At 68.3% G+C, this 57,486-nt stretch carries 50 protein-coding genes, 1 tRNA gene and 2 pseudogenes (1 of these 53 cut by a window edge); 36 read left to right on the forward strand and 17 right to left on the reverse strand.

Annotated elements, in window-relative coordinates; translation table 11 throughout:
- Window position 1: 1 nt before the first annotated feature.
- Window positions 2-676 (reverse strand): DUF4234 domain-containing protein, encoded by a 675-nt coding sequence (locus tag PXH83_RS21310; RefSeq protein ID WP_274562025.1) that lies wholly within the window; start codon window positions 674-676, stop codon window positions 2-4.
- A 564-nt stretch (window positions 677-1,240) separates the two neighbouring features.
- Between PXH83_RS21310 and PXH83_RS21315 the strand changes: the two genes are divergently transcribed.
- From PXH83_RS21315 to PXH83_RS21325, 3 genes and pseudogenes are all read left to right on the forward strand, one after another.
- Window positions 1,241-4,129, forward strand: a complete 2,889-nt coding sequence (locus PXH83_RS21315; RefSeq protein WP_274562938.1) for an NACHT domain-containing protein — start codon at window positions 1,241-1,243, stop codon at window positions 4,127-4,129.
- Window positions 4,130-4,462: 333 nt separating this feature from the next.
- Window positions 4,463-4,699 (forward strand): GntR family transcriptional regulator, encoded by a 237-nt coding sequence (locus tag PXH83_RS21320; protein ID WP_274562941.1) that lies wholly within the window; start codon window positions 4,463-4,465, stop codon window positions 4,697-4,699.
- A pseudogene (locus PXH83_RS21325) lies at window positions 4,641-4,904 on the forward strand (HD domain-containing protein); the annotation flags it as partial. The gene PXH83_RS21320 and the pseudogene PXH83_RS21325, both read left to right, overlap by 59 nt.
- A gap of 344 nt (window positions 4,905-5,248) precedes the next feature.
- Here PXH83_RS21325 and PXH83_RS21335 read toward each other — a convergent pair.
- A tRNA-Arg gene (locus tag PXH83_RS21335) sits at window positions 5,249-5,320 on the reverse strand.
- Between the two features lie 110 nt (window positions 5,321-5,430).
- Between PXH83_RS21335 and PXH83_RS21340 the strand changes: the two genes are divergently transcribed.
- From PXH83_RS21340 to PXH83_RS21465, 26 genes are all read left to right on the forward strand, one after another.
- Complete coding sequence (locus tag PXH83_RS21340; protein ID WP_274562026.1) at window positions 5,431-5,919, forward strand: response regulator; 489 nt, start codon at window positions 5,431-5,433, stop codon at window positions 5,917-5,919.
- A 78-nt stretch (window positions 5,920-5,997) separates the two neighbouring features.
- Entirely contained in the window at window positions 5,998-6,960 is a 963-nt protein-coding gene (gene nrtL / locus PXH83_RS21345) for an ArgS-related anticodon-binding protein NrtL (protein ID WP_274562027.1), read from the forward strand.
- Between the two features lie 16 nt (window positions 6,961-6,976).
- On the forward strand, window positions 6,977-8,368 hold the full coding sequence (lysA, locus tag PXH83_RS21350) for a diaminopimelate decarboxylase (RefSeq protein ID WP_274562028.1): 1,392 nt from the start codon (window positions 6,977-6,979) through the stop codon (window positions 8,366-8,368).
- A gap of 95 nt (window positions 8,369-8,463) precedes the next feature.
- A complete protein-coding gene (locus tag PXH83_RS21355; RefSeq protein ID WP_274562029.1) occupies window positions 8,464-9,765 on the forward strand; it encodes a homoserine dehydrogenase in 1,302 nt (433 codons plus the stop codon).
- Between the two features lie 6 nt (window positions 9,766-9,771).
- Complete coding sequence (gene thrC, locus PXH83_RS21360; protein WP_274562030.1) at window positions 9,772-10,842, forward strand: threonine synthase; 1,071 nt, start codon at window positions 9,772-9,774, stop codon at window positions 10,840-10,842.
- A 297-nt stretch (window positions 10,843-11,139) separates the two neighbouring features.
- On the forward strand, window positions 11,140-12,060 hold the full coding sequence (gene thrB / locus PXH83_RS21365; RefSeq protein ID WP_274562031.1) for a homoserine kinase: 921 nt from the start codon (window positions 11,140-11,142) through the stop codon (window positions 12,058-12,060).
- A 331-nt stretch (window positions 12,061-12,391) separates the two neighbouring features.
- On the forward strand, window positions 12,392-14,524 hold the full coding sequence (rho, locus tag PXH83_RS21370; protein ID WP_274562033.1) for a transcription termination factor Rho: 2,133 nt from the start codon (window positions 12,392-12,394) through the stop codon (window positions 14,522-14,524).
- Between the two features lie 222 nt (window positions 14,525-14,746).
- Window positions 14,747-16,504 carry a trypsin-like serine protease gene (locus tag PXH83_RS21375; RefSeq protein WP_274562942.1) on the forward strand — a complete coding sequence of 586 codons (1,758 nt, stop codon included), beginning with the start codon at window positions 14,747-14,749 and terminating at the stop codon, window positions 16,502-16,504.
- A 154-nt stretch (window positions 16,505-16,658) separates the two neighbouring features.
- Window positions 16,659-17,783 carry an LCP family protein gene (locus PXH83_RS21380; protein ID WP_274562034.1) on the forward strand — a complete coding sequence of 375 codons (1,125 nt, stop codon included), beginning with the start codon at window positions 16,659-16,661 and terminating at the stop codon, window positions 17,781-17,783.
- 136 nt (window positions 17,784-17,919) lie between these two features.
- The gene (gene rpmE, locus PXH83_RS21385; protein WP_274562036.1) at window positions 17,920-18,138 is read left to right on the forward strand and encodes a 50S ribosomal protein L31; all 219 of its coding nucleotides are present in this window, start codon (window positions 17,920-17,922) and stop codon (window positions 18,136-18,138) included.
- 112 nt (window positions 18,139-18,250) lie between these two features.
- Window positions 18,251-19,330, forward strand: coding sequence for a peptide chain release factor 1 (gene prfA, locus PXH83_RS21390; RefSeq protein WP_274562038.1), 1,080 nt, complete (start codon window positions 18,251-18,253; stop codon window positions 19,328-19,330).
- 26 nt (window positions 19,331-19,356) lie between these two features.
- Window positions 19,357-20,202, forward strand: coding sequence for a peptide chain release factor N(5)-glutamine methyltransferase (gene prmC, locus PXH83_RS21395; RefSeq protein ID WP_214928133.1), 846 nt, complete (start codon window positions 19,357-19,359; stop codon window positions 20,200-20,202).
- 44 nt (window positions 20,203-20,246) lie between these two features.
- Window positions 20,247-20,894, forward strand: a complete 648-nt coding sequence (locus tag PXH83_RS21400; RefSeq protein ID WP_274562039.1) for an L-threonylcarbamoyladenylate synthase — start codon at window positions 20,247-20,249, stop codon at window positions 20,892-20,894.
- A complete protein-coding gene (locus PXH83_RS21405; protein WP_274562041.1) occupies window positions 20,891-21,538 on the forward strand; it encodes an arsenate reductase/protein-tyrosine-phosphatase family protein in 648 nt (215 codons plus the stop codon). The genes PXH83_RS21400 and PXH83_RS21405 overlap by 4 nt, the downstream gene beginning before the upstream one ends.
- 117 nt (window positions 21,539-21,655) lie before the next feature.
- A complete protein-coding gene (locus PXH83_RS21410) occupies window positions 21,656-22,930 on the forward strand; it encodes a serine hydroxymethyltransferase (RefSeq protein ID WP_274562044.1) in 1,275 nt (424 codons plus the stop codon).
- A 113-nt stretch (window positions 22,931-23,043) separates the two neighbouring features.
- The gene (locus PXH83_RS21415) at window positions 23,044-24,372 is read left to right on the forward strand and encodes an MraY family glycosyltransferase (RefSeq protein WP_274562046.1); all 1,329 of its coding nucleotides are present in this window, start codon (window positions 23,044-23,046) and stop codon (window positions 24,370-24,372) included.
- A 264-nt stretch (window positions 24,373-24,636) separates the two neighbouring features.
- Window positions 24,637-25,074 carry a Cg1360 family ATP-synthase-associated protein gene (locus PXH83_RS21420; protein WP_274562048.1) on the forward strand — a complete coding sequence of 146 codons (438 nt, stop codon included), beginning with the start codon at window positions 24,637-24,639 and terminating at the stop codon, window positions 25,072-25,074.
- Window positions 25,075-25,299: 225 nt separating this feature from the next.
- On the forward strand, window positions 25,300-26,118 hold the full coding sequence (gene atpB, locus PXH83_RS21425; protein WP_274562050.1) for a F0F1 ATP synthase subunit A: 819 nt from the start codon (window positions 25,300-25,302) through the stop codon (window positions 26,116-26,118).
- A 75-nt stretch (window positions 26,119-26,193) separates the two neighbouring features.
- Window positions 26,194-26,442, forward strand: coding sequence for an ATP synthase F0 subunit C (atpE, locus tag PXH83_RS21430; protein ID WP_274562053.1), 249 nt, complete (start codon window positions 26,194-26,196; stop codon window positions 26,440-26,442).
- Window positions 26,443-26,483: 41 nt separating this feature from the next.
- Entirely contained in the window at window positions 26,484-27,026 is a 543-nt protein-coding gene (locus PXH83_RS21435; RefSeq protein WP_420803194.1) for a F0F1 ATP synthase subunit B, read from the forward strand.
- On the forward strand, window positions 27,023-27,838 hold the full coding sequence (locus PXH83_RS21440) for a F0F1 ATP synthase subunit delta (RefSeq protein WP_274562055.1): 816 nt from the start codon (window positions 27,023-27,025) through the stop codon (window positions 27,836-27,838). The genes PXH83_RS21435 and PXH83_RS21440 overlap by 4 nt, the downstream gene beginning before the upstream one ends.
- Before the next feature lie 130 nt (window positions 27,839-27,968).
- Window positions 27,969-29,564 (forward strand): F0F1 ATP synthase subunit alpha, encoded by a 1,596-nt coding sequence (atpA, locus tag PXH83_RS21445; protein WP_274562058.1) that lies wholly within the window; start codon window positions 27,969-27,971, stop codon window positions 29,562-29,564.
- A 20-nt stretch (window positions 29,565-29,584) separates the two neighbouring features.
- Window positions 29,585-30,502: a F0F1 ATP synthase subunit gamma gene (locus tag PXH83_RS21450; RefSeq protein WP_274562060.1), complete on the forward strand. Its 918-nt coding sequence runs from the start codon at window positions 29,585-29,587 to the stop codon at window positions 30,500-30,502.
- Window positions 30,502-31,944, forward strand: coding sequence for a F0F1 ATP synthase subunit beta (gene atpD, locus PXH83_RS21455; RefSeq protein WP_274562064.1), 1,443 nt, complete (start codon window positions 30,502-30,504; stop codon window positions 31,942-31,944). Before PXH83_RS21450 ends, atpD begins: the two co-directional genes overlap by 1 nt.
- Window positions 31,945-32,076: 132 nt before the next feature.
- Window positions 32,077-32,451 (forward strand): F0F1 ATP synthase subunit epsilon, encoded by a 375-nt coding sequence (locus PXH83_RS21460; RefSeq protein ID WP_214928120.1) that lies wholly within the window; start codon window positions 32,077-32,079, stop codon window positions 32,449-32,451.
- A gap of 129 nt (window positions 32,452-32,580) precedes the next feature.
- Window positions 32,581-33,027: a DUF2550 domain-containing protein gene (locus tag PXH83_RS21465; protein ID WP_214928181.1), complete on the forward strand. Its 447-nt coding sequence runs from the start codon at window positions 32,581-32,583 to the stop codon at window positions 33,025-33,027.
- A gap of 76 nt (window positions 33,028-33,103) precedes the next feature.
- On the opposite strand, the gene PXH83_RS21470 is transcribed toward PXH83_RS21465, so the two are convergent.
- From PXH83_RS21470 to PXH83_RS21480, 3 genes are all read right to left on the reverse strand, one after another.
- Window positions 33,104-34,954: a glycoside hydrolase family 18 chitinase gene (locus PXH83_RS21470; RefSeq protein ID WP_274562067.1), complete on the reverse strand. Its 1,851-nt coding sequence runs from the start codon at window positions 34,952-34,954 to the stop codon at window positions 33,104-33,106.
- Window positions 34,955-35,128: 174 nt separating this feature from the next.
- Complete coding sequence (locus PXH83_RS21475) at window positions 35,129-35,779, reverse strand: response regulator (RefSeq protein WP_274562069.1); 651 nt, start codon at window positions 35,777-35,779, stop codon at window positions 35,129-35,131.
- On the reverse strand, window positions 35,776-37,005 hold the full coding sequence (locus PXH83_RS21480; RefSeq protein ID WP_420803195.1) for a sensor histidine kinase: 1,230 nt from the start codon (window positions 37,003-37,005) through the stop codon (window positions 35,776-35,778). The genes PXH83_RS21475 and PXH83_RS21480 overlap by 4 nt, the downstream gene beginning before the upstream one ends.
- A gap of 121 nt (window positions 37,006-37,126) precedes the next feature.
- Here PXH83_RS21480 and PXH83_RS21485 point away from each other — a divergent pair, with 121 nt between their 5' ends.
- The gene (locus PXH83_RS21485; protein WP_274562071.1) at window positions 37,127-37,672 is read left to right on the forward strand and encodes a hypothetical protein; all 546 of its coding nucleotides are present in this window, start codon (window positions 37,127-37,129) and stop codon (window positions 37,670-37,672) included.
- A gap of 22 nt (window positions 37,673-37,694) precedes the next feature.
- Here the strand turns inward: PXH83_RS21485 and PXH83_RS21490 are convergent, their stop codons facing one another.
- Genes PXH83_RS21490 through PXH83_RS21500 form a run of 3 tightly spaced genes read right to left on the reverse strand, consistent with a single transcriptional unit; the run spans window position 37,695 to window position 39,831 of the window.
- Window positions 37,695-38,267 carry a cob(I)yrinic acid a,c-diamide adenosyltransferase gene (locus PXH83_RS21490; RefSeq protein ID WP_274562073.1) on the reverse strand — a complete coding sequence of 191 codons (573 nt, stop codon included), beginning with the start codon at window positions 38,265-38,267 and terminating at the stop codon, window positions 37,695-37,697.
- Window positions 38,268-38,280: 13 nt separating this feature from the next.
- Window positions 38,281-39,036, reverse strand: a complete 756-nt coding sequence (locus PXH83_RS21495; RefSeq protein WP_274562075.1) for an ABC transporter permease — start codon at window positions 39,034-39,036, stop codon at window positions 38,281-38,283.
- Window positions 39,037-39,048: 12 nt separating this feature from the next.
- The gene (locus PXH83_RS21500; RefSeq protein ID WP_274562077.1) at window positions 39,049-39,831 is read right to left on the reverse strand and encodes an ABC transporter ATP-binding protein; all 783 of its coding nucleotides are present in this window, start codon (window positions 39,829-39,831) and stop codon (window positions 39,049-39,051) included.
- 79 nt (window positions 39,832-39,910) lie between these two features.
- Between PXH83_RS21500 and PXH83_RS21505 the strand changes: the two genes are divergently transcribed.
- The 4 genes from PXH83_RS21505 (at window position 39,911) to PXH83_RS21520 (ending at window position 44,826) form a co-directional block, all read left to right on the forward strand.
- The gene (locus PXH83_RS21505) at window positions 39,911-40,552 is read left to right on the forward strand and encodes a TetR/AcrR family transcriptional regulator (protein WP_274562079.1); all 642 of its coding nucleotides are present in this window, start codon (window positions 39,911-39,913) and stop codon (window positions 40,550-40,552) included.
- A 138-nt stretch (window positions 40,553-40,690) separates the two neighbouring features.
- Entirely contained in the window at window positions 40,691-41,539 is an 849-nt protein-coding gene (locus PXH83_RS21510) for a 3-hydroxyacyl-CoA dehydrogenase family protein (RefSeq protein WP_274562080.1), read from the forward strand.
- Window positions 41,540-41,683: 144 nt separating this feature from the next.
- On the forward strand, window positions 41,684-42,007 hold the full coding sequence (locus PXH83_RS21515) for an STAS domain-containing protein (protein WP_214928111.1): 324 nt from the start codon (window positions 41,684-41,686) through the stop codon (window positions 42,005-42,007).
- Between the two features lie 239 nt (window positions 42,008-42,246).
- Window positions 42,247-44,826, forward strand: coding sequence for an ATP-binding protein (locus PXH83_RS21520; protein ID WP_274562081.1), 2,580 nt, complete (start codon window positions 42,247-42,249; stop codon window positions 44,824-44,826).
- A gap of 89 nt (window positions 44,827-44,915) precedes the next feature.
- Here the strand turns inward: PXH83_RS21520 and nucS are convergent, their stop codons facing one another.
- Window positions 44,916-45,587: an endonuclease NucS gene (nucS, locus tag PXH83_RS21525; RefSeq protein WP_274562084.1), complete on the reverse strand. Its 672-nt coding sequence runs from the start codon at window positions 45,585-45,587 to the stop codon at window positions 44,916-44,918.
- Between the two features lie 211 nt (window positions 45,588-45,798).
- Here nucS and PXH83_RS21530 point away from each other — a divergent pair, with 211 nt between their 5' ends.
- Window positions 45,799-46,191 (forward strand): SCO5389 family protein, encoded by a 393-nt coding sequence (locus tag PXH83_RS21530; protein WP_214928108.1) that lies wholly within the window; start codon window positions 45,799-45,801, stop codon window positions 46,189-46,191.
- A gap of 59 nt (window positions 46,192-46,250) precedes the next feature.
- Here the strand turns inward: PXH83_RS21530 and PXH83_RS21535 are convergent, their stop codons facing one another.
- Entirely contained in the window at window positions 46,251-47,285 is a 1,035-nt protein-coding gene (locus PXH83_RS21535; RefSeq protein ID WP_274562085.1) for an LLM class flavin-dependent oxidoreductase, read from the reverse strand.
- A gap of 213 nt (window positions 47,286-47,498) precedes the next feature.
- On the opposite strand from PXH83_RS21535, the gene PXH83_RS21540 reads away from it, so the two are divergent.
- Window positions 47,499-47,831, forward strand: a complete 333-nt coding sequence (locus tag PXH83_RS21540) for an ATP/GTP-binding protein (protein WP_274562947.1) — start codon at window positions 47,499-47,501, stop codon at window positions 47,829-47,831.
- On the opposite strand, the gene PXH83_RS21545 is transcribed toward PXH83_RS21540, so the two are convergent.
- From PXH83_RS21545 to mce, 7 genes and pseudogenes are all read right to left on the reverse strand, one after another.
- Window positions 47,828-48,949: an IS630 family transposase gene (locus tag PXH83_RS21545; protein WP_420803196.1), complete on the reverse strand. Its 1,122-nt coding sequence runs from the start codon at window positions 48,947-48,949 to the stop codon at window positions 47,828-47,830. The two genes, PXH83_RS21540 and PXH83_RS21545, sit on opposite strands and share 4 nt — an antisense overlap.
- Window positions 48,950-49,056: 107 nt before the next feature.
- Entirely contained in the window at window positions 49,057-49,902 is an 846-nt protein-coding gene (locus PXH83_RS21550) for an ABC transporter permease subunit (protein ID WP_274562088.1), read from the reverse strand.
- Window positions 49,899-51,131, reverse strand: a complete 1,233-nt coding sequence (locus tag PXH83_RS21555) for an ABC transporter ATP-binding protein (RefSeq protein ID WP_274562091.1) — start codon at window positions 51,129-51,131, stop codon at window positions 49,899-49,901. Before PXH83_RS21555 ends, PXH83_RS21550 begins: the two co-directional genes overlap by 4 nt.
- Before the next feature lie 158 nt (window positions 51,132-51,289).
- A pseudogene (locus tag PXH83_RS21560) lies at window positions 51,290-51,718 on the reverse strand (ABC transporter permease); the annotation flags it as partial.
- A gap of 174 nt (window positions 51,719-51,892) precedes the next feature.
- A complete protein-coding gene (locus tag PXH83_RS21565) occupies window positions 51,893-52,831 on the reverse strand; it encodes a coiled-coil domain-containing protein (protein ID WP_214928102.1) in 939 nt (312 codons plus the stop codon).
- A 183-nt stretch (window positions 52,832-53,014) separates the two neighbouring features.
- Window positions 53,015-57,031: a polarized growth protein Scy gene (scy, locus tag PXH83_RS21570; RefSeq protein ID WP_274562093.1), complete on the reverse strand. Its 4,017-nt coding sequence runs from the start codon at window positions 57,029-57,031 to the stop codon at window positions 53,015-53,017.
- Window positions 57,032-57,199: 168 nt separating this feature from the next.
- Window positions 57,200-57,486: the 3' portion of a methylmalonyl-CoA epimerase gene (mce, locus tag PXH83_RS21575; protein ID WP_274562094.1), read on the reverse strand. The gene runs 154 nt beyond the window's last position; 287 of the gene's 441 nt are visible here — the last part of the coding sequence; its start codon lies off the right edge, out of view — the gene reads right to left on this strand; its stop codon occupies window positions 57,200-57,202.

Consider the following 57,486-nt stretch of genomic DNA (forward strand, 5'->3'; position numbering starts at 1 on the left):
GCTATGGATGGGCGCTGCGAAGCGCATTGAGAACACCGTCCTCGGCCGAATGGAACTCTGGATAGATCCTGTCCGGGTCGGTGTGCAGACGGTAGTCCCATATGATTCCGTAGATCCCGAGCGTGACGATGGCTAGGAAGAAGTGCAGGCCGAAGCTGCGATGCAGCTCTTCGTCGGGCTCGAAAGTCAGGGGGTACTTGACGATCCCCAACTTCGTCCAGATCAAGCTTAGTTTCTCGTCGAAGTCTTGCTCCGTGGGCTGAATCTCCCACCAGAATCGCATCGTTCTGTAGGTGGCATAGCACCCGTAGATTCCGAGCGTGATGAACGACAGGATGAGCGACAGACCGGCTTGGATGGGTTTGTGCTCGTCAGTGAAGCGCTCCTTCACAAAGCGTTGGAGATCGTCAAGGTCTTCATGAGCCGCGCCGTACTGCTCGTTCAACTCTGCGTACTGGCGTGTCGCGTTGATGACCGCGCTGTAGTAATGCGCACGCCGTTCTCTGAAGAGGTCAGCGCGGTTCAATCGACGGTAGAAGACAATTATCGAGTAGATGCCGAGCGTTACCCATGAAAGGAGGAAGAAGTACAGGGCCCAGCTAACCAACCTCTGGTCCGTGAAGCGTCGCTCATGCACGTAACGATCGACCTGCTGAACTGCCTGGATCTGTTCCATGGTGGTCCACGTCCTCAAGCTGTCTGGAACAGATGCGGAAGCCCGACTGGGCACGATGGCTCCGCACCCCTTCCCATCGTGCTCCTACCAGCCGCCGGACGCAGGGTGAGGTTGGTTCCCGTTCCGCACTGCTATCCGCTGTACAACACGAAGACACCAGGCACGTTTCCACTGGTCACGGCGATACGAACGTGCGCACACGGCTCCGGAGGGCATGCGCTGAGCGATAGTGCTTGCGCCCTCTGAGCTGCGCAATATGCGAGTCAGGCGCTGGGGGTGGGCCCTTGCCACTCGCTGCTCACTCGCAAGAGTCAGTTGCACGCACGTGCAAGCCACGTGGCTGGTACTGGACACAGAACGACTTGGCACTGCCGGTCACAGGCAGTCACGGCCTCCGAGGACTGGGCCAACGGTGAGGACAAAAGAGCTATAGGTGCGTTACCGCTCCTAACGGTCCCAAGGGAATGCGCACCGATCCACCAAAGAGGCCCTGACCGGCGCTACCGTGGTCTTCTGAGCGCGCGTGATCCGACTGGGGTAGTGATGGAACCTTTGGTGGCCAGCATGGTGGGGCGAGTAGCCGGTGAAGCAGTTAAGAAGTCCTTCACGTCTTTGACTAATTCGCAGAACGCCTTCCCTGAATGGGAGGAAGAGGTTGACCATTCAGGCGGCTTGGTCGTTACGGACCCCAATGACGGCGAAACTCTGACGATCCTCACGCAAGATCAGGCAGCGCAAGTCACTGAGCTATTTGAGAGTCCAGAGTGTCTGGCGGTTGTCCAATTCCTGCTCATCGCAAAGTTTGGTTGCAGGCAGGAGGAATCCTTCAAGGAGATTGCGGAGTCATTCGCTGACGCATTCCAGGATCTAGCCGAAATGTTCTGTGAGGAGCGGAATTTCAACTGGAGCAATCTTGCAAGGCCTCTCTGGATGCTGCTTCGACAGTATGTCGACTCCCTCTTCCCGGCCGACGAGCTTTCAGCTCTAGTTTCCGCAGATGAACAGAAAAGGCTAAGTTCCTATTTGGGGGCGTCGCAAAAGATTGCGGGACGAGAGAGGCCGGCCAATATTGCCTTCCGTGATCTAGTCGACATCGCAGGGGACTCGACGAGGTTTGAGGCCGCCAGGAACTGCTTGTACGACGTTCGAAGCAAATCTGCTGATTACTATGCCGAGGTCAACCTTGCGCATGCCCTCAGTCACTCTCAGGAGGCGTTTCGCTTCGAGCGGGAAACGCTCTACGTAAGCAGAAACCTGCGGCGGTACAACGCTAGCGACCATGAAACGGATGAATTCCTCTCGGTGCCGCGCACGCGACCCCGATGTGTGGTTATCGGGAACCCCGGGGTCGGGAAAAGCACGATGGTTCAGCATGTCGTGCACAAAGTGAGTTCTAATGCATCCGCAAGTGGTCAAGATTTTGCACCGCTCGTGATTCAATGTAAGGAATTCTCAAGTCCCGATTCCAGTACCTTCATCCTGGAGTCGATTACGCGATCTATGCGCGAGAACCTGCAGATCGACATCGAGAAAGAAACAGTCAGTGATGTGCTGACTCTAGGTCGAGGGTTCGTAGTATTCGATGGTATCGACGAAATTATCGACATCGGCCGTCGTCAGCTCTTCGTAAAGGCTATCGAATCTTTCGCTTCGCGGTATCCGCTAGCGCCCATTCTTGTCACTGCGAGGCGAGTCGGGTACCGCAAGGCACCTCTCGATGAAAGCGAGTTTTCCCTATACGAGCTTGACGACTTCTCGGATGAGCAGGTTGAGGCGTACGCCACAAAGTGGTTCCATGCCACGGGGCGTAGCGACGAAGAGCGACTCGCTTTCCTGCGCGAGTTGCAAAGTATCCCTGATGTTCGCGTGAATCCGCTGATGCTTTCTCTGCTGTGCGCACTGTATAGGGCAAGGGGATACATCCCCAGAAACCGTCGTGCCGTCTATCAGGCGTGTGCTGATTTGATGTTCCAGCGTTGGGACTCCATGCGGCAGATCGAGCAGCCGATGGATCATAGGCATTATGGAACGCGCCTCATGCAGGAGCTGGCACTGTTCTTTTATCGTAGTCAATCTGCTCAAGGGGGAGTCGAGGAGCGCCAGCTACGGCGCATCATCACGACTTTCTTCACCGATACGGCATCCGTTGAATCCTACGAAGCTGCGAGGCGAGCCGAAGACTTCCTGGACTTCTGTGCAGATCGAGCTTGGCTGCTCACATCGCAGGGGACGACCGACCGGGGAGAGCGTGTCTTTGGCTTCACCCATCGGACTTTCATGGAGTACTTCTCTGCAGAGGCTATCGTTCGGAGGGCGCGGTCTTTGGAGGAAATCGTAGATGAGGTTGCCCAAGCGCACGATAGAGATGCCAGTTCTGTGCTGGCTGACGTAATCGTCCAGTGTGCCGACGAGAAGTATGACCGCGGCGCTGAAGACATCATTAACGGACTGCTTGAGAAGACTCGCTCTTTGGGCAAGGTTCAAGCCAGCAAATACATCTCGTTGAGCTTGCGGATCCTGAATTCTGCTCCTGTCCCCAAGAAGACCACAGACGCTGTATTTGCCGGTCTTTTCGAATACTGGAGTCGGTCTGAGTTGGATGGTACGGAGGCGTCTGCAGCTGCGCTCTTTGACCTTTACCGTGATCCGCGGAACAGGTTGCACACTTTGCTGCAAGAGCAGTTGGGTAATTCAAGGACGGATAATTCGGCTGCAGTGATTCAGCGTTGGTCGCGGTTCGTTCTTTCTGGTCAGGCAATACGCTTCGACCAGGCGTGGGAACCTCAAATGCATGAGATCGCGAATTCGCTGTATGAAATCGACACAGACGTGGACGATGCATCGCACGCTTACATGATGTCGGTGGGCATCTATTCCCCGACTCGTCTCGATGTCAAGCGGCCGCCAAATTGGCTGCTGTCCGTAAACACCTTTGGTTGGACTCTTGATTCTTGGGTGCCCGGACCGTTGTTGGTCGACATGTTGGATATTGCCTGGGGTGAATCAGAGAGTTCGCCCATTGTGGATTGGGTTGATCCTGAGGCCATGGGTGCGTGGCGAGTGGGTCCGCAAACGCCGTTTTCTTCCGTAGTCGCCAAGCTTTCCTCGCGCCCTATGCTTAGCCCTCTGGAATTGGGCAGCAACTGGGGGGATGACCGCGTGAAGCCGTTTCTCCTGTGGGCTTGTTGTAGCCTTTATGAGATCACTTTCCCATCCTTGCATCCATTTCATGACGTTACGCGAGGGATGTTTGGATTCGAATGGTTTAGGCGTATCACAGCGACTCGTGATAACCGTCTCGTTGGAGACGAAGAGCCAGCCAGTCGGTGGACGCCATTCTCCCGCAAAGAGATCGTGGCCCAAGTGGAATCGACTGGTATGCCGACGTGGTTTGTTAAATGGGCCACGGGGCGACTCAGCTTTGTGCCACAGGAAGACAACCGAGTCGTATGAGGCGGCAACGGCAAGCTTCACCGCGTACCCCAGAAGCGGGATTGTGTGACGAGAACAGGAAAGGCGAAGAGTGAGGAAGGGGCCCAGTCGTGCGGCAGCAGGCAAGCCCTCGTGGAACCTTTGCGGTCATTGCGATGAGTTGTCGACACTGCGGGATCTGATGGATAGGTACGGCGTCCCCCGGGGGTTGTTCTACGTGCCTTCGGCGTTCTATGACAAGAGGGTTTGGCCGAGCCGGTGCCAGGAGGCCGCTGGCGAGTGATCAGAGAAGGGGAGAACGTTGACCGTCGGCCATTGGCCGAGCACATCGCGGATGTCATCAGGAAAGACGGCATGGTAGTAGGTGCTTCCTTCCCGAGCGCCTCGGCTCTCGCCGTTCGGTTTGGAGTTTCACGCCCCACGGTGGCCAAGGCCCTGGACAGGCTGGAGGCCGAGGGCTGTTGTCGGAAGCGAGGCAGGGGAAGCAGCGCACTGTGTTGGCTCTGCCTGGACATGAGGAGCGTGCCGAAGCGTGAGCACAACCGGACTAACCGAGTGGGCCTACCCGCTCGGGGAATCGCTGCTGGCTGAGCCGCTGCCGCGCAGGTGGCAGCACTCCCTCGGAGTGGCGGAACGAGCACGGTCCATCGCGCCGATCCTCGGTGCCGACGCCGACCTCTTGGAGGCCGCGGCCGTGCTCCATGACATCGGCTACTCGCCGGACCTTGCCAAGACCGGCTTTCACCCGCTCGATGGCGCCCGCTACCTCCGGGCCGTGGCCGGCGGAAGCGGTCGGGCTTCGAGAGCAGGACTGCTACCTACCGGAGAAGGGTCGGGGGATGTTGACGCTCCGCGAGGCGCGCCCGGTGTCCGGCAAGAAGTGGACCGACACCGGGAAGCGTCACGACAAGCGAGGTTTGAAGTCCCGTGAGCCTCGATCCGTCAGGGCGGCAGCAGCAGTCTGCCCGAGACTGCTGGGCCTCACGGCCTGTTTGCCGAGGCTCGTGAAAACTCACTCGCCACTCACTCGGAATCAGTGATTGAGAACGACAAAGAGCCGGACCCAGTGAGACTGGGTCCGGCTCTTGATGTCTGGCACTTCTGCAGGTCAGCGGCTGTTTCACGCTGGTCCGGCTTCTGTGCCCCCGGCAGGATTCGAACCTGCGCACACGGCTCCGGAGGCCGTTGCTCTATCCCCTGAGCTACGGGGGCGTACCGCCGCAGTAAGCGCGGCGACGGGTTGAACACTACCAGCTCCTGCCGGGTGACCATGAACAGGTATTTCGGTTGCCTGGCCGGATCTCCGCCGTACCCCGCACGGGGTGGAAGTGGGCAAAACCCGGACGCAGCCCCGGGCGGCAACCTACTCTCGAGTTGTGCCAGGGGCGTCCGGTCGGGTGCTTGTTGTGGACGACAACAAGGTCATCCGGCAGTTGATCAGGGTCAATCTCGAGCTGGAGGGCTTCGAGGTAGTGACCGCGGCCGATGGTGCCGAGTGTCTGGACATCGTGCAGCGGGTCAGTCCTGATGTCGTCACGCTCGACGTCGTGATGCCGCGCCTCGACGGGTTGCGTACGGCCGCCCGCCTCCACGACGACCCGCGTACGTCTCATCTGCCCGTCGCGATCATCAGTGCGTGTACGCAGTACGAGGTGGAGACCGGCCTCGCTTCCGGCGTCGACGCCTTTCTCGCCAAGCCATTCGAGCCGGCCGAGCTGGTCAGGCTCGTACGGCAGCTGATGCACCAGGAGGGCCCGCCGTCTGCCGACGGCAGGCATGAGGCCGGGCAGGCTGGGAGTGCCGTCGGGTGAGCCCCTCGCCCGATGCCAGTGACCGGATGGCGAAACCCGGTTCGCTAAGGGACCCCCCTCCTCCCATACGCTTGTCCCGTGACCCCCGCCGAGCTCTCCCGTACCGTGCTGCGCGCCGTGCGTCGCGCCGTCGAGGAGGACGTGTTGCGGGCGCCGGTGCCGGAGCGGGCCGTCGTCGAGCGGCCGCGGCCCGGGGGGCGTGGGGATTACGCCTCCAATGTCGCCCTCAAGCTGGCTGGGTCGGCGAGTTTGCCCGCCCGCGAAGTGGCCGAGATTCTCCGTCGCATGCTCGTCGTCGACGAGCAGATCGCCGACGTCGAGATCACCGGGCCGGGATTCTTGAATTTCACGCTCGTCCGCCCTGCTCAGAATTCCGTCGTACGTACCGTCCTCACCCAGCGCAGCTCGTACGGGCACGGGACCTCCGTCGACGGAGCCGGGCAGGTCGTCCAGGTCCCGGCCGGGACCCATGGCGACGCCGTCGCCCGGCTGATGCAGGCCCAGGGCGTGACGGTCGTGAGGAGTGGGGAGGCGGATCCCGGCTTCCCACACGTCGTCGGCCGGCTCGGGCGTGACGCCGCCGTGTGGAGTGTCCTCTGGCCCACCTCCGTCGCCCGCCCCGACGACCTCCTCGTTCAGCGCGAGAGCAACCCCCTCTTCCGCGTCCGGTACGCCCACGCCCGCGCCCGGGCCCTCGCCCGTAATGCCGCCGCCCTCGGGTTCGAAGCCGGGGAAGCCACCAGCTACGGAGAAGCGGCCAGCTACGGACGCGACGCCGCGCCCCTCCTCGGTGCCCTCGCCGACTACCCCGTCGTCCTGGAAGCCGCCGCCCGCCACCGCGCCCCCGACCGGCTCGCCCGTTATCTCGACGCGACCGCCGAAAGCTTCTTCCGCTTTCACGACGCTCACCCCGTCCTGCCTCTCGGCGACGAGAAACCCTCGGTCGCCCACCGCTCCCGCCTGGCCCTCGCCGAGGCCACCGGGACGGTGCTCGCCGGCGGCCTGTCCTTGCTCGGCATCAGTGCCCCCGAACATCTGTGAGAGAGACAGAAGAACCATGAGCCGTTCCGCACACCCCGCCGGGCCCCGTCACGCCGACGTCTACCCCGAGGGGCACTACACCGCCCCGCCCGCCGACCTCAACGTCCTCGACGAGAAGGTCTGGGCCCGGGCCGTACGACGTAACAGCGACGGCGTCGTCACCGTCGGCGGCATCGAAGTCAGCCGCCTCGCCGAGGAGTTCGGTACGCCCGCCTACTTCCTCGACGAGAGCGACTTCCGCGCCCGCTGCCGGGCATGGGCCGACGCCTTCGGGCCGGACGCGGACGTGTTCTACGCGGGCAAGGCCTTCCTCTCGCGGGCCGTCGTCCGCTGGCTGATGGAAGAGGGGCTGAATCTCGATGTGTGCTCCGGCGGCGAGCTGACCACCGCCCTCGACGTCGGCATGCCCCCCGAGCGCATTGCTTTTCATGGGAACAACAAGTCCACGGACGAAATCGAGCGGGCCGTACGCCTGGGCGTCGGGCGGATCGTTCTCGACTCCTTCCAGGAGATCGTCCGCGTCGCGCACATCGCGCAGAGCATGGGCAAGCGGCAGCGCGTCCAGATCCGGGTGACCGTCGGCGTCGAGGCTCATACGCATGAGTTCATCGCGACCGCCCACGAGGACCAGAAGTTCGGGATCGGGCTCGCCGGCGGGGAGGCCGCCGAAGCCGTGCGGCGGGCCCTCAAGCTCGACGGGATCGAGCTTGTCGGGATTCACTCGCACATCGGGTCGCAGATCTTCGACATGGCCGGGTTCGAGGTCTCTGCGCGGCGCGTGGTTCAGCTGCTTGCCGACGTACGGGACGAGCACGGTGTCGAACTGCCCGAGATCGACCTCGGTGGCGGCCTCGGCATCGCGTACACCTCCGAGGACGACCCCGCCGAGCCGCACGAGATCGCCAAGGCGCTGAACGAGATCGTCACCCGGGAGTGCGAGGCGCACGGGGTGGCCACGCCCCGCATCTCCGTCGAGCCGGGACGCGCCATCGTCGGGCCCACCGCCTTCACCCTCTACGAGGTCGGCACCATCAAGCCGCTGGAGGGCCTGCGTACGTACGTCAGCGTGGACGGCGGCATGTCGGACAACATCCGCACCGCCCTGTACGACGCCGAGTACAGCGTGGCTCTCGTGTCCCGGACCTCCGACGCCGAGCCGATGCTCAGCCGCGTCGTCGGCAAGCACTGCGAGAGCGGGGACATTGTGGTCAAGGATGCTTTCCTGCCCGCCGATCTCGCGCCCGGTGATCTCATTGCCGTGCCCGCCACCGGTGCTTACTGCCGTTCGATGGCGAGCAACTACAACCACTCGCTGCGCCCGCCCGTCGTCGCCGTCAATGATGGTGAGGCGCGCGTGATTGTCCGGCGCGAGACGGAGGAAGATCTCCTGCGTCTCGATGTCGGCTGATGAAATAGATGTCTCGCAATCTGGACGAGGGGCAGAAACTCCCGTCCAGTGAGTGAGACTGGTTCACACTCAAGTTTTAGAGGAAACGAGGTCGGATGATGCGTACGCGTCCGCTGAAGGTGGCGCTGCTGGGCTGTGGTGTGGTCGGCTCAGAGGTGGCGCGCATCATGACGACGCACGCCGACGACCTCGCCGCCCGCATCGGGGCCCCCGTCGAGCTCGCAGGGGTCGCGGTGCGGCGTCCCTCCAAGGTCCGTGAGGGCATCGATCCGGCGCTGGTCACCACCGACGCGACCGCCCTGGTCAAACGGGGCGACATCGACGTCGTCGTCGAGGTCATCGGCGGCATCGAGCCCGCCCGAACGCTCATCACCACCGCCTTCGAGCACGGCGCGTCCGTCGTCTCCGCGAACAAGGCGCTGCTCGCCGAGGACGGCGCGGCCCTGCACGCCGCCGCCGAGGAGCACGGGCGGGATCTGTACTACGAGGCCGCCGTGGCCGGTGCCATTCCGCTTGTACGGCCGCTGCGCGAGTCCCTCGCCGGGGACAAAGTCAACCGCGTGCTCGGGATCGTCAACGGAACGACCAACTTCATCCTCGACAAGATGGACACGAGCGGAGCCGGTTACTCCGAGGCGCTCGACGAGGCCACAGCCCTCGGTTACGCCGAAGCCGACCCCACCGCCGATGTCGAGGGATTCGACGCCGCTGCCAAGGCCGCCATCCTCGCCGGAATCGCCTTCCACACCCGGGTGCGGATCGGCGACGTACACCGCGAGGGGCTCACCGAGGTCACCGCCTCCGACATCGCCTCCGCGAAGCGCATGGGCTGCACGGTCAAGCTGCTCGCGATCTGTGAGCGCGCCGCCGACGGCAAGTCCGTCACCGCGCGCGTCCACCCCGCGATGATCCCGCTGACGCACCCGCTGGCCTCCGTCCGCGAGGCCTACAACGCGGTCTTCATCGAGGCCGAGGCGGCCGGGCAGCTGATGTTCTACGGTCCCGGCGCCGGCGGTGCGCCGACCGCTTCGGCCGTGCTCGGCGACCTCGTCGCCGTCTGCCGGAACATCGTCGCCGCGACCACCGGGCCCGGCGAATCCGCGTACACCCAGCTCCCCGTCAGCCCGATGGGCGAGGTCGTCACGCGGTACCACATCAGCCTCGACGTGGCCGACAAGCCGGGCGTACTCGCCCAGGTCGCCACCATCTTCGCCGAGCACGGCGTATCGATTGATACGGTCCGCCAGCAAGGCCGACCGGACGGAGACGGCGAGGCTTCTCTCGTCGTCGTCACCCACCGCGCGCCCGACGCCGCCCTTTCGGGGACCGTCGAAGCGCTGCGCAAGCTCGACACCGTGCGCGGTGTCGCCAGCATCATGCGTGTTGAAGGGGAGTAAGGACCCATGACCAGCAAGGGCACCCACCAGTGGCGGGGCATCATCGAGGAGTACCGGGACCGGCTTCCGGTCACGGCCGCGACGCCCGTCGTCACGCTCCGTGAGGGCGGCACGCCGCTCGTACCGGCGCAGGTCCTCTCCGAGCGCACGGGCTGCGAGGTGCACCTCAAGGTCGAGGGCGCCAACCCCACCGGGTCCTTCAAGGACCGCGGCATGACCATGGCGATCACCCGCGCCAAGGAAGAGGGCGCGCAGGCCGTCATCTGCGCCTCCACCGGCAATACGTCGGCCTCGGCCGCCGCCTATGCCGTACGCGCCGGAATGGTCTGCGCCGTACTCGTGCCGCAGGGCAAGATCGCGCTCGGCAAGATGGGCCAGGCGCTGATCCACGGCGCCAAGATCCTCCAGGTCGACGGAAACTTCGACGACTGTCTGACGCTGGCCCGCGGCCTGTCGGACAACTACCCGGTGGCGCTGGTCAATTCGGTCAACCCGGTCCGTATCGAGGGCCAGAAGACCGCCGCCTTCGAGATCGTCGACGCGCTCGGTGACGCCCCGGACATTCACGTACTTCCCGTCGGCAACGCCGGAAACATCACGGCGTACTGGCGCGGCTACCGCGAATACGCGGCCGACAGCATCGCCACGCACACCCCCCGGATGTGGGGCTTCCAGGCGTCCGGTTCGGCGCCCATCGTGCGCGGCGAGATCGTCAAGGACCCGCACACCGTCGCCACCGCAATTCGCATCGGCAACCCCGCCTCGTGGCAGTACGCCCTTGAGGCGCGGGACGAGTCGGGCGGCTTCATCGACGAGGTGACGGACCGTGAGATCCTGCGCGCCTACCGGCTGTTGGCCGCGCAGGAGGGCGTCTTCGTCGAGCCCGCGTCGGCGGCCAGCGTCGCCGGTCTGCTCAAGGCCGCCGAGCAGGGCAAGGTCGACCCCGGCCAGAAGATCGTGTGCACGGTGACCGGAAACGGCCTCAAGGACCCGGACTGGGCGGTGGCCGGAGCGCCGCAGCCGGTCACGGTGCCGGTGGACGCCGCCACGGCCGCAGAGCGCCTCGGCCTCGCGTAGGCGCACAAGCGCACAAATGCGGGCTCAAGCGCAAACGTAAAGGCCGTAAGGCCAGACATAGGCGCACAGGACGGTACGCGACACGCATCGTGCGCCTCCTGTGCGCCCTATGTCGCCACAGAACCTTCCTTCGATAGGCTGTACTCAACCCGCACCGCCGCATGTGCCGCGGTGCTGCTGCCGTCATGGCCTTCGGGTGTTCGTACATCCTGCAAAATGTCGCAGTCTTCAAAATGCCGCAGTTTTCAGAAGGCGGCAGTCAAAATCTCGCAGTCCCACAAGGAGAGTCGTCGAGCGATGGCCGGTCCCGCGTTCCGCGCCGCCGCCGTAAGGGTGCGCGTTCCCGCCACCAGCGCCAATCTCGGTCCTGGCTTCGATGCCCTGGGCCTGTCGCTGGGGCTCTACGACGATGTCGTCGTCCGGGTCGCCGACTCCGGCCTGCACGTCGACATCGCAGGTGAGGGCGCCGAGACGCTGCCCCGCGACGAGAGTCACCTGCTCGTACGGTCGCTGCGTACGGCCTTCGACCTGCTCGGCGGACAGCCGCGCGGCCTCGAAGTCGTCTGCGCCAACCGCATCCCGCACGGCCGCGGCCTGGGCTCCAGCTCCGCCGCCATCTGCGCCGGCATCGTCGCCGCGCGCGCCGTGACCATAGGCGGCGACGCGAAGCTCGACGACGCCGCCCTGCTGGAGCTGGCGACCGAGATCGAGGGTCACCCCGACAATGTTGCCGCCTGTCTGCTCGGCGGCTTCACGCTGGCATGGACCGACGGGGGCGCGGCGCGGGCGATCAGGATGGACCCCGCAGATTCCATCGTTCCGGTGGTCTTCGTACCCGGAAAGCCGGTGCTGACCGAGACCGCCCGCGGACTGCTGCCGCGTACCGTTCCGCACGTGGACGCGGCGGCCAACGCGGGCCGCGCGGCCCTGCTCGTGGAGGCTCTGACCAGGCGTCCCGAGTTCCTGCTGGCGGCCACCGAGGACCGACTTCACCAGGACTACCGGGCCCCGGCGATGCCGGAGAGCGTGGCCCTGGTCAACCGACTGCGCGCGGACGGCGTCCCCGCAGTGATCTCCGGTGCGGGCCCTACGGTGCTCGCTCTGGTCGATGACAGTGCGGCCGACAAGGTCGCACAGCTGGCGGGCGAGGGGTGGGCAGCCAACAGGCTGGCTCTCGACGCCACGGGCGCGAGCGTTCTGCCGCTCGGCTCGTCGTGACACGCGATTGCCGGTGAACGAGAGGGGGAATATTTGTTGGATCCGGTAGTGTTAATCTCAAGTGTGCACCCGGCGTCCTTGTGGCGCGGTGCATCGTGTCCCCGTTCGGGACCATCATTCTTCCGGGAGCCTCCCCAACTGCCTGAGCAGCCTGCCTGAGCAGTTTCGAGCACGCTCCGGAACCGGTGAAGAGCCGGAATCCAGCACGTTTATCTCCTCCGCCGTATCCGGCGGACCACCGCCCCGGCACGGTTTTCGAAGACCGCAGTCGGACAGCACAACCGGTCGCCGAGCCAGACAGGCCGACGTCCGCTCCAGGGAAGGACCCTTCGTGAGCGACACCACCGATCTGATGGGCGTGACTGCCGACAACAATGTCGACAACGCCGCGCCCGCCACAGGTGCTGCCACTGGTAGTGCCGCACGGCGCCGCCGCTCCGGCACCGGCCTCGAGGGCATGGTCCTGGCCGAGCTGCAGCAGGTCGCGTCCGGCCTCGGGATCAGGGGCACAGGGCGTATGCGCAAGAGCCAGCTGATCGAGGTCATCAAGGAGGCGCAGGCCGGAGGCTCGTCCTCGGCCAAGAGCGCCGACACGGCCGGCTCCACCGCCGAGACCAAGCCGAAGCGCCGCGCCACCTCCAAGGCCCGTACGGGCGACGAGGCGGCGGCCACGGCCGCTGCACCCGCCGCCGCTGCTGCGCCCGCTGCCGAGAAGGCCGTGGCCCAGCAGCAGATCGACATTCCCGGGCAGCCGGCTGGGGGCGCCCCCCAGGTCGAGCGAAGCCGAGAGCTTGGGGGAGACGACCAGCCGGTCGGCGAGCGCCGCCGGCGCCGGGCCACCGCGCAGGCGGGCAGCCCGGAGTCCTCTGTCGTCACCGAGGTACGGGCCGAGCCCAAGACCGAGGTAAAGGCCGACAAGGCCGACGCCCAGCCCGAGGCCAAGGCTGCCGTCACTGCGCCATCTCAAGAGGGCGCCGAAGGCCGCCGGGGTGACCGCCAGGAGCGCGGTCAGCGCGGTGACCGCCGCGAGCGCGGTGACCGCCAGCGTGACCGCGGTGACCGTGGTGACGGCGCGCGCGGCGAGCGTGGCGACCGCCAGGACCGTGGCGAGCGCGGTGAGCGCCGTGACCGCGGCAAGGGCGACGACCAGGGCAGCCAGCGCCAGCAGCGTCAGGGCGGCCAGGGCGGCCCCCAGGGCGCCGGGCCGCAGGACGACGACGATTTCGAGGGTGGCCGCCGTGGCCGCCGCGGCCGCTACCGCGACCGCCGTGGCCGCCGTGGCCGCGAGGAGTTCGGCAGCGATGCGCCGCCGGTCTCCGACGACGACGTCCTGATCCCCGTCGCGGGCATCCTGGACATCCTCGACAACTACGCGTTCATCCGGACCTCCGGCTACCTGCCGGGCCCGAACGACGTGTACGTGTCGCTGGCCCAGGTCCGCAAGAACGGTCTGCGCAAGGGTGACCACGTCACCGGCGCCGTCCGCCAGCCCAAGGACGGCGAGCGCCGCGAGAAGTTCAACGCGCTCGTCCGCCTCGACTCGGCGAACGGCATGGCGGCCGAATCCGGCCGCGGGCGCCCGGAGTTCAACAAGCTGACGCCGCTGTACCCGCAGGACCGACTGCGTCTCGAGACCGACCCGGGCGTGCTGACGACCCGGATCATCGACCTCGTCGCGCCGATCGGCAAGGGCCAGCGTGGCCTGATCGTGGCCCCGCCGAAGACCGGTAAGACCATGATCATGCAGGCGATCGCCAACGCGATCACCGTCAACAACCCCGAGTGCCACCTGATGGTCGTCCTCGTCGACGAGCGTCCCGAAGAGGTCACCGACATGCAGCGGTCGGTGAAGGGCGAGGTCATCTCCTCGACCTTCGACCGCCCGGCCGAGGACCACACCACCGTCGCCGAGCTGGCCATCGAGCGCGCCAAGCGTCTCGTCGAGCTGGGTCACGACGTGGTCGTCCTGCTGGACTCGATCACCCGTCTGGGCCGTGCGTACAACCTCGCGGCTCCCGCCTCCGGACGCATCCTGTCCGGTGGTGTCGACTCGACCGCGCTCTACCCGCCGAAGCGCTTCTTCGGTGCGGCGCGCAACATCGAGGACGGCGGCTCGCTGACCATCCTGGCCACCGCGCTGGTCGAGACCGGCTCGCGCATGGACGAGGTGATCTTCGAGGAGTTCAAGGGCACCGGCAACATGGAGCTCAAGCTCGACCGGAAGCTCGCCGACAAGCGCATCTTCCCGGCTGTCGACGTCGACCCGTCCGGCACGCGTAAGGAGGAGATCCTCCTCAACGCGGAAGAGCTCGCCATCGTCTGGAAGCTGCGCCGGGTGCTGCACGCACTCGACTCGCAGCAGGCGATCGAGCTCCTGCTGGACAAGATGAAGCAGACGAAGTCGAACGCCGAGTTCCTGATGCAGATCGCCAAGACGACTCCGTCGGGCAACGGCAGCGACTGACCTCCGCAGCGCCAACTCGGCCGCCCCGTCACGAAAGTGGCGGGGCGGCTTTGTTGTGTCCGGCTGTAAACCTGTTTTGCGCGGAGATGTTGTCAAGTTGTAGTCACCTGTTGGTCACAAGTGGCTGTCGGTGAACGGGAGTCGGTCGGTACGATCAACCGGCCACAGGTGGGGGGAACCATTTGGGGCGTCCTCATAGATCTTGAACAGGAGTCCCGAGTGATCTCTGGCAAGCAGGGCGGGAAGCACCGCCGCCGGATACGGATAGCCGTGCCGGCCGCCACCGCCGCGATCGCCGCCGCGGTCGCGGGCGTGATGCTCATGGCGCCGGCCAATGCCGCGGTGCCGATCCCGAAGCCCACCGCCGAGCCGACCCTCAGCGGACCGTCGCAGGCGCAGCTGGAAGCACGCCTCGCGCGCGCCGCGAAGACGGCAGAGCAGCCGCCGAAGGCATCCAAGTTCTCCACGAGCTCGTCGGGCTCGACCATCGACCCGAAGATCATCGGTGGTACGACGACCACCATCTCCTCGGCCCCGTGGATGGCGCAGCTCTTCTACGAGGACGGCGACAACTCGTTCTTCTGCGGCGGCGCCGTCATCGCGCCGACGAAGATCCTCACCGCCGCCCACTGCGTCAAGGGTGCCGACTGGAAGAACAAGGGCGTCGTCGTCACCGGCACCGAGAAGCTGGCGACCGCCGACGGCCACGGCGGCGCCATCACCGGCGTCTGGCGTCAGTGGAACCACCCGTCGTACAGCGACACCACGCTCGACAACGACATCGCGGTCCTGACCCTGGCGGCCCCCGTCAAGGCCACGCCGATCAACATCACGAAGTCGGACGACACGACGTCGTACAAGCCGGGCACCAGCGCCACCGTCTACGGCTGGGGCCGCACCAGCTCCACCAACGACAACATCTCGCCGACGCTCCGCAAGGCGACCCTGCCCATCAACTCCGACACCACGTGCGCCAATTGGCAGCTCGGCGGCGAGTTCGTCAAGGGCCACATGGTCTGCGCCGGGCAGCCCGCGAGCGGCCAGGACAGCGGCACCGTGTCGGCCTGCAACGGTGACTCGGGCGGCCCCCTGGTCGTCGCCGGCAAGATCGTCGGCGTCGTCTCGTGGGGCATCGAGGACTGCGTGGAGAAGGGCGCCTACAGCGTCTACAGCAAGGTCAGCACGTACGCCGGCTCCGTCGTCCCGCGCGTCGACGACGCCAACATCTCCGGTGACCACCGCGCCGACGTCTTCGCCCGCCGCAGCACCGGCGGTGAGCTGTTCCAGTACACGTCCAAGGGCACCTCGTTCGCCACGCGCGTCTCCTGGGGCGACTTCAGCGGCACCAATGTGATCCTCCAGACCGACCTCAACCGGGACGGTTACGAGGACATCGTCATCCGGGTCAAGGGCAGCGGCGACGTCTACTGGCTGCACTGGGTGCCGTCCACCGAGACCTGGGCCGAGACGAAGATCGCGTCCAGCTGGAGCACCAGGCGGCAGATCGTCGTCCCCGGTGACGTCACCGGCGACGCACTGCCCGACATGCTGTCCATCGACTCCTCGGGCGTCCTGTGGATCTACCCGGGCAAGGGCAACGGCACCTTCGCGGCCCGCGTCCAGGTCGGCACCGGCTGGAGCCAGTACAACTCGGTGCGCGGCAACGGTGACTTCACCGGTGACGGCAAGGCCGACCTGATCGCACGCAAGTCCAGCACCTCGGAGATGTTCCTCTACAAGGGCACCGGCAAGGCTGGCACCGCCGCCTTCTCCGCCCGCCAGAAGGTCCGTACCTGGAGCGGCTACAACGCCTTCGACGCGGCCGGCGACATCACCGGTGACGGCAAGGCCGACTACCTGGCCCGTACGCCCGGTGGCACGCTCTACCTCTACAAGGGCACGGGCAAGGCCTCCTCGGAGATCTTCGCCACACGCATCAACATCGGAACCGGCTGGCAGCAGTACAACATCTTCGGCTGAAATCCCTGGTGAGACGGGCTCGCGTCCCGCTCGCCCGCGTCGTACGCCAAACGCCCTGTGGCCCCTGCCCCCAGCAGGGGCCACAGGGCGTTGTGCAACCCTTCACGCTCATCTGTCGTCTCACAAGTGCCGACAAGCCGTAACTGGGGAGACCATGACCGAGCAGAGCAGGGGCGGCCGAATACGGGGCACCGGCAAACGCCGGAAGGAGCCCGGCAGCCGCTCCAGGGGCTGGACCCTCACCGCGTGGGCTGCGGCAAGCGTGGTGCTGCTGGGCGGCACAGGGCTCGGATACGTCTACTTCAAGCTCAACGGCAACCTCAAGGGTGTCGACATCAACACCCAGCTCGGCGCCGACCGGCCCAGCGACGTCGACAACGGCTCGCTGGACATCCTGGTCCTCGGCTCCGACTCCCGCTCCGGCGACAACGCCGCGTACGGCAAGGACGAGGGCAGCGCCCGCTCCGACACCGCGATGGTCGTGCACGTGTACGAGGGCCACAAGAAGGCCAGCGTCGTCTCGATCCCGCGCGACGCCCTGATCACGCGCCCCTCGTGCACGTCCGACAGCGGCGGCGGCACCGTCCCCGGCGGACAGCGCCAGATGTTCAACACGGCGTACGAGACAGGCGGCCCCGCCTGCGCCGTCAAGACCGTCGAGAAGATGTCCGGCATCCGCATGGACCACTACATCGAGGTCGACTTCACCGGCTTCACCAAGCTCGTCGACGACCTGGGCGGGGTGGAGATCACCACCAAGCAGGCCATCGACGACGACGAGAGCCACCTCCACCTGAAGCCCGGCACGCACACCCTCGACGGCGAGAAGTCGCTCGGTCTCGTACGGACCCGCAAGAGCGTCGGAGACGGCAGCGACCTCGGCCGCATCCAGCTCCAGCAGGCCTTCATCAAGGCCCTGATCGACCAGGTCAAGGACGTCGGCGTCTTCACCAGCCCGAAGAAGCTGTACGACCTCGCGGACAGCGCCACCAAGACCGTCACCACCGACTCCGACCTGGCCTCCGTCAAGGAGCTTGCGAGCTTCGCGCGCGGGCTCAAGGGCATCGGCGCGGGCGACATGGAGATGGTGACGCTCCCCGTCCAGTACGACCCGGCCGACCCCAACCGCGTCATCCCGCTCCAGCGCCAGGGCCGGCAGGTCTGGGACGCCCTGCGCCGGGACAGGCCCGTGCCGGCCTCCGCCACCAAGGACTCGGCGGGGGACAAGGGCGACGCGGGCGATGTCGTGGCGAGCGAAGCCGGCGAATCGAGCCCGTAGAGAGCCGGGAATAGTTCCGGTCCGTCCCCGGTTTTGGGAGATGCGGCCAGTGCTGGCAGACTGGTACGTCGGCCCCGGTTCACGTACGCGCAATCCGCGCGCACGACCCGGCGCCCTCCCGAAACTAGGAGACACCTTGAAGCGCGAGATCCACCCCGAGTACGTCGAGACCCAGGTCAGCTGTACCTGTGGCGCCGAGTTCACCACCCGCAGCACGATCACCAGCGGCAATGTCCGTGCCGAGGTCTGCTCCGAGTGCCACCCGTTCTACACGGGCAAGCAGAAGATCCTCGACACCGGTGGCCGTGTGGCCCGCTTCGAGGCCCGCTTCGGCAAGGCTGCCGCCGCGAAGTAGCGAGCCATTGCGCCGGTCCTCGGCCGCTCCGTAAGGGGCGGGGAGGACCGGCGCTTTGTCGTGACGCACAGTCCGCACTTCCCTTTCGTTTTTGCTACCCAGGAGCCCGAAGATGTTCGAGGCGGTCGAGGACCTGATCGGCGAGCACGCCGATCTTGAGAAGAAGCTGGCCGACCCCTCGGTCCACGCGGATCAGGCCAACGCGCGCAAGCTGAACAAGCGCTACGCCGAGCTGACCCCGATCATCGGCACGTACCGGGCCTGGAAGCAGACCGGCGAGGACATCGAGACGGCACGCGAATTCGCCGCCGACGACCCCGACTTCGCCGTAGAGGTCAAGGTCCTGGGCAAGCAGCTCGACGAGCTCACCGAGAAGCTCCGGCTGCTCCTCGTCCCGCGCGACCCCAGCGACGACAAGGACGTCATTCTTGAGGTCAAGGCGGGCGCGGGCGGCGACGAGTCGGCCCTGTTCGCCGGTGACCTGCTGCGCATGTACCTGCGGTACGCGGAGCGCGTCGGCTGGAAGACCGAGATCATCGACGCCACCGAGTCCGAGCTCGGCGGCTACAAGGACGTCCAGGTCGCGGTGAAGACCAAGGGCGGCAACGGTGCGACCGAGCCCGGCCAGGGCGTATGGGCGCGCCTCAAGTACGAGGGCGGGGTGCACCGCGTACAGCGCGTGCCCTCCACCGAGTCCCAGGGCCGCATCCACACCTCCGCCGCCGGCGTGCTCGTCACGCCCGAGGCCGAAGAGGTCGACGTCGAGATCCACGCCAACGACCTGCGCATCGACGTCTACCGCTCGTCCGGCCCCGGCGGACAGTCGGTCAACACCACCGACTCCGCGGTGCGCATCACGCACCTGCCGACCGGCGTCGTCGCCTCCTGCCAGAACGAGAAGAGTCAGCTCCAGAACAAGGAGCAGGCCATGCGCATCCTGCGCTCGCGGCTGCTCGCCGCGGCCCAGGAAGCGGCCGAGCAGGAAGCCTCCGACGTGCGCCGCAGCCAGGTGCGCACAGTTGACCGCTCCGAGAAGATCCGTACGTACAACTTCCCGGAAAACCGCATCTCGGACCACCGCGTGGGCTTCAAGGCGTACAACTTGGACCAGGTACTCGACGGAGACCTGGACGCCGTGATCCAGGCCTGCGTCGACGCGGACTCCGCCGCCAAACTCGCGGCCGCCCAGTAAAGCCCCCTGCAAGCCGGAGGACCGGGATGAATCTGCTGCTCGCCGAGGTGGCTCAGGCCACCCAGCGGCTGGCCGACGCCGGCGTGCCCTCACCGCGATTCGACGCGGAGGAGCTCGCCGCGTTCGTGCACGGCGTCAAGCGGGGGGAGCTGCACAACGTCAAGGACGCCGACTTCGACGCCCGCTACTGGGAGACGGTCGCGCGCCGCGAGGCCCGCGAGCCGTTGCAGCACATCACCGGACGCGCCTTCTTCCGCTTCCTGGAGCTCCAGGTCGGGCCCGGCGTCTTCGTGCCCCGCCCCGAGACCGAATCGGTCGTCGGCTGGGCCATAGACGCCGTACGCGCCATGGACGTCGTCGAGCCGCTCATCGTCGACCTGTGCACGGGATCGGGCGCCATCGCGCTCGCCATGGCACAGGAGGTGCCGCGCTCGCGCGTGCACGGCGTGGAGCTCTCCGACGACGCCATCAAGTGGACCCGTAAGAACGCCGAGGGATCGCGCGTCACCGTCCACCAGGGCGACGCCCGCACCGCCCTGCCCGAGCTGGACGGACAGGTCGACCTGGTCGTCTCCAACCCGCCGTACATCCCCCTCACCGAGTGGGAGTACGTCGCCCCCGAGGCCCGCGACCACGACCCCCAGATGGCCCTCTTCTCCGGCGAGGACGGCCTCGACCTCATCCGCCACATCGAGCGCACCGCACACCGCCTGCTGCGCCCCGGCGGCGTCGTGGTCATCGAGCACGCCGACACCCAGGGCGGCCAGGTCCCGTGGATCTTCACCGAGGAGCGGGGCTGGGCCGACGCCGCAGACCACCCCGACCTGAACAACCGGCCCCGCTTCGCGACGGCCCGCAAGGCCATGCCGTGACCGGCGGCGTACCAGACCAGACCCCGCCCGAGGAGGCCCGTTAAATGGCACGGCGATACGACTGCAACGACGCGACCGACCGCAAGACCGGTCTTCGCGAAGCCGCGGCCGCCGTCCGTCGTGGCGAGCTGGTCGTGCTGCCGACCGACACCGTCTACGGCATCGGGACCGACGCCTTCAGCGCCGAGGCCGTCGGCGACCTCCTGGAGGCCAAGGGCCGCGGCCGCAACATGCCCACGCCCGTCCTCATCGGCTCCCCTAACACCCTGCACGGCCTGGTCACCGACTTCTCCGAGCAGGCCTGGGAGCTCGTCGACGCCTTCTGGCCCGGCGCCCTGACCCTCGTCGCACGCCACCAGCCGTCCCTCCAGTGGGACCTCGGCGAGACGCGCGGCACCGTCGCCATCCGCATGCCGCTGCACCCCGTGGCCATCGAACTGCTCACCGAAGTCGGCCCGATGGCCGTCTCCAGCGCCAACCTCACGGGCCACCCCGCCCCCGAGGACTGCGACGCCGCCCAGGACATGCTCGGCGACTCCGTCTCCGTCTACCTCGACGGCGGGCCGACGCCCGGCATCGTCCCGTCGTCGATCGTCGACGTCACGGGCAAGGTCCCGGTCCTGCTGCGGGCCGGCGCGCTCGACGCCGAGGAGCTGCGCAAGGTCGTACCCGACCTCGAGGTGGCCAGTTGACCGCCCTTGACGGGCGTGGCACAGCCGAAGGTATATCCGGGAACACCTTCCGTATCCTCCACGTCAGCACCGGCAACGTCTGCCGCTCGCCGATCACCGAGCGGCTGACCCGCCATGGCCTCATCGACCGCCTCGGCGACCCCCTGACGGGCGGCCTCCTCGTGGAGAGCGCGGGCACCTGGGGGCACGAAGGCGCCCCCATGGAGGCCAACGCCGCCGCCGTGCTCGCCGACTTCGGTGCGGACGCGGCCGGTTTCACCGGACGCGAGCTGCTCGACGAGCACGTCATCCGTGCCGACCTCGTCCTCACCGCGACCCGCGACCACCGCGCCCAGGTCATCTCCATGGGCCACTCGGCGGGGCTGCGCACATTCACGCTCAAGGAGTTCACGCGGCTCGTACGGGCCATAGACCCGGCGACGCTGCCGGACCCGCTCCAGGACGGCGTCGTGGAGCGCGCGCGGGCCCTCGTACGGGCGGCGGCGGCACTGCGCGGGTGGCTGCTCGCGCCCAGCGTGGAGGCCGACGAGGTGTACGACCCGTACGGTGCGCCCATCACGTTCTTCCGCTCGATCGGCGACGAGATCAACACGGCACTGGATCCGGTGGTCACGGCTCTCACGGGCGTCCCGGCCCACCACTGACGACTTTCGGGCAGACGCGGGGCCGGGGGAAGAAAGACGCGTCGTACGCCGGGCGGGCCGGCAGGGGGCGTCCTACATTGGAGGGGCCGCAAGTCCCTGCCAGGCCCGGAGCCAGCCATGCCGGTCACCACCGCACCCGCAGCCACCGTTCAGCAGGCGCACACCGCCCCCGGCCCCGACTTCGACGCGCTGCGCCGCAGCGACCCGGAGATCGCCGATGTCATCCTCGGCGAAATGGGCCGCGAGGCCACCGGGCTTCAGCTGATCGCGGCCGAGAACTTCACCTCGCCCGCCGTCCTCGCCGCCCTCGGCTCCCCGCTGGCCAACAAGTACGCCGAGGGCTACCCGGGCGCCCGCCACCACGGCGGCTGCGAGATCGTCGACGTCGCCGAGCGCATCGCGATCGACCGTGCCATGAGCCTGTTCGCCGCCGAGCACGCCAACGTCCAGCCGCACTCCGGCTCCGCCGCGGTCCTCGCCGCGTACGCCGCCCTGCTGCGCCCGGGCGACACCGTGCTGGCGATGGGACTCCCGTACGGGGGACATCTCACCCATGGCTCCCCGGCCAATTTCTCCGGCCGCTGGTTCGACTTCATCGGTTACGGCGTCGAACCGGACACCGGCATCATCGACTACGACCAGGTGCGCCTCCTGGCCCGTACGCACCGCCCCCGAGCCATCGTCGTCGGCTCCATCGCCTACCCCAGGCACCCCGACTACGCGCTCTTCCGCGAGATCGCCGACGAGACCGGCGCCTACCTCATCGCCGACGCCGCCCATCCCATCGGCCTGGTCGCCGGGGGAGCGGCGCCCAGTCCCGTCCCGTACGCCGATGTCGTCTGCGCCACCACCCACAAGGTGCTGCGGGGCCCGCGCGGCGGCATGCTCCTGTGCGGCGCGGACCTCGCCGAGCGCATCGACCGTGCCGTGTTCCCCTTCACGCAGGGCGGCGCCCAGATGCACACGGTGGCCGCCAAGGCGGTCGCCTTCGGGGAGGCGGCGGCGCCCGCGTTCTCGACGTACGCCCATCAGGTGGTCACCAATGCCCGCGCACTCGCGGAGGGGCTCGCGGCCGAGGGCGTGGCCGTCACCACCGGCGGCACGGACACCCACCTGATCACCGCGGACACGGCTCCGCTGGGCCTGGACGGGCGTACGGCCCGTGGCCGTCTGGCGGCCGCCGGCATGGTGCTCGACACATGCGCTCTTCCGTACGGCGACGAGCGCGGGATCCGGCTCGGGACCGCGGCCGTCACCACGCAGGGAATGGGCAAGGCCGAGATGGCGCGTATCGCGGAGCTCTTCTCGATGGCGCTGCGCGAGGACAGGAAAGCGCTGACGGAGGTACGGGAGCTGGCGGACGGGTTTCCGCCGTATCCAGCACGGGATTGAACGCGCCCGAGCGGGTCATGCAACCATCAGCCGGTACCCGTATGTCTTCGAGTGCGTGGCCGCAAAGCTAGGCTGTGGGGCTGAGATGGCCGGCGATACCTGTGGGGCAGCCCGTGCGTGAATATCTGCTGACGCTCTGCGTCACGGCGGCGGTGACATATCTGCTGACCGGACCGGTGCGGAAGTTCGCCATCGCGACCGGCGCGATGCCGGAGATCCGTGCCCGCGACGTACACCGGGAGCCGACTCCTCGGCTCGGTGGCATCGCGATGTTCGGCGGTCTGTGCGCCGGTCTGCTGGTCGCGGACCATCTGCGGAACCTGAACAGCGTCTTCGAGCTGTCGAACGAACCGCGTGCGCTGCTGTCCGGCGCCGCCGTGATCTGGCTCATCGGCGTACTGGACGACAAATTCGAGATCGACGCCCTGATCAAGCTGGGCGGCCAGTTCATCGCCGCAGGCGTCATGGTCATGCAGGGTCTGACGATCCTGTGGCTGCCCGTCCCGGGCATCGGCCCGGTCTCGGTGACCGCCTGGCAGGGCAATCTGCTCACTGTCGCGCTCGTCGTGATCACCATCAACGCGGTGAACTTCGTGGACGGCCTCGACGGCCTCGCCGCGGGCATGGTCTGCATCGCCTCGGCGGCGTTCTTCATGTACGCGTACCGGATCTGGTACGGGTACGGAATCGAGGAGGCCGCCCCCGCCACCCTCTTCGCCGCGATCCTGATGGGCATGTGCGTCGGCTTCCTGCCGCACAACATGCATCCGGCCAGAATCTTCATGGGCGACTCGGGGTCGATGCTCATCGGCCTGGTCCTGGCGGCCGGTGCGATCTCGGTCACGGGACAGGTCGACCCGGACGCGATGAAGCTGTTCGCGGGCGGCAAGCGCGAGGCCACGCACGCGATGCTGCCGGTCTTCATCCCGCTGCTGCTGCCGCTGACGATCATCGCAATCCCGGTCGCGGACCTGCTGCTGGCCATCGTGCGGCGTACCTGGCAGGGCAAGTCGCCGTTCGCCGCGGACCGCGGACACCTGCACCACCGACTGCTCGAAATCGGCCACTCGCACAGCCGGGCCGTGCTGATCATGTACTTCTGGTCGGCCCTGATCGCCTTCGGCGCCGTCGCCTACTCGGTGCACTCGGCGAGCATGTGGATCGTCCTGGGCATCGTCACGCTGAGCGCGGTCGGCCTGGTGCTCCTGCTGCTGCCGCGGTTCACGCCGCGCGCCCCGCGGTGGGCGGAGTCCTTCGTCCCGCCGCGTTACCGCAGGAGCCGTAGGGAGCTCTTTGCGGCGTCCACGGAGGCGGAAGCCGCTACGGATGAACCTGCTGAGCCGGAGGTGCGTACGCCCGTGCCTGCGGGCGTCAACGGGGCGACCGCGATCGGTCCCCGTTCGCGGTTCCCCGAGCGGCGTAAGGCCGGAACGCACCGGTGACGATTTGCCGCGTCAGCCGCCAATAGCAGACAAAGGGTTGGCCTGTCGCGCACAGACGGGCGGGGTCACTCTCATGTGTGACAGTCAGCACACTGCTTGGTAAAGACCTCATCAAATAGTTTGTGATACCGTTCACGAGACCCGGCGACAGAGCCGAAGGGCCGTAGTGCGACGGTCCTTTGGTCAGAGGTGACACCTCGGTCCCGGTCTTACGCTCGTCCATGACGACACCTACTGCCCCCACCAGCAAGCGGAGCTGCCGCCATGCCGTCCAACGACGTCCGGACTCTCCTCCAGACCGCCGTACCCACCGCTGCCGCCGGCGCGATCGCCGCCGTCGTCAGTGCCGTGGTCGCGGGCGGCAAGGGAGCGCTCGGTGCCGCCGTGGGGACGCTGGTTGTGATCCTCTTCATGGGCATCGGAGTCGTCGTACTTCAGCGGACCGCGAGGTCGCTTCCGCAGCTGTTCCAGGCGATGGGGCTGATGCTCTACACCGCCCAACTGCTGCTGCTGTTCACCTTCGTGGCGCTGTTCAAGGACACCACTCTCTTCAATCCCAAGGCTTTTGCCATCACATTGGTCGCGACGACTCTTGTTTGGGTCGCCGCTCAGGCACGTGCGCACATGAAGGCGAAGACTCTTTACGTCGAACCGGAATCCTCTGAGGGTGAGAAGCCCAAGAATTCGGGGTCCTCGACGTGAAGAGTAGGGCCGGGATAAGGGCGCGTTCGGGATCCTGCTATCGTCCGGTGCCAACTGCGGCACTGCGGGCGCGGGCATCCGAGCTGACGCCTGTTCCAACGCGAGGCTCAATGCCTGACAGCCGCCCCCACATCCGTTACACCAGTCCAGTGCCGAACCGCGGCCGCTTGCCGCGCCGACACAACGAGGTTGCCGTACCTATGCGCCACGCTGAAGGAGCCCGCGGTGAGTGCTGAACAGACGACGCTCGCCTTCGATTGGAGCTGCCGTGTCTTCGCCGACAACGGCTGCGGATTCCCGGCCCCGGGTCTGCACTCCTTTCTCTTCAAGCCGATGTTCACCATCGGTGGCTACGAGTTCAACAAGCCGATGCTGCTGGCGCTTCTCTCCACCGTCGTGGTGATCGGCTTCTTCTGGGCGGCGTTCAGTAAGCCCAAGCTCGTGCCGGGCAAGATTCAGATGATGGGCGAGGCGGGCTACGACTTCGTACGCCGCGGCATCGTCTACGAGGTCCTGGGCAAGAAGGACGGCGAGAAGTATGTGCCGCTGATGGTGGCGCTGTTCTTCTTCATCTGGATCATCAACATCTGGTCGGTCGTCCCGCTCATGCAGTTCCCGGTGAGCTCGGTCATCGCCTTCCCGGCCGCCCTGGCGCTTCTGGTCTACCTGATCTGGCTGCCGCTGACGTTCAAGACCCACGGATTTGTCGGCGGTCTGAAGAATGTCACCGGTTACGACAAGTCGCTCGGCCCGGTGCTGCCGCTCGTCATGGTCATCGAGTTCTTCTCGAACGTGATTGTCCGGCCGTTCACGCACATGGTCCGACTGTTCGCGAACATGTTCGCCGGACACCTGCTGCTGGTGATGTTCACCGTCTCCAGCTGGTACCTGCTGAACAGCTGGCTCATCCCGGCCGCCGGCGTCTCGTTCGTCATGACCGCGGCCATGATCGTCTTCGAGCTCTTCGTCCAGCTGATTCAGGCGTACGTCTTCGTACTCCTGGCCTGCACTTACATCCAGGGCGCGCTCGCCAAGCACCACTGAGCACCCGCCCAACCCACCCCACAGATGTCCGGTGGCCAACCCCCACCGGTCCGTGAAAGAGAAGGAAGAACCGGCATGTCCGCTGCTCTCACGAACCTCGCCGCCGTGAACGGCGACCTCAAGGCCCTCGGCTCCATCGGCTACGGTCTTGCCGCCATCGGCCCCGGCGTCGGCGTCGGCATCATCTTCGGCAACGGCACGCAGGCCCTGGCCCGCCAGCCCGAGGCCGCCGGCCTGATCCGCACCAACCAGATCCTCGGCTTCGCCTTCTGTGAGGCGCTCGCCCTGATCGGCATCGTCATGCCGTTCGTCTACGGCAGCTGACGTTCCCAGACGAACAGCTCTTTTCGACGAAAGGCATTGATGTGAACGCGCTGGTATTGGCGTCGACCGAGGAGCAGAACCCCCTCGTCCCGCCCGGTCCAGAGTTCCTCGTCGGGCTGCTCGCCTTCGGCATCGTCTTCTACTTCCTCTACACGAAGCTCATCCCGAACATCAACAAAGTTCTGGTAGAGCGTCGTGAGGCGATCGAGGGCGGTATCGAGAAGGCGGATGCAGCTCAGTCCGAGGCCCAGAGCGTGCTGGAGCAGTACAAGGCCCAGCTCGCCGAGGCACGCCACGAGGCCGCCCGCCTGCGCCAGGAGGCGCTTGAGCAGGGCACTGCGCTGAGGGAAGAACTCCGCGCCGAGGGTCAGCGCCAGCGCGAGGAAATCATCGCTGCCGGCCACACCCAGCTCGAGGCGGACCGTAAGCAGGCCGCACACTCGCTGCGCCAGGACGTGGGCAAGCTCGCCACCGAACTGGCCGGCAAGCTCGTCGGCGAGTCCCTCGAGGACCACGCCCGGCAGAGCCGCACCATCGACCGTTTCCTCGGCGAGCTCGAGGAGAAGGCCGAGGCTGCGCGATGAACGGAGCGAGCCGCGAGGCACTGGCCGCCGCACGCGAGCGTCTCGACGCGCTGACCGACAACACGTCGGTCGACGCGGCGAAGCTCGCGGGCGAGCTGGCCGCCGTCACCGCGCTGCTCGACCGCGAGGTGTCGCTGCGCCGGGTCCTGACGGACCCGTCGCAGGCCGGTGAGGCCAAGGCCGGACTGGCCGCGCGAGTACTGAGCGGTCAGGTGGGCGGCGAGACCGCCGACCTGGTCTCCGGCATGGTCCGCGCCCGCTGGTCGCGCTCGCGTGACCTGGTCGACGCGATCGAGGTACTGGCGGACACCGCCGACCTCACCGCGGCGCAGCAGGCAGGCGCGCTCGACGACGTGGAGGACGAGGTGTTCCGGTTCGGCCGGATCGTCTCTTCCAGCACCGAGCTGCGGGCGGCGCTGACCGACCGGGTGGCCACGGCCGCCGCCAAGGGTGAGCTGCTCCGCAGCCTGCTCGGCGGCAAAGCCCACGCTGTGACGGAGCGCATCATCGTGCGTCTCGTGACTCAGCCTCGTGGACGTAGCCTGGAGGCGGGACTCGAGTCCATCTCCAAGGTCGCCGCGGAGCGCCGGGACCGCATGGTCGCGGTGGTCACGTCGGCGGTGCCGCTGACCGACCAGCAGAAGCAGCGTCTCGGCGGAGCACTGGCGAAGCTGTACGGGCGCCAGATGCACCTCAACCTCGACGTGGACCCCGAGGTCCTCGGCGGGATCCAGGTGCGCGTCGGCGACGAGGTCATCAACGGGACCATCGCGGAGCGCCTCGAAGAGGCAACCCGCCGCATGGCCGGCTGATCAGCCACCAACTGAACAAGCATCACCGGCGGCCCGGTTGGGCCGTGCAGAGATTTGCAGAAGATTCCTGGGGGTCGGCCCCCAGACCCCCCAAGAACTTCGGGCCCAACAAGGAGAGCAGGGAACCCAGATGGCGGAGCTCACGATCCGGCCGGAGGAGATCCGGGACGCGCTGGAGAACTTTGTCCAGTCGTACCAGCCGGACGCGGCCTCGCGCGAGGAGGTCGGAACGGTAAGCGTTGCCGGCGACGGCATCGCGAAGGTCGAGGGTCTTCCCTCGGCCATGGCGAACGAGCTGCTGAAGTTCGAGGACGGCACCCTCGGTCTCGCCCTCAACCTTGAGGAGCGGGAGATCGGTGCGATCGTCCTCGGCGAGTTCAGCGGTATCGAGGAGGGCCAGCCGGTGCAGCGCACCGGTGAGGTGCTCTCCGTCGGCGTCGGCGAGGGTTACCTCGGCCGCGTCGTCGACCCGCTCGGCAACCCGATCGACGGTCTCGGCGAGATCGCGACCGAAAGCCGTCGCGCCCTCGAGCTGCAGGCCCCCGGCGTCATGGTCCGTAAGTCGGTCCACGAGCCGATGCAGACCGGCTACAAGGCCGTCGACGCGATGGTGCCGATCGGCCGTGGCCAGCGTCAGCTGATCATTGGTGACCGTCAGACCGGCAAGACCGCTCTGGCCGTCGACACGATCATCAACCAGCGCGACAACTGGCGCTCCGGCGACGTGAACAAGCAGGTTCGCTGCATCTACGTCGCCATCGGCCAGAAGGGCTCCACCATCGCGTCTGTGCGCGGTGCGCTGGAGGAGGCGGGCGCGCTCGAGTACACGACGATCGTCGCCGCCCCCGCGTCCGACCCGGCCGGCTTCAAGTACCTTGCGCCGTACACCGGTTCGGCCATCGGCCAGCACTGGATGTACGCCGGCAAGCACGTCCTGATCATCTTCGACGACCTGTCGAAGCAGGCCGACGCCTACCGCTCCGTGTCGCTGCTGCTGCGCCGTCCGCCGGGCCGCGAGGCCTACCCGGGCGACGTCTTCTACCTGCACTCGCGTCTGCTGGAGCGCTGCGCGAAGCTCTCCGACGACATGGGCGCCGGTTCGATGACCGGTCTTCCGATCGTCGAGACCAGGGCGAACGACGTGTCGGCGTTCATCCCGACCAACGTCATCTCCATCACCGACGGCCAGTGCTTCCTGGAGTCCGACCTGTTCAACGCGGGCCAGCGCCCGGCGCTGAACGTCGGTATCTCGGTCTCGCGTGTCGGTGGCTCCGCCCAGCACAAGGCCATGAAGCAGGTCTCCGGCCGTCTTCGCGTGGACCTCGCCCAGTACCGCGAGCTGGAGGCGTTCGCCGCCTTCGGTTCCGACCTGGACGCGGCCTCCAAGGCGTCGCTGGAGCGCGGTAAGCGCATGGTCGAGCTGCTGAAGCAGCCGCAGTACGCGCCGTTCCCGGTCGAGGAGCAGGTTGTCTCCGTCTGGGCCGGCACCACCGGCAAGATGGACGACGTACCGGTCGAGGACATCCGTCGCTTCGAGGCCGAGCTGCTGGAGTACCTGCGCCGCGAGCGCAAGGACCTCCTCACCTCGATCGCCGAGGGCGGCAAGATGTCGGACGACACGCTGCAGTCCATCGCCGACGCCATCACGGCCTTCAAGCGGCAGTTCGAGACCTCCGACGGCAAGCTTCTGGGCGAGGACGCCCCGGCCGTCAACGTCTCCAAGTGACGACGGAAGGGACCTGACTCATGGGAGCGCAGCTCCGGGTCTACAAGCGTCGCATCCAAGCCGTCACCGCGACCAAGAAGATCACCAAGGCGATGGAGATGATCGCCGCCTCGCGCATCGTCAAGGCGCAGCGCAAGGTGGCGGCATCGATGCCGTACGCGAACGAGCTCACCCGTGCGGTGACCGCGGTAGCGACCGGCTCCACCACCAAGCACGCCCTGACCACCGAGGCCGAGGCGCCGACCCGCGCCGCGGTGCTGCTCATCACGAGCGACCGCGGTCTGGCCGGCGGCTACTCCTCCAACGCCATCAAGGCGGCGGAGCGGCTCCGTGAGCGGCTCAGCAGTGAGGGCAAGGAGGTCGACACGTACATCGTCGGCCGCAAGGGTGTCGCCTACTACGGCTTCCGCGAGCGCAAGATCGCACAGTCGTGGACCGGCTTCACCGACAGCCCGAGCTACGGGGACGCCAAGAACGTCGCCGCACCGCTGATCGAGGCCATCCAGACGGAGACGGCCGAGGGCGGTGTCGACGAGCTGCACATCGTCTTCACGGAGTTCGTGTCGATGATGACGCAGAACCCGGTGAGCAACCGGATGCTGCCGCTCTCGCTCGACCAGGTAGCGGAGGAGGGTGGCGCGAAGGGCGAGATCCTTCCGCTGTTCGACTTCGAGCCGTCGGCGGAGGACGTCCTCGACGCCCTGCTGCCGCGCTACGTCGAAAGCCGTATCTACAACGCACTGCTGCAGGCTGCCGCTTCCGAGCACGCCGCCCGCCGCCGCGCGATGAAGTCGGCGACCGACAACGCCGGGGATCTCATCAAGAGCCTCTCCCGGCTTGCCAACGCGGCCCGACAGGCCGAAATCACCCAGGAAATCAGCGAGATCGTCGGTGGCGCCAGCGCTCTGGCCGACGCGACCGCGGGGAGTGACAAGTAATGACGACCACTGTTGAGACGGCCGCCGCCACGGGCCGCGTCGCCCGGGTCATCGGCCCGGTCGTCGACGTGGAGTTCCCCGTCGACGCGATGCCGGAGATCTACAACGCACTGCACGTATCGGTTGACGACCCGGCCGAGGAAGGCGCGCGCAAGCTGCTGACCCTCGAAGTTGCCCAGCACCTGGGTGAGGGCCTCGTCCGCGCGATTTCGATGCAGCCCACCGACGGTCTGGTCCGCCAGGCCGCGGTGACCAACACGGGTGCGGGCATCACCGTCCCCGTTGGTGACATCACCAAGGGCAAGGTGTTCAACACCCTCGGTCAGATCCTGAACGAGCCGGAGGCCGAGGCTCAGATCACTGAGCGCTGGCCGATCCACCGCAAGGCCCCGGCCTTCGACCAGCTCGAGTCCAAGACCGAGATGTTCGAGACCGGCCTGAAGGTCGTCGACCTTCTCACCCCGTACGTCAAGGGTGGAAAGATCGGTCTGTTCGGTGGTGCGGGCGTCGGCAAGACGGTCCTCATCCAGGAAATGATCATGCGTGTGGCGAAGCTGCACGAGGGTGTGTCGGTGTTCGCCGGTGTCGGCGAGCGCACCCGTGAGGGCAACGACCTCATCGACGAGATGACCGAATCGGGTGTTCTGGACAAGACCGCGCTGGTCTTCGGCCAGATGGACGAGCCGCCGGGCACGCGTCTGCGCGTCGCCCTGTCCGCCCTGACCATGGCGGAGTACTTCCGCGATGTTCAGAAGCAGGACGTGCTGCTCTTCATCGACAACATCTTCCGCTTCACCCAGGCCGGTTCCGAGGTCTCCACGCTGCTCGGCCGTATGCCGTCCGCAGTGGGTTACCAGCCGACCCTGGCCGACGAGATGGGTGTGCTCCAGGAGCGCATCACCTCGACGCGTGGTCACTCGATCACCTCGATGCAGGCGATCTACGTCCCCGCGGACGACCTGACCGACCCGGCGCCGGCGACCACCTTCGCCCACCTGGACGCGACGACCGTTCTGTCGCGCCCGATCTCGGAGAAGGGCATCTACCCGGCGGTCGACCCGCTGGACTCGACGTCCCGCATCCTGGACCCCCGCTACATCACGCAGGACCACTACGACGCGGCCAGCCGCGTCAAGGGAATCCTGCAGAAGTACAAGGACCTCCAGGACATCATCGCGATCCTCGGTATCGACGAGCTGGGCGAAGAGGACAAGCTTGTTGTCCACCGCGCCCGTCGCGTCGAGCGTTTCCTGTCGCAGAACACCCACGCCGCCAAGCAGTTCACCGGCCTGGACGGTTCGGACGTGCCGCTCGACGAGTCGATCGCCGCGTTCAACTCGATCTGCGACGGCGAGTACGACCACTTCCCCGAGCAGGCGTTCTTCATGTGCGGTGGCATTGACGACCTCAAGGCCAAGGCCAAGGAGCTCGGCGTCTCCTGAATCGTGTGAGTCACTCACGTGACTCAGATGACTCGTGGGAGAGGGGCGGGTACGTCCCGCCCCTCTCCGTACGCCCCCTAGAATTGACCCAACACCCGGCTCAACCGCCGGGTGGTGACCCGAGGAGCCACCTTGGCTGCTGAGCTGCACGTCGAGCTGGTCGCGGCGGACCGTAATGTCTGGTCCGGCGAGGCCTCCCTGGTCGTCGCGCGCACCACGTCCGGCGACATCGGCGTCATGCCCGGTCACCAGCCGCTGCTGGGTGTGCTGGAGTCGGGCCCGGTGACGATCCGTACGAGCGACGGCGGCACTGTCGTCGCCGCTGTGCACGGCGGGTTCATCTCGTTCGCCGACAACAAGCTGTCTCTGCTCGCAGAGATCGCCGAGCTGGCGGAAGAGATCGACCCGGCGCGTGCCGAGCGGGCGCTGGAGCGGGCGAAGGCGGAGGCGGATGCCGCTGCCGAGCGCCGCGCCGCCGTCCGACTGCGCGCGGTTGCGGGACACTGAGTCCCGCGCCGAGAGATTTGACTCAGCCGCGGCCCGTACTGGTACTCCAGGACGGGCCGCGGCTGAGGCGATACAGCTGAATTTCTGTTCTCTTTACTGGTACTGGATGACGCGAGGAGGTCGGTGGAGATGTTCCTCGCTCTGCTCGTGAGCGGCTCGGTAGTCGCGCTGGTACTGGTGGGACTCTTTGTCTTCGGACTGCGCCGACGGCTGATCCAGCGCTCCGGCGGCACCTTCGACTGCAGTCTGCGCTGGAACACCCCCGAGGAGTCCGACACGTCGGGCAAGGGCTGGGTGTACGGCGTCGCCCGCTACAGCGGGGACCGCATCGAGTGGTTCCGCGTCTTCTCGTACGCCCCGCGCCCGCGCCGCGTGCTGGAGCGCTCGGCGATCGAGGTGCTGTCGCGCCGCCACCCCGAGGGCGAGGAGGAGCTGGCGCTTCTCTCCGACGCGATCATCCTCGGCTGTGTGCACCGGGGGATCCGGCTGGAGCTGGCGATGAGCGAGGACGCGCTGACCGGTTTCCTCGCCTGGCTGGAGGCGGCGCCTCCGGGGCAGAGAGTCAACGTCGCATAGAGCACAGAAAGAGCCGGGGGGACAGGTCGCAACCTGTCCCCCCGGCTTTTTCAGGCCTTTTTGCTTCAGACCGTTTTTACTTCAGACCGTTGTTGATCGCGGTCACCAGCTCACCGTTGGCGGTGTCACCGCTGAATTCCCAGAAGAACGCGCCTCCCAGGCCCTGCGTCTTCGCCCAGCTCATCTTGGAGCCGATGGTGGCGGGAGTGTCGTAGCTCCACCAGTCGGTGCCGCAGTGGGCGTAGGCCGTGCCGGCGACGGTGCCGTTGGCCGGGCACTTGCCCTTGAGGACCTTGTAGTCCTCGATGCCGGACTCGTACGTACCGGTGGCGGCGCCGGTCGCCGTGCCGCCCGGCTCCTTCTGCGTCACGCCGGTCCAGCCGCGCCCGTAGAAGCCGATGCCGAGCAGCAGCTTCTTGGCCGGTACGCCCTTGGCCTTGAGCTTGGCGATGGCTTCGGCGGAGTTGAATCCGGCCTGCGGGATGCCGCTGTACGAGGTCAGCGGGGAGTGCGGGGCCGTCGGGCCCTTGGCCGCCCAGGCGCCGAAGAAGTCGTACGTCATCACGTTGTACCAGTCGGAGTACGCGGCCGCTCCGGCGTAGTCGGTGGCGTCGATCTTGCCGCCGGCCGAGGCGTCGGCGGTGATGGCCGCGGTGACCAGGTTGTTCGTACCGAACTTGCCGCGCATCGCCTGCATCATGGTCTTGAACGCGGCCGGGCCGCTGGTGTCGCAGGACAGACCGCAGGCGTTCGGGTACTCCCAGTCGAGGTCGATGCCGTCGAAGACGTCGGCCCAGCGCGGGTCCTCCACCAGCTTGTAGCAGGAGTCGGCGAACGCGGCCGGGTTCTTGACGGCCTCGGTGAAGCCGCCGGACCAGGTCCAGCCGCCGAACGACCACAGCACCTTGAGGTTCGGGTACTTCGCCTTGAGCTTGCGCAGCTGGTTGAAGTTGCCGCGCAGCGGCTGGTCCCAGGTGTCGGCCTTGCCGTCGACGCTCTGGTCGGCGGTGTACGCCTTGTCGATCGCCGCGAAGCTGTCGCCCATGGTGCACTTGCCACCCTGGACGTTGCCGAACGAGTAGTTGATGTGCGTGATCTTCCCGGCGGAGCCGGAGGTGTCCAGGTTCTTCACGTGGTAGTTGCGCCCGTAGATGCCCCACTCGGTGAAGTAGCCCAGCTTGACCTGGTCACCCGGGCCGGGGGTCGGGTCGGTGCCGCCGCCGGTGGTCTTGACCGCGCGGGCGCCGCTGACGGGGCCCGTCTGGTCGGCGGTGTCGCGGGCCTGGATCGTGTACGAGTAGTCGGTGCCCGCGGTCAGGCCGCTGTCGTTGTACGACGTGCCGGTGACGGTCGCGACCTTGGCGCCGTCGCGCAGTACGTCGTAGTTCTTGACGCCCTTGTCGTCGGTGGCCGCGGTCCAGGACAGGCTCACCGACGTATTGGTGATGGTGCTCGCGGAGGGGGTGCCGGGTGCGGACGGCGGGTTGTCGCCGGGCACCGAGCCGCCGTCGCAGGAGCCTCCATTCAGCTTGCAGCCGGCGGGGGAGCCGGCGCCGGTGCCGTTGAAGCCGAAACTGACGCTGGCGCCGGGGGCCAGGTTGCCGCCCCAGCTCTTGTTCTTGGCGGTCCAGTGGTTGCCGGAGTTGGTGACGTCGGCGTCCCAGGCGGAGGTGACGGACGTACCGGTGGGGAAGTCCCACTCGACGGTCCAGGTGCTGAGGGTGGTGGTTCCGGTGTTCTTCACCGTCCACTTGCCCTCGAAACCGGTGCCCCAGTCCGAGACCTTGGTGTACGAGGCGGTGGCCGATGCGGCGGCCTCGGCGGGGGAGGCCAGGCCGACCATCGCGGCGAGGGGCACGACGAGCGCGGTCAGTCCGGCTGCGGCTCTGGTTCTGAAGCGCGTGCGGAGGGGGGTAGTTGTACTCAAGGGTGCTCCCGAGAGAGAGGTCCGGCGGTGAACGGGGATAGGACCTGCGCCGCTGCTCGGTGAGCACTCGTTGTCATGACACGCTCACCACTGCGGTGCGGTGAGCGTAGGAAGGTCTGGACCAATCGTCAAGAGGTCTGGACCATAGGAATCGGTCTCGCGGTCACCGGGAGTTCAGATGCCCAACTCCTGCGCGAGTACGGCGGCTTGCACCCGGCTGCGCAGCTCCAGCTTCCCCAGCAGTCGGCTCACATGCGTCTTCACCGTGGCCTCGGCCATCGTCAGCCGCAGCGCGATCGCCGCATTCGACAGGCCCTCGCCCAGACACGAGAGCACCTCCCGCTCCCGCCGCGTGAGGACGTCGAGAACCGCGGGATCGGGCGCGTCGGGGGAGCGTACGGGCGCGGGCGCGGCGAACTCGGCGATCAGCCGGCGGGTGACGGCGGGCGCGATGAGGCCCTCGCCACGCGCCACCGTACGTACCGCCTCGATCAGATCCTTGGCATCGGTGTTCTTCAGCAGGAAGCCGGATGCGCCCGCGCGCAGCGCCCCGAAGACGTACTCGTCGAGGTCGAAGGTGGTCAGCATCAGTACGTCGGCGAGCTGCTCGGCCACCACCTGCCGGGTCGCCGAGACCCCGTCCAGGCGCGGCATCTGCACATCCATCAGGACCAGATCCGGGCGCAGCTCGCGCGCCAGACGGACCGCCGCCTCGCCGTCGGCCGCCTCCCCGACGACCTCGATGTCCTGCGCGCTGCCCAGGATGAGCACGAGGCCCGCCCTTACGGCTGCCTGGTCCTCTGCGACCAGTACCCGAATCGTCATGCGGACAGCTCCGTATCGTCCTCTGCGGGCAGTTCCGCCCGTACCTGCCAGATCTTTGTGCCGTCCCCGGCCGTGACGGGGCCCGCCTCCAGTTCCCCGTCGAGCAGCGTCACCCGCTCCTGCATCCCCACCAGGCCCGCCCCCGAACCGGGTGCGCGCGGACCGGGGCGCTCACCGTACGGGCTGGTGACCAGCACCGTCAGCAGCCGGTCGGTGTGCGTGAGCGCCACGGTGACCGTGCCGGGGGAGGCGTGCTTGAGTGCGTTGGTCAGCGACTCCTGGACGATCCTGTACGCCGCCATCTCGACCGGCGCCGGCAGGCGGCCGCCGGACTCGCGGCCGTCGTCGAGGACGAAGACGAGACCGCTGTCGCCGCCGAACGTGCGCGCCTTTTCCAGCAGGGCCTCCAGGCCGTCGAGCGCCGGGGCGACGGCCGGTTCCTGGTCGCCACTGCTGTCGCGGAGCAGGCCGATGAGCCTGCGCATCTCCGACAGTCCCTGAACGCTGTTCTCGCGGATGACCGTGAGGGCGTCGGTCGACGCCTTCGGCTCCCCGATGGACAGGGCGGCCGTGGAGTGGATCGCGATCGCGGAGAGGTGGTTGGCGACCATGTCGTGCAGCTCGCGCGCCATCCGTGAGCGCTCGGCCGCTATGGCCTGGTTACGGTCGATCTCGGCCAGCAGCGCGGTCTGTTCGGCCCGCAGGCGTGCTGCTTCCGCGGCCTCGCGGTGGTTGCGCAGGGTGGCGCCGGTGAGGGCGGGAGCGAAGGACACCAGGCCGGTGACGACACCGATGAGCAGGGCTTCGGGCCGGCGGAGCCAGGCGAGTGCGGCGATCGTGATGGCGACGGTGATCAGCCCGGTGGTCACGGGGATCCGGCGGGCGGACGCCGGGGTTCCGTACACCACGGCGGCGTACATCACGTCCGTGAACATGATGACGGTCGCCAGGTTGCCGTGGGTGAACTGGTCCGCGATCAACGCGACCGTGCCGACGATCAGCGCCGTACGGGGGCACGACCTGCGCAGCAGCTCCAGGAAGGCCATCACCGTGAGCGGCACGAGGGTCACCCAGGACGGCAGGAGTTCGCGGAAGTCGGTGGTGTGCAGCCCGAGGCCCCACAGCAGAACGCCGCCGAGCAGGCCGGTCACCCCGAGGAGGATGCCGTCGCGGTGGGGGCGGGGGAACCGGATCACTCGACCATCCAACACGGTACGGACGGGCATGTCGTCGCCGCCCGGGGTGAGCGTCGGCTACATCGAAGGATGCAGTGCGGGTTCGTCACTGGCGACGACGAATCACGGTCCTGGGGACGGGAGGGTTGAAGCGTAACGGGAGGAGCGATCCGTGATCGTCACGCTGATCATCATCTGCGAAGTCGGCTTCTGGGTGCTGCTGGCCGGGGGACTGGCCCTGCGCTACCTGGCGAAGATGCCGCGCACGGGGGCGGCCGTACTGCTCATGGAGCCGCTGCTGGAGGTCGTACTGCTCGTGGTGACGGCCGTCGACCTGAAGAACGGCGCCGAGCCGGACTGGAAGCACGGGCTCGCGGCGGTCTACATCGGCTTCACGGTGGCGCTGGGCCATCGCACCATCAAGTGGGTCGACGCCAGGGTCGCTCACCGCTTCGCGGGCGGGCCTGCGCCGGTGCGGGCGCCGAAGTACGGGACGGCGCGGGCGGTTCATGAGTGGAAGGTCGCGGGGCAGTGGATTCTCGCTGCGGTGATCGCGTCGGGGCTGCTGCAGGCGGCGGTCTGGTACGTGGGGGGTGACGGTGACGTCGGCTCGCTGCGGATGTGGCAGCAGAAGATGCTGTTCGTGATCGGCATCAACGTGATTATCGCCGGGAGCTACACACTATTCCCGAAGCGGGAGCCGGCGGGGGCGCGCTGATTCCCCGCCGCAGGCACGCCCCCTACCGCTCGCCGCCCGGCACCCACAGCACGTCCCCGACCTCCTTGTTCGCCACCCGCGCCAGGATGAAGAGCAGGTCCGACAGCCGGTTCAGGTACGTCGCGGTCAGCGGGTTCATGACCTCGCCGTGGACCTCGAACGCCGCCCACGTCGACCGCTCAGCCCGCCGTACGACCGTGCACGCCTGGTGCAGCAGCGCCGCGCCCGGCGTGCCGCCCGGCAGGATGAAGCTGCGCAGCTTCTCCAGCTGCTCCAGGAAGTGGTCGCAGTCCGCCTCCAGCTTGTCGATGTACGACTGCTCCACCCGCAGTGGCGGGTACTTGGGGTCCTCGACGACCGGCGTCGACAGGTCCGCGCCCACGTCGAACAGATCGTTCTGGACCCGGACCAGGACCTTCACGACCGCCTCGTCGAGCTGCCCCAGCGCGATCGCCGTCCCAATGACGGCATTCGCCTCATTCGCGTCGGCGTACGCCGAGATCCGCAGATCGGTCTTGGCGGTGCGGCTCATGTCGCCCAGGGCGGTGGTGCCCTTGTCGCCGGTACGGGTATAGATGCGCGTCAGATTGACCATGTGGCCAGCCTAGTTAGGCTCCGGCTTTCTGGAAGACGCGTGTGCCCACTGTCACGGAGACCAGCACGAAGGCGATCGCCACGAGTACGCCGTACAGCATCGCCGTACTCGCGTAGTCGCCCACATACCCGGCCCGTACCGCGTCCACCAGATAGCGGAACGGCATGAAGTGCGACAGGACGTCCAGCCACCCCGGCGCCAGCGCCATCGGCAGCATCAGGCCGGAGAGCAGCATCGACGGCATCGACAGCGCGTTGACGACCGGCCCGAATTCCTGCGCCTTGGAGACGTTCAGCGCGAGCGCGTACGACAGCGAGGCGAGCGCGGCCGCCAGTACGGCCACGAACGCGAAGCCGATCAGGACGCCGCCGAGGGGCGCACGCAGACCCATGACCAGCGCGGCCAGTACCAGCAGCACTGCCTGGAAGACGAAGAGCGCCGCATCGCGCAGAATCCGGCCCAGCAGCAGCGCGAGCCGGCTGACCGGCGTGACGCGCATCCGCTCGACCACCCCGAATTGCTTCTCGATGATGATCGCGAATCCGGAGAACGACGCGCCGAAAAGGCCCAGTTGGAGCAGCAGACCCGGAACGAGGATCTGCCAGGAGTCGCCCCGGGAGCCGAGCGGCAGATCAGTCAGGAGGGGTCCGAAGAAGAGCAGGTAGAGGAGTGGCATCAGTACGCCGAAGAGGATCTGGAACTTCGATGCCAGGGTCTGGCGGGCGTACCGGCCGAAGATCAGTGCCGTGTCGGAGAGAAGTGCGGACATGAGGGAGGGCTCCTAGACGGCTACGGGGGTGGCATCGGCGGGCGCGGCGCTGCGGCCCGTGATGGCGAGGAAGGTGTCCTGGAGGGGCGCGTCGAGCGAGCCGCCGTACCGGAGCTTGAGCGCGGTCGGTGTGCCGTCGGCGACGATCAGGCCCTTGTCGACGACGACGAGGCGGTCGGAGAGCTCGTCGGCCTCGTCGAGGTAGTGCGTGGTGAGGAAGACGGTGGTGCCCTGCTCGGAGCGGATCCGGCGGACCAGGTTCCACAGGTCGGCCCGGCTGCCCGGGTCGAGCCCGGTCGTCGGTTCGTCGAGGAAGAGCACCTCGGGGCGGTGGATGAGGCCCATCGCGATGTCGAGCCGTCGCCGCTGGCCGCCGGACAGTGCGCCGCACTTGCGATCCATCAGGTCAGTGAGGCCGAGGTCGCGGGCCAGTTCGTCGGCGCGTGCGGCGGCCTCGGCCTTCGGGAGGCGGTAGAGGCGGCCCTGGGTGACGAGTTCCTCGCGTACGGAGACGTTGACGTCCACGCCGCCGGACTGGGCGACGTAACCGATCCTGCTCCGTACGCCCGCGGGGTCGCGGAGCAGATCGCAGCCCGCGACCGTCGCGGCGCCGCCGGTCGGCGGGAGCAGCGTCGTGAGCATCCGCAGGGTGGTGGTCTTGCCGGCGCCGTTGGGGCCGAGGAAACCGAGGATCTCGCCCGGCTGCACGGTCAGATCGATGCCGCGGACGGCCTCGACGGGGCCCGCCTTGGTGGTGAAGGTCCGGGTGAGGCCGGACGTGCTGATGATTGCCATGACCCAAGAAAAGCAGGGTCACTTGAACTTTGCAATCACCCTAAGTTTTCATCGAGGCCAAGGAAGTTAGGATGGAGGCATGGCTGAGGGACTCAGAGAGCGGAAGAAACGGCAGACCAGGCAGCTCATCTCGGACATGGCCACCGGCCTGTTCCTGGAGCGAGGCTTCGACGCGGTCACCATCGCGGAGATCGCCGAGGTCGCGAACGTCTCCGTCAACACCGTCTACAACTACTTCCCGGCCAAGGAGGACCTCTTCCTCGACCGGAGCAAGGGAATCGTCGACCGGCTCTCCCGCTACGTACGCGCCCGCCACAAGGGGGAGTCCGCGACCGCCGCCGTACTGCGCGAACTGCGCGAGGCCGTCGAGAACGTCTCGCCGTCCATCGGGCTCTTCGACGGCTACGGCGACTTCATGCGCGTTGTACAGGAGGCGCAGAGCCTCAGATCACGGCTCTGGGCCATCCAGCAGGAGCAGCTGGAGGACCTGGAGCAGACGCTGCGCGAGGTGGCCGGGGCCCAAGCGGACGACCCGCTGCCGGTGCTGGTGGCCGGCCAGCTGTCGTTGCTGCACTCGATGCTGATGGGGTGGATCGGGCGCGAGATCGTGGCCGGGCGCAAGGCCGCCGCGGTGTCCCGGGAAGCGCTTGTCCTCATCGACGAGATGGAGGAGCTGCTGAGCGACAAGGCGCTCAACTACGCAGTGCGAGCCGCCGAATGAGGCGTACCAGTGTGATGTCCGTCATTTGAGACGTGACGCGCATCTCTTCGCCTCCTCTCGGCCCCTCACGGACGCTAATCTCCGCCGGAGAGCCTGTGGTGGACAGGCGTTGAGGCCAAAGAAATCAAGGGGTGTGTCGTGGCCAGGAAGCTCGCCGTCATCGGAGCCGGACTCATGGGGTCCGGTATCGCGCAGGTCTCGGCGCAGGCGGGCTGGGACGTCGTCCTGCGCGATGTCACCGACGCCGCACTGACCCGCGGCCGCGACGGCATCAAGGCCTCGTACGACAAGTTCGTCTCGAAGGGCAAGCTGGAGGCCGCGGACGCCGAAGTCGCGCTCGGCCGCATCACCACGACCACCGACCTCGACGCGGTCGCCGACGCCGACATCGTCGTCGAGGCCGTCTTCGAGAAGCTTGAGGTCAAGCACGAGATCTTCCGCGCCCTCGACAAGATCGTCCGGCCGGACGCGGTCCTCGCCTCCAACACCTCCGCCATCCCGATCACCAAGATCGCGGCCGTGACGGAGCATCCGGAGCGGGTCGTCGGCGCCCACTTCTTCTCGCCCGTCCCGATGATGCAGCTCTGCGAGCTCGTACGCGGCTACAAGACCAGCGACGAAACGCTCGCCACCACGCGCGAGTTCGCCGAGTCCGTCGGCAAGACCTGCATCGTGGTCAACCGCGATGTCGCGGGCTTCGTCACCACCCGCCTCATCTCGGCGCTCGTCGTCGAGGCCGCCAAGCTCTACGAGTCGGGCGTCGCATCGGCCGAGGACATCGACATCGCCTGCAAGCTGGGCTTCGGACACGCCATGGGCCCGCTCGCCACCGCCGACCTGACCGGTGTCGACATCCTGCTCCACGCCACCAGCAACATCTACACGGAGTCGCAGGACGAGAAGTTCGCACCGCCGGAGCTGATGCGCCGGATGGTTGACGCGGGTGACATCGGCCGCAAGAGCGGGCAGGGCTTCTACAAGCACTGAACCGCGCCAAACCCTCTTGGGTTCACCCCCAGGGGTGAATTCGGTATCGGTTCGCTTACAGACGGCAACTTCCTTGCCCGTACGGCAGTCAGTTGGTGCAAGGAATCAGGACACGGAGAACTGACCCACTCTCGGGGAGCGCATATGCACATCAGGGGCGACCACGTCGAGCTGGTCGTCGGGGGCCGCCTCGACGTCCGCAGCGCGGCGGACGCCCGTACGGTCCTGCACTCGGCCGTCGACGACGGAGTCGGCGACCTCGTGCTCGACCTGACCGAGCTGGACTCCTGGGACGCCACCGGACTCGGCGTCATCATGGGCGCCCACCGGCGGGCCGGGCGGGCGGGCCGAAGGCTCGTGCTGCGCGGTGTGCCGGCCCAGATGCAGCGCCTTCTGGTGGCGACGCGGTTGCACCGCATCCTCGCCATCGAGGGCGGCATCGAAGCCGAGTCGCTGCCGCGCGTCTGAAGTGCGCGCGGCGTCCACGCCTGCGGATGCGCCATCCTGGACGCACAATCCTCACGAGACTGTGACGTCCCGGGCGGGGTGGCACCCCACCTGTTCCTGGATACTGTGCGAAGGTCTAGGGTTCGGTCGCCTGCCGATTGACGAACCCGAGTACGGCGGGCACCGGACCAGAAGCGACAGCGGGCGTGTGAAAGGCCGGGAGGGGCATCCGCACGCAACGCATCTGGGGGGCTAGGACCATGGACCCGATGAACCGGGGACCGGAAGAGTACGGCCACGACAACGACCACTTCGGCGAGACCGAAGCCGGTGACGCATCGCGTCGGCCACCACAGGACGCGCTGCCACCGGCCATGGGGCAGCTCAAGGGCGGCGAACAGCCCGCGGCACCGGCGCCCGCGCCCAAGCCCGCTCTCGCCCGCACAGTGCAGGTCATCGCCGGTGACTTCCTGCTCACCGTCAACCCCGTCGACGGCAGCGAGATCGAAGCCTGCCCGCCCGGAGAGCGGCCCCCGCGGCCCGTACGGCACACCGCCGACGACCGCGCCGAGCTGCTGCGCGCGGCACAGCCGCCCATCGCGCCGGGGCCGGTCGTCCCCGACCGCCCGCTCCTCGAACGCCAGGAGGAGCGCGAGCGGCTCGTACGCCTGCTGGCGCGCGGACGCTCCGTGCGGCTGACCGGACCCTCCGGATCCGGTCGTACGGCCCTGCTCGACGCCGTCGCCGCCGACTGCGCCGACCTCGCGCCCGACGGTGTCGTACGGCTCTGCGGCAGCCACCGCGCGCCCGACGAACTCCTCCGCGACCTCTTCGCCGCCGTATACAGCGCGCCGCTGCACCGGCCCGACCGGGCGGAGCTGCTCGGCCTCGTCCACGAGATCGGTGCGGTCGTCGTCCTCGACGACCTGGAGTTCGGCGGAGCGGCGCTCGACGAGCTGCTGGAGGCCACGCCCGAGTGCGCCTTCCTGCTCGCCGCGACGCCCGACGTCGCCGCCCCCTCGCCCGACTCGCACATCGAAGAGGTCTTTCTCGGCGGTCTGGGCCGCAGCGCGGGCCTGGAACTCCTGGAGCGGGCCGTGGACCGGCCGCTCACCGAGGACGAGGCGAACTGGGCCGGCGACCTCTGGTTCGAGTCCGAGGGCCTGCCGATGCGCTTCGTGCAGGCGGGCGCACTGCTGCGGCAGCGCGACCGGCTGCGCGCCGACCCCAACGCCTTTGACGAGTACGGCGTCTTCAACGAGCAGCCGGTCGACGCGCCCTTCGATGCCGAGGACGGTCACGACGTACCCCTGCCCTCGCTCGCGGAGGGGGCGGCGCCCGTCGCGCTGCTCGCATCGCGGCTGAGCGACTCCGCCCGCGCCACGCTGCGCTTCGCCCTCGCGCTCGGCGGCGAGGTCCCGCACCGGGCTCACCTGCCCGCGCTCGTCGGCGACACCCACGCCGACGCCGCGCTCGGCGAGCTGCTCAGCTGCGGGCTGCTCTCGCCCGTCGGCTCGCGCTACCGGCTGGCGGCCGATGTGGCCGTACAGCTGGAGGCCATCGGGTACGCGGACGACGTGACGGAGCGGGCGCACACCGCCGCCCAGCACTACGCCTGGTGGACCGGGCACCCCTCCGTCACGCCCGAGCGTGCGGTGGCGGAGGCCGACGCCGTCCTCGCGGCGCTGAGCGGGCTGGTCCCGGGCAGTGAGGCGGGGCATCCGAGTGCCGCCGTGCTGCTGGCCCGTACGGCCGCACCCGCCTTCGCCGCCGGACTGTGCTGGGGCTCCTGGGAGCGGGCCCTGCGGACCGGCCTGGAGGCGGCGCGACTGGCGGGCGAGGTCGCCGAAGAGGCGTACTTCCACCACGAGTTGGGCGTCCTCGCGCTCTGCACCGGCCGCCTCGACCGGGCCCGCGCCGAGCTGGAGGCCTCCATCGCGATGCGCGGTGCCGTGGCCGACAAGAGCGGCACGGTCGCGGGGCGCAGGGCGCTCGCGCTCGTCGCGGACCGCTCCGGCGCCGGAGCTCCGGCTCTTGGCGCTCGTACGCCCGCAGGCGAGGAGGTGCCGGCCGCGCGCTACGAGGAATCGGCTTCACCGCCCGGCGGAGTGCCCGCTGCGGCCGCACCGTTCATGCTGCCCGAACGGGTCCAACTGGGCGGCGAGGACAGCACGTTGGTCGCGCACCGCTCCGAAGCGGGCGATGGGGGCGGTGGTCCTCGCGCCCTGCTCAGCGGCGCCCGGCGCAACATGGTCGCCGCGGGCGCGGGCGCACTGCTCGTCGCCGTACTCGGCACCGTGGTGACGCTCGGCGCGACATCCGACGACGAAGCGCCGCCGAACAGGGTCACGTCCGAGCAGTCGGCCAACGAGGACGACGGTCTAGATGGCCTGCCGGCCGACGAGCCGACCCCCGGCTCGACGAAGCGCCCCGGCGACCCCGGCGTCCCCGCGGGCCCCGGTACGTCCGGACAGCCCGACCCGGGGCACAGCGGGGACAGCGGGGCCCCTGGGGACCCGTCCACGAGCGGCAAGCCGACGGACGACGATCCCTCGACGCCGGGGAGCAAGCCGCCGTCGTCGAGTGGGTCCACCCGGCCGGGCGGGGGCGGTTCCACGCCGCCCCGGACCACGCCGCCGCCGAGTCCTCCGACGTCCAGCAGCAGGCCGCCGTCGACGCCTCCGCCGACCACGACCAGTCCTACGCCGTCCACGTCGTCGTCGACGCCTCCGCCGGACACCTCGGATTCGGCCAGCGCGCCGGCTTCGTCGAGTGCGTCGGCGACCGAGTCGGCGCCGGAGTCCGGGGCGGGGTCGCCTTCGTCCAGTGCGGTGATCTAGGGGCGGGGGCGCCGCCCCCGGACCCTGCTACCTCGAACGCCGGACGGGCTGGAACATCCAGCCCGTCCGGCGTTCGACGTAGCGGGCCTCTAGAAGAGGCGGAGCTTGTCGTCCTCGATGCCGCGCATCGCGTTGTAGTCCAGGACCACGCAGCCGATCCCGCGGTCCGTTGCCAGTACGCGCGCCTGCGGCTTGATCTCCTGGGCCGCGAAAACGCCCCGTACCGGCGCCAGATGCGGGTCCCGGTTGAGGAGTTCGAGGTAGCGGGTGAGCTGCTCGACGCCGTCGATGTCGCCGCGCCGCTTCAGCTCGACCGCCACGGTCGCCCCGTTCGCGTCGCGGCACAGGATGTCCACGGGGCCGATGGCGGTGGGGTATTCACGTCGGATCAGGGTGTAGCCCTCGCCGAGGGTCTCTATGCGGTCGGCGAGGAGCTCCTGGAGGTGCGCTTCCACGCCGTCCTTGACGAGTCCGGGGTCCACACCCAGCTCGTGCGAGGAGTCGTGGAGGATCTCCTCCATCGTGATGATCAATTTCTCGCCCGCCTTGTTGATCACCGTCCAGACACCGGCGTCGTCCCCGGTGCCCTCCTTGAGGGTGCAGGGCGGCGACATCCAGTTGAGCGGTTTGTACGCCCTGTCGTCGGCGTGAATCGAGACGCTGCCGTCCGCCTTCACCAAGATCAGACGGGGCGCGGAGGGCAGATGGGCGGTGAGCCGGCCCGCGTAGTCCACGGAGCAGCGGGCAATGACGAGACGCATGGGGCGCAACGCTACTCGACGACCCGTGCTCTACGCGATTCGCCCAGTAAGACCCCGTTCGTTGTTGGCTGGTTGTGTTCCCAATCTCCTGGTGCGGGCCCGGACACGCGCTTACCGTGGATGCAGGAGGTCGTCGTGCGTGCACTCTGCGTCGTCGCCCGCCTTCCCTGCCCGTAAGACCTCGCTCCGCGGGGTCGCGAGAGGAGAACCCATGTCGCTCGACGTCTCACCGGCACTGTTGGAACAGGCCGAGCGAGGCGATGTCGACGAAGCCGCATTCGTCGACTGCGTCCGGACCTCCCTGCCTTACGCATGGGAGATGATCAGCTCTCTGGTGGCTCAGCTGAAGGTCGACGGTGGCGAGTTCGCCGACAACCAGACGCCCCCGCCGGACGAGCAGGCACGTGGTCAGTTGCTGCGTGCACTCGCGAGTGACGCGATTCGCGGTGCGCTGCAGCGGCACTTCGGCGTACGTCTTGCATTCCAGAACTGCCACCGCGTAGCGGTGTTCCCGCTGGACTCCACCTCGGACGAGCGGCACGCCCGCTTCACCTCGATCAGGGGCCAGCTCCTCAACCAGTCTCCGGAACTGCGGGACTGCTGAGGCAGTGCTGCCGCTCCGGATTGCGGGAGGTACGTCCAGTACGGAGCGGCAGCATTCCATCACGCCAGGAGCGGCAGCACCTCGGACCCCAGCCGCCGAACGTTCTCCTCGGTGGTCGCCAGGTCGCCCGACCCCTCGGCGAGCAGTGCGAAGCGCGTGATGCCCGTACGCTCGGCCGTCGCCGCCAGCCGGTCCGCGGCCAGCCGCGGCGGCCCCACCGGGTGCAGCTCGCACAGCATTTCTGTGTAGGCGACGGGGTCCCGCATTGCCCGGTGCCGTCCGTCGACCGTGACATGGGCGTCGAGACCCCGTTTGAGCCAGCCGGGCATCGACTTGGTGAGCATCTCCGTGGCGTCCGTCGCGCGGTCCGCGATCTGGGCCAGTCCGGCCGACACATGGCCCGCCGTGGCGACCTTGTCCGGGTCGTGCCCCGCCGCGAGCGCCTGCGTACGCCACAGGGCCACCATCTCCGCTTTGTCCTGGTCGCCGCAGTGCATGCCGAGCAGCATCGGCAGGCCGCGCTCGGCTGCCAGCCGCACGCTTTTGGGCGAGGTGCAGGCGAGGACGGTCTCCGGGCCGTCCGTCGCCGTGTCGTCCAGCAGCTCGTCCGGCCTTGGTACGACGGCGACTTGGCGAAAGTTGAACCGCTCTCCGCTGGCCTCGACGCGCGGCTCGCGCAGCCATCGCAGCAGCAGGTCCAGTGACTCCGGGAACCCCTGCTCGTACGCCGAAAGGCCCGAGCCGAACACCTCCAGGTCCACCCACGGCCCGCCCCGCCCGATGCCGAGCGTGAAGCGCCCGCCGGAGGTGAGGTGCAGCAGCGCCGCCTGCTCGCCGAGGGCGACCGGATGCGCGGTCGGCAGGACACTGACCGCCGTACCCACGCGGATGCGCCGGGTACGGCCGAGCAGAAATGCGGCAAGGGTCACGGCGGACGGACACACGCCGTACGGTACGAAGTGGTGTTCGGCGAGCCAGACCGAGTCCAGTCCGGATTCCTCGGCCACTTCGGCCGACCGCACCGCCCGGTGCAGTGCCTCCCCCTGGCCCTGACCCGGAAACTGGGCCGCCAGTACAAAAGTTCCAACGCGCATCGCCTTCTGCCTCCTTGCGGCCGACGCGGCATCCCCCTTACCGGCAACAACGTGTGACACGTGCCAAAGGCACGGGTGCGACGGAAGTTGTTGCGATTTTCCGGTAAACCGGCTCCGGTGTACGTCCGGCTCTCCTGCCGTGCGGTACGCGTACCCCTGTCGGATGGCCCTAGGCTGGGGGAAACCAGTCCGATCTGACCCGTGAGGTTCTACGTGTCCCCGCGCCGCAACCGCCCCAAGGGTGGCGAGAAGCCGAACGAGCTCGACAGCGGAGCAGCGGCAGGTGACAGATTCGGGCTGCAGAGCAGCGAGTCGTGGCAGGGCGAGCAGTGGTCCGTGCGCCACGTGGCCGGCGCGAGCGCGGCGGGCAAGCGCTACCGCTGCCCCGGCTGCGACCAGGAGATCCCTTCCGGAGTACCGCACTTGGTCGCCTGGTCCGAGTACGGCGGCGTGGACGACCGGCGGCACTGGCACAAGGCCTGCTGGAACGCGAAGGACCGCCGCACCTCCAGGGTGCAGCGGTCCCGTAACGCCCCGCGCCACTAGTGTCCTGCGCCGGAGATTCGTCGGCAGAAACGGGCGAGCGAGGCGAGGATCTCCTCGGCTGTCTTGGTCCAGATGAACGGCTTGGGGTCTTCGTTCCAGTTCTTGACCCACTTGCGGATGTCGGCTTCGAGGGCTTGGACGTTCTTGTGTGCGCCGCGACGGATCATCTGGTCGGCCAGGAAGCCGAACCACCGCTCGACCTGGTTGATCCACGAGGAGCCGGTCGGGGTGAAATGCAGCTGGAAACGGGGGTGTTTGGCCAGCCACGTTCTGATCGCCGGGGTCTTGTGGGTGCCGTAGTTGTCACAGATCAGGTGGACCTGGAGATGTGCGGGGACCTCCTTGTCGATCCTGACCAGGAACTTCTTGAACTCGGCCGCCCGGTGCCGGCGGTGCAGGGCGCTGATGACCTCACCGGTGGCGACATCGAAAGCGGCGAACAAGGTGGTCAGGCCGTTGCGGACGTAGTCGTGGGTGCGCCGTTCGGGCATCCCGGGCATTATCGGCAGGACCGGCTGGGACCGGTCCAGCGCCTGAATTTGGGACTTCTCGTCCACCGAGAGCACCACCGCGCCCTCGGGCGGGTTGAAGTACAGGCCGACGACGTCGTAGACCTTCTCCACGAACAACGGGTCCGTCGACAGCTTGAACGTGTCCGCCAGGTGCGGCTTGAGCTGGAACTTCCGCCAGATCCGGCCGACGGTGGACTTCGACAGACCGCTGCGGTCCGCCATCGACTTACGCGACCAGTGGGTGGCGTTCTTCGGGAGGTCCTCCAGCGTCGTGACCACGACCGACTCCGCCTGGTCGATGCTGATGCTGGGCGGCCGGCCGGGGCGGGGCTCGTCCACCAGCCCGTCCAGCCGCTCGGCGAGGAACCGCCGCCGCCACTTGCGGACCGTGTCCGCGGTCACCCGCAGATCCCGGGCGACCGCCACGATCGGCGGCACCTCCGGCCCCGCGCACGCCAGCACAATCCGTGCGCGCAGGGCCAGCGCCTGGGCCGACGTCGCCCGACGCGTCCACCGCTCCAACACCGCCCGCTCCTCATCACAGAGCAGCAGCGGTTCCAGCTTCGGGCCCCGACGAGGAACTGACGCACCAGCAGCAGAAGTCACACAACAACTAACGATCAACTATTGGCGCAGGACACTAGGGGGTGTCCGGTCGGTCTCCGTGGACGCCGCGGAGACCGACCGGACACCCCCTAGGGCAGTAGGCGCAGTTACACGTCGCGCTTTTCCAGGGCGAGGAAGGCGCCGCCGAGCGCCGCCGCCGTCACGCCAAGCAGGATCCACAGCGGGTCCCAGCCGGACGGCCCCGACTGGGTGACCGAGGCGTCGTAGAAGACACCGAGCTGGTTGGGGATCGAGTACTCGAAGAGCGCCTGCTGAAGGTCGGCCAGCGTCTCGGAGAACATGAACATCGCCAGCACCAGCGGCAGCAGTACGACACCGATCATGATGGTGATCGCGCCAGCCGAGTGGCGGATGAGCGAGCCGACGGCGAGCGACAGCAGGCCCAGCGTCGCGATGTAGAGGCTGACGCCGACCGTCGCGCGCAGCCAGTCCTCACCGGTCGGCGCGACGCCGTCCAGTGCACCGGTCTGGAGCGCTCCGACGATCGCCGTCGTCACCAGCGTGATGACGAAGGACAGCAGGAAGAAGACGATCGCCTTTGCGGCCAGCACACGGGAGCGGCTGGGGCACGCCGTCAGGGTCGTACGGATCATGCCCGTCGTGTACTCGGAGGCGACGGTCATCACGCCGAGCGTGATCACCGGGATGCTGCCGAGCAGTACGCCGAAGAAGCCGAGGCTGAGGACCGGGGTCTCGCCGAGGTCGGCGCCCGAGGAGCCGACGGCCACCGTCGAGAGCACGCCGATGCCGAGGACGAGCACGATCATCACGCCGAGCGTCCAGACCGTGGAGCGCACGGAACGGATCTTGGTCCACTCGGAGGCGAGCGCGTCACCCAGGCTCGCCTTGCGCACCGGGATCGGCGAGATGTACGAAGCGACGCCCTGCTGCTGGTACTGCTGCGGGGCCTGCTGCTGGTACGGGGTCGTCATCGGGCGTCCTCGGGGCTGTCGCTCTTGGTCAGGTCTGCGCCGGGCGTACCCGCGGGCGGCGCTGCCGGTGCGGCGGGCTGTGCGGTGGGCTGGGGCGGCGCGAAGGCGGGCTGTGCGGCGTACGGCGCGGCGGGAGCCGCCGCGTACGGGTTGTGGACCGGCGCGGGCGCCTGGCCCGGCGCGGGGGCACCACCGAAGGGCTGTCCGCCGGCCTGGGGCGGCGGCGGGGCGTACCAGCCCTCCTGCGGCGCCTGTGCGGGCTGGGCGTACCCGGCGGGCTGCTGCGGCTGCTGGAAGCCGGCCAGCTGGTCGGCCGTCGAGCGGTAGTCCACCGCGCCCTGCGTCATCCGCATGTACGCCTCTTCCAGCGAGGCCTGGTGCGGCGAGAGCTCCCACAGCCGTACGTCGGCGCCGTGCGCGAGGTCGCTGATGCGCGGCAGCGGCAGCCCGGTGACGCGCAGGGCTCCGTCCTGCTCGTTCATGACGTGCCCGCCCGCCTCGGAGAGTACGGCGGACAGCTTCTCGCGCTGCTGCGGCTCGGTCTGCGGCGTCCGCACCCGGGCGAAGTCCGCGGAGTTGGCGGAGATGAAGTCCTTGACGCTCATGTCGGCGAGCAGCTGCCCGCGTCCGATCACTATCAAGTGGTCGGCCGTGACCGCCATTTCGCTCATGAGGTGGCTGGACACGAAGACCGTACGACCCTCGGACGCCAGCGTCTTCATCAGGTTGCGGACCCAGAGGATGCCCTCGGGGTCGAGACCGTTGACCGGCTCGTCGAAGAGCAGCACCTGCGGGTCGCCGAGCAGTGCGGCGGCGATGCCCAGGCGCTGCCCCATGCCCAGCGAGAAGCCCTTGGAGCGCCGCTTGGCGACGTCCTGGAGGCCGACCACCCCGAGCACCTCGTCGACCCGCTGGGCCGGGATGCCGGAGAGCTGCGCCAGCGAGAGCAGATGACTGCGCGCGCTGCGCCCGCCGTGCACGGCCTTGGCGTCGAGGAGGGCACCCACCTGGCGGGGAGCGTTGGGGAGCTTGCGGAAGGGGTGACCGCCGACGGTGACATGACCCTCGGTGGGCTCGTCGAGCCCGAGGATCATGCGCATGGTGGTGGATTTGCCGGAGCCGTTGGGGCCCAGGAAGCCAGTCACTGTGCCCGGGCGCACCTGGAAGGAAAGGTTGTACACGGCCGTCTTGGCGCCGTAGCGCTTCGTCAGGCCGACTGCCTCGATCATTCTGCAGCCCCATCGACAGGTCGGGTGGTCGGTCGGGGCTGTGACCAGATGGCCGAACGCGCCCCCGTAAGAGTTAGGAGGATAACCGCGCGCTGACGGTTCCGGCCAAGCCGGACACGGCACCGAACCGTGACCGGAGAGCCGGATTACGCGTCCCGCGCGAGCCTCGGGCTGCGCAGCATGGCGGCCACGCCCATCGAGAAGAGTGCGATGAGGGTCATGTACAGGCCGCCGCCGATCACCGCGCGCAGCACGCCCGGGGTGCTGAAGAGGAAGGTGCCGCGCTGCGGGACGGCGGCGAGGGACGTCCTGATCATTCCGGTGCTGTATTCGTTGGACACCACCAGCACACCGAAAACGATCATTGCAGGCTGCCCAAGACTCGTTCCCGCGAAACTCACGAACGTCGGATCGAAGGTGAGCTTGCCCTCCGCGCTCATGTCCTTGAATTCGTTCCTGGAAAGAATACTGATCAGTACACCGAGGGCGATTGTGGCGATTGCGGAGAGGCTGAGTGTCCGTACCGTGGACTGGACCGATTTGATCTTGGTCCATTCCGAGTTGTACGCGCTGTGGCCGCCGTGAATGGCCTTCGCGTCCAGGAGCGCGCCCGACGGTCAGTTTGTCGCCGTAACGCCCCGTCAGCCCCCGTCAGCCCCGTCGGCTCGATCGTGCGGCCGCGCCAAGGGCGCAGAAAGCCCCCCGCCACCGGAATGGCAGGGGGCCTATTGGGCCTGATTGCGTCGTACGCGTGCCGGCGGTCAGCGGGTCTGCTGCGCCGGGACGCCGCGGGTGATCGGCTCGTCGTCGGCGGGGGCACCGGCGGCGGCAACAGCCGCACCGGTCAGCGTGGCCAGCATCTCGCGGACGTTGGTCAGCTGCGCGTTGATCGAGTCGCGGCGGTTGGTGAGCGCCGCCAGCTCGCGCTCCGATTCGCTGCGGATCCGGTCGGCCTTGGCGTTGGCGTCGGCCACGATGTCCTCGGCCTGGCGCTGCGCGGTCTCCACCGTCTGACGGGCGCGGCGCTCCGCGTCCGTACGAAGCTTCTCGGCCTCCAGGCGGAGCTGCTCGGCGCGGTGCTCGATCTCGGCCAGACGCTTCTCGGCCTTGGCCTGACGCGAAGCCAGGTCGCGCTCGGACTGCTCGCGGCGCTTGGCCAGGTTCGTCTCGAAGTCCGCGGCGGCCTGGGCGGCCTTGGCGCGGGTCTCCTCGAAGAGCGCGTCCGCCTCCTCGCGCTTCTGCTGCGCGTCCTTCTGAGCCTCGGTGCGGAGCGTCGAGGCGTCACCCTTGGCCTTCTCGACGATCCGTACGCCCTCGTCCTCGGCCTTCGCCTTGCGCTCCGAGGCGAACGATTCGGCATCGTTGCGCACCTGCTGGGCGGCGGACTCGGCGAGCTCGCGGTGCTGTTCGGCGGCGCGACGGGCCTCCTCGCGCAGGTCCTTCGCCTCCTCCTCGGCAAGACGGAGGATCTTCTCGACGCGCGCACCGAGACCGGCGTACGACGGCTCCGCGTCGCTCACCTGGGCCTGGGCGTTCTGCGTCTCGAGGTGAAGCTCCTCGATGCGCTTTTCCAGAGCAGTGATTCGGGCCAGAGCGCTGTCACGGTCGGCGACGAGTTTGGTAATGCGGTCGTCCACCTGACCGCGGTCGTAACCACGCCGCACGAGCTCGAAGCCGAATGGGGAGGAAGTGTCGCTCATGAGGTTCCTGTCGAATGAGACCGGTGAGGTGATAGGGGGAATCCTAGGGGCCCGAGCGGCGTGTCATCGAGCCAATGCCGGTTTGATCTGGAGAATGACACCCCTTTTGAGTGGCTAACTGCCGGACCGCTTGCCACCCGCAGGGGTGAACACCCGCGTGAAGCACTTGACTGGGGGTCTTGGCTACCCCTCGGAGGACTTGCCACCCGAACGATTCCCGCCCGCCGCCGCGCCCGCTTTGACCGCACCCGCGGCAGAGCCGCTGTTCGGTGCCGTTTTGCCGCCCCCGGCAGGTGCCTCAAAAGACTCCAACGCCTCAAGTACGTCCTGGACACGGGAGATTTCGGCCTGAATGTCCTCACGGCGGCGTACCAGCACATCGAGCTCGCGCTGCCCCTCGTCGACCAGACGCTTCGCCTCGGCCTCCGCCTCGGCATGCACCCGCTCGGCGTCCCGTACCAGCTCGGCCTTCTTCCGCTCGGCCTCCTTGAGCAGCCCCTCGGCCTTCTTCACCGCGGCGAGCCGGACCTTGCCGGCCTCGGAACTCGCGTCGGAGACCATCGCCTTGGCCTTCGCCTCTGCCTCAGCCTGCTGCTCCGTCGCCGCCTTCACCAGCTTGTCGACACGCTCGCCGGCCGTCCGCATCTGTTCGGACGTCTCCCGCCGGGCCCGCTCGTGCAGCTCCTCGATCTCGCTCTCCACGCGAGCGCGCAGCTCCTCCGCCCGCTCCCTTATGGCGGTGGCGTCCCTGCGGGCCCCGACGAGCAGCTCGTCGGCGTCCGTACGGGCCTTCTCCACCAGGGAATTGCCCTCGATCGTCGACTCCGCGACCAGCCGCTCGGCCTCCTTGCGCGCCGCGCCGACCATCGTGTCGGCCTGCTCCTCCGCCCGGGTCGCCGCGAGCAGGGCCTCCTCCTGGGCCTTCGCCATCAGCTGGTCCGCCTGCTCCGCCGCGTCCGCACGGCGCTTGGACGCCGCCTCGCGCGCCTCGTCGAGCAGCCGGTCGGCCTCGGTCCGCGCATCGCTGCGCATCCGCTCTGCCGCTTCCTCGGCGTCCGCCCTGACCTTCTCGGCCTCGGACCTGATGCGCTCCGCCGCCTGCTGGGCGGAGCCCACCGTCTCGGCGGCCTCCGCCCGCAGCCGCTCGGCCTCGCCGCTCGCATCCGAAATGAGCTTGTCCGCCTCGGCGCTCGCCTCGGAGACGAGCTTGTCCGCCTGCGACGCGGCGTCCCCGCGGCGCTTGTCGGCGGCCTTGCGCGCCTCGTCGAGGACCCGCCCGGCCTCTTCGCGTGCCTCGGTGCGCAGCCGCTCGGCGCCGGCCTCGCCGTCCGCCTTGATCTGCTCGGCCTCGGAACGGATCCGGGTCGCATCCTGGCCCGCAGCCGTCAGCGCCTGCACGGCCTCGGCCGCCATCCGCTCGGCCTCGCTCGTGGCCTCGCCGATCAGCCGGTCCGCCTGCGCCGCGGCGTCGTTACGGATGCGGTTGGCGTCCTCGCGGGCCTCGGCGCGCGAACGGGCCGCGTCCTGCTCGGCCGAAGCCAGCGCGTCGGACGCCTCCGTACGCATCCGCTGAGCCTGCTCGGAGGAGTCGGAACGCAGCCGGTCCGCCTCCTCGATGGCCTCGCCGACCGTGCGCTCCGCGAGCGCCTTCGCCGCGTCGGTCTCCTCCTGCGCCTGGCGGCGTACCCGGGTGGCGTCCTCGGTGGCCCGCTCCCGCTCCTCGTACGCGTCGGCGCGGACCCGGTCCGCCTCCTCCTGCGCCTCGGTCTTCGTACGCTCTGCGGCGTGCTCGGCGGCGGAACGCAGCCCGGCCACGTCCTGCTCGGCCTGCTCGTGCAGCCCGGCCACCGCGTCCCGTACCTGCTGCGCCGTCTGCTCGGCGGCGGCCACCAGCTCGGTCGCCCGGTAGTCCGCCTCCTGGACCAGGCGCTGCGCCTCGGTCTGCGCGTCGTCGACCCGCTTGCGGGCGGAAGCCAGCAGCTCCTCGCTCTGCTCGCGGGCCTGCGCACGCTCCTGCTCCGCCTCGTCGCGCGCGGCGGCCAGCGTCTCCTCCGCCGTCCGGCGGCGCCGCGCGGCCTCCTCCTGCGCCGCGGCCAGCGCCTCGGCGGCCTCGGCCCCGACGCGCTCGGCGGCGGCCGCGGCCTCCGCGCGCATCCGGTCCGCGCTCTCCTGCGCCTCCGCCTTGAGCCGCTCAGCCTCGTTCGCGGCCTCACTGCGCAGCCGTACGGCGACGGCCTCGCCCTCGGCACGCGACTGCGACGCATCGGCTGCGGCCTCGTCACGGAGCCGCTCTGCCTCGGTCTCGGCCTGCGCCTGGAGCGTACGTACCCGCTCCGCCGCCTCGGTCCTGAGCCGCTCGATCTCCTCGCCAGCCTCCCGGCGCAGCCGCTCTGCCTCCGCCCGTGCGTCGCGCAGCGCCTCCTCCGCGGCGGCGACGCGCTGCTCGGCCTCGGTGTGCAGCCGGGTCAGTTCCTCGGCGGCCTCCGCCTGTCGGGCGGCGATGGCGCGCTCGGCCTCTTCGCGCAGCGCGCGGGCGGCCTCCTCGGCGTCGGCCATGGTGCGCTGTGCCTGCTCGTCGGCCTCCGTGCGCAGGTGGTCGGCCTCGGTGCGGGTGCGCTCCAGGGTCTCCTCGGCCTGCTTGCGCAGCGTCGTGGCGCGCTCGATGGCCTCGGCGCGGACCCGCTCGCTCTCGGCGGAGGCGGAGGTGCGCAGCTCATCGGCGTCGGCCCTGGCCTTGGTCAGCAGCTCCTCGGCGGTCCTGGCCGCCTCCTCGATCTGCTGGACGGCCTCACGGCGGGCCTCGCCGCGGATCCGCTCGCCCTCGGCGACCGCCTCGGCCCGCAGCTGCTCGGCCTCGCCGCGCAGCCTGCGCGCCTCCTCCTGCAGCTCGACCGTCTTGGCCCGGTACTCCTTGGTGTCGTCCTTCGCGGCGCCCTTGAGCTGGTCGGCCTGCGCCGCCGCCTCGCTGCGCAGCCGCTCGATCTCCGCCTCGGCCTCGCGCCGGATCCGTTCGGCCTCCTCGGACGCTTTGCCGGTGGTCTCCTTGGCGTCGGCGGACGCCTTCGTCAGAACCTCTTCGGCGGTACGGGCGGCCTTGGCAAGCTGGGCCGCCGACTCCTCGGCGGCGACCGTACGGGCCTTCTCGGCAGCCTCGGCCAGCAGCCGCTCGGCCTCGGCCTCGGCATCGGCGCGGGCCTGCTCGGCCTCCGCCTTGACCGTCTCGGCGTCCTTCGTGGCCTCCGCGACGAGCCGCGCGATCTCGGACTTGGCCGTACGGGTGCGCTGCTCATTGACCGACTCGGCGGTCGTCAGCTGCTTGGCGGCCGAGTCCTTGGCCTCGGTCAGGACTTTCTCCGCCTCGGCGCGCGCCTCGCGCAGCGCCGTCTCGGCCTCCTGCATCCGCTGCTCGGCGGTGCGGCTGAGCTCTGCTGCCTGCTGCCGTGCCTGGTCGGACTCGGCGGTGGTCGTCGAACGCAGCTGCTCGGCGTGGGTGGTCGCCTCCTGCGCCTGGTTGGACGCGGCGTTCAGCAGGCGCTCGGCGTCCTTGCGGGCGCGCAGCAGAATCGCTTCGGCCTCGCTGCGGGCGTTCTCGGCCTCCGCGCCGAGCCGCTGGCGGGCCTCACGGGCGACCCGCTCGGCCTCCGCGCGGGCGGCGGACAGAGCCTGCTCGGCCTCGGCGCGGGACTCCTCCAGGAGCCGGCGTGCCTGTGACTCGGTACGGGCGCGAAGCTGCTCCGCCCACGCCACGTTCTCGTTGACGTGCGCCTCGACGGTCTGCCTGCGCTCCGCCAGCTCCTGATCGAGGCGCTGGCGGCGGGTGACGGCCTCGGAGTGCAACTCCGCCTGGAGCCTTGCCTGGTGCTCGGCGTGCTCCTGGAGGATCCGCTGAGTCTGCGCACGGGCGTCGCGCAGTTCGCGTTCGGCGTCCGTGCGCAGCTGGTCGGCCTGGATCTGGGCGTTACGGAGCAGCTGTTCGGCCTGGTAGCCGATGTCCGCCGCATCGTAGGCAGGTCGGGACGCGAGGTTGCGACGCGCCTCGTGGAGCTTGGCGCGCAACACCTCGACCTGGTAGCCGAGGTCCTCGGCGTGCTGAACCGCCTTCTCCCGCTCGGTCTTCAGCCGTTCCATCTCGGCTTCGAACCGCGAGAGATGGTCGGCTTCAGCCCGCGGTGGGCTCTCCTGGCGTTCGTAGCCCCGCACTGCGCGGTCCCATCCGTCCCCTGGTCGCAACTCTTCCGAACAAGCACCACCCTGACATCGAGCGGCCCCCGGGGGAATGGTGTCAGATCAACAGAGAGGCATGGGTCACAGGCCCCGGACCGGCCCGGGACCGGAACGGCCCACTCTACCGGCCGTCCAATCCGGAGGTCAGTGCTCCGTGGCGTCGGCGGGGGCTGAAGTGACCAGTTCTGTCAGTACCCCGTGACAGTCCTTGGGGTGCAGGAATGTGATACGGGATCCCATCGATCCGATGCGCGGCTCGTCGTAGAGAACCCGTACACCCTTGTTACGGATGGCCTCCGCGTCGCCGTCCACGTCGGCGGTCCCGAAGGCGATGTGGTGGACCCCCTCACCGTTCTTGGCCAGCCACTTTCCCACCGCGGAGTCCTCCCGGGTGGGTTCCAGGAGCTGGAGGTACGAGGCGCCGCCGTCGG

Origin of the sequence: Streptomyces spiramyceticus, assembly GCF_028807635.1 — a bacterium.
Taxonomy (GTDB): Bacteria; Actinomycetota; Actinomycetes; order Streptomycetales; family Streptomycetaceae; genus Streptomyces; species Streptomyces spiramyceticus.

Coding starts and splice junctions, on each gene's coding strand:
- PXH83_RS21410 (WP_274562044.1), top strand. CDS start 21,656: ATGCCGGTCACCACCGCACCCGCAGCCACCGTTCAGCAGGCGCACACC.
- PXH83_RS21355 (WP_274562029.1), top strand. CDS start 8,464: ATGATGCGTACGCGTCCGCTGAAGGTGGCGCTGCTGGGCTGTGGTGTG.
- PXH83_RS21315 (WP_274562938.1), top strand. CDS start 1,241: ATGGTGGGGCGAGTAGCCGGTGAAGCAGTTAAGAAGTCCTTCACGTCT.
- PXH83_RS21535 (WP_274562085.1), bottom strand. CDS start 47,285: ATGCGCGTTGGAACTTTTGTACTGGCGGCCCAGTTTCCGGGTCAGGGC.
- thrB (WP_274562031.1), top strand. CDS start 11,140: ATGGCCGGTCCCGCGTTCCGCGCCGCCGCCGTAAGGGTGCGCGTTCCC.
- PXH83_RS21400 (WP_274562039.1), top strand. CDS start 20,247: ATGGCACGGCGATACGACTGCAACGACGCGACCGACCGCAAGACCGGT.
- atpD (WP_274562064.1), top strand. CDS start 30,502: ATGACGACCACTGTTGAGACGGCCGCCGCCACGGGCCGCGTCGCCCGG.
- PXH83_RS21500 (WP_274562077.1), bottom strand. CDS start 39,831: ATGGCAATCATCAGCACGTCCGGCCTCACCCGGACCTTCACCACCAAG.
- thrC (WP_274562030.1), top strand. CDS start 9,772: ATGACCAGCAAGGGCACCCACCAGTGGCGGGGCATCATCGAGGAGTAC.
- PXH83_RS21480 (WP_420803195.1), bottom strand. CDS start 37,005: ATGCCCGTCCGTACCGTGTTGGATGGTCGAGTGATCCGGTTCCCCCGC.
- prfA (WP_274562038.1), top strand. CDS start 18,251: ATGTTCGAGGCGGTCGAGGACCTGATCGGCGAGCACGCCGATCTTGAG.
- PXH83_RS21310 (WP_274562025.1), bottom strand. CDS start 676: ATGGAACAGATCCAGGCAGTTCAGCAGGTCGATCGTTACGTGCATGAG.
- PXH83_RS21550 (WP_274562088.1), bottom strand. CDS start 49,902: ATGACGACCCCGTACCAGCAGCAGGCCCCGCAGCAGTACCAGCAGCAG.
- PXH83_RS21450 (WP_274562060.1), top strand. CDS start 29,585: ATGGGAGCGCAGCTCCGGGTCTACAAGCGTCGCATCCAAGCCGTCACC.
- nucS (WP_274562084.1), bottom strand. CDS start 45,587: ATGCGTCTCGTCATTGCCCGCTGCTCCGTGGACTACGCGGGCCGGCTC.
- prmC (WP_214928133.1), top strand. CDS start 19,357: ATGAATCTGCTGCTCGCCGAGGTGGCTCAGGCCACCCAGCGGCTGGCC.
- PXH83_RS21565 (WP_214928102.1), bottom strand. CDS start 52,831: ATGAGCGACACTTCCTCCCCATTCGGCTTCGAGCTCGTGCGGCGTGGT.
- PXH83_RS21555 (WP_274562091.1), bottom strand. CDS start 51,131: ATGATCGAGGCAGTCGGCCTGACGAAGCGCTACGGCGCCAAGACGGCC.
- PXH83_RS21520 (WP_274562081.1), top strand. CDS start 42,247: ATGGACCCGATGAACCGGGGACCGGAAGAGTACGGCCACGACAACGAC.
- PXH83_RS21380 (WP_274562034.1), top strand. CDS start 16,659: ATGACCGAGCAGAGCAGGGGCGGCCGAATACGGGGCACCGGCAAACGC.
- PXH83_RS21420 (WP_274562048.1), top strand. CDS start 24,637: ATGCCGTCCAACGACGTCCGGACTCTCCTCCAGACCGCCGTACCCACC.
- PXH83_RS21440 (WP_274562055.1), top strand. CDS start 27,023: ATGAACGGAGCGAGCCGCGAGGCACTGGCCGCCGCACGCGAGCGTCTC.
- PXH83_RS21505 (WP_274562079.1), top strand. CDS start 39,911: ATGGCTGAGGGACTCAGAGAGCGGAAGAAACGGCAGACCAGGCAGCTC.
- atpE (WP_274562053.1), top strand. CDS start 26,194: ATGTCCGCTGCTCTCACGAACCTCGCCGCCGTGAACGGCGACCTCAAG.
- PXH83_RS21515 (WP_214928111.1), top strand. CDS start 41,684: ATGCACATCAGGGGCGACCACGTCGAGCTGGTCGTCGGGGGCCGCCTC.
- PXH83_RS21475 (WP_274562069.1), bottom strand. CDS start 35,779: ATGACGATTCGGGTACTGGTCGCAGAGGACCAGGCAGCCGTAAGGGCG.
- lysA (WP_274562028.1), top strand. CDS start 6,977: ATGAGCCGTTCCGCACACCCCGCCGGGCCCCGTCACGCCGACGTCTAC.
- PXH83_RS21530 (WP_214928108.1), top strand. CDS start 45,799: ATGTCGCTCGACGTCTCACCGGCACTGTTGGAACAGGCCGAGCGAGGC.
- PXH83_RS21465 (WP_214928181.1), top strand. CDS start 32,581: ATGTTCCTCGCTCTGCTCGTGAGCGGCTCGGTAGTCGCGCTGGTACTG.
- atpA (WP_274562058.1), top strand. CDS start 27,969: ATGGCGGAGCTCACGATCCGGCCGGAGGAGATCCGGGACGCGCTGGAG.
- PXH83_RS21320 (WP_274562941.1), top strand. CDS start 4,463: ATGGTAGTAGGTGCTTCCTTCCCGAGCGCCTCGGCTCTCGCCGTTCGG.
- PXH83_RS21495 (WP_274562075.1), bottom strand. CDS start 39,036: ATGTCCGCACTTCTCTCCGACACGGCACTGATCTTCGGCCGGTACGCC.
- PXH83_RS21490 (WP_274562073.1), bottom strand. CDS start 38,267: ATGGTCAATCTGACGCGCATCTATACCCGTACCGGCGACAAGGGCACC.